General features: G+C 70.2%; 34 protein-coding genes and 1 pseudogene. 21 read left to right on the plus strand and 14 right to left on the minus strand.

Features of this window, described 5'->3' with window-relative positions; all coding sequences use genetic code 11:
• Positions 1 to 139: 139 nt before the first annotated feature.
• Both FL311_RS06530 and FL311_RS06535 read left to right on the plus strand, forming a co-directional pair.
• Positions 140 to 532 (plus strand): annotated as a pseudogene (locus tag FL311_RS06530) (Na+/H+ antiporter NhaA); the annotation flags it as partial.
• A 152-nt stretch (positions 533 to 684) separates the two neighbouring features.
• Entirely contained in the window at positions 685 to 2,376 is a 1,692-nt protein-coding gene (locus tag FL311_RS06535; protein WP_141324077.1) for an AarF/ABC1/UbiB kinase family protein, read from the plus strand.
• Here the strand turns inward: FL311_RS06535 and FL311_RS06540 are convergent.
• The 5 genes from FL311_RS06540 to FL311_RS06560 form a co-directional block, all read right to left on the minus strand.
• Entirely contained in the window at positions 2,257 to 7,449 is a 5,193-nt protein-coding gene (locus FL311_RS06540; RefSeq protein ID WP_194869085.1) for an AAA domain-containing protein, read from the minus strand. The two genes, FL311_RS06535 and FL311_RS06540, sit on opposite strands and share 120 nt — an antisense overlap.
• Before the next feature lie 416 nt (positions 7,450 to 7,865).
• Entirely contained in the window at positions 7,866 to 8,408 is a 543-nt protein-coding gene (locus FL311_RS06545; RefSeq protein WP_141324079.1) for a GNAT family N-acetyltransferase, read from the minus strand.
• Positions 8,409 to 8,426: 18 nt separating this feature from the next.
• The gene (locus FL311_RS06550; protein WP_141324080.1) at positions 8,427 to 9,803 is read right to left on the minus strand and encodes an amidohydrolase family protein; all 1,377 of its coding nucleotides are present in this window, start codon (positions 9,801 to 9,803) and stop codon (positions 8,427 to 8,429) included.
• A gap of 354 nt (positions 9,804 to 10,157) precedes the next feature.
• A complete protein-coding gene (locus FL311_RS06555; RefSeq protein ID WP_194869086.1) occupies positions 10,158 to 11,522 on the minus strand; it encodes a PQQ-dependent sugar dehydrogenase in 1,365 nt (454 codons plus the stop codon).
• Positions 11,523 to 11,677: 155 nt separating this feature from the next.
• Complete coding sequence (locus FL311_RS06560; protein ID WP_194869087.1) at positions 11,678 to 13,639, minus strand: glycoside hydrolase family 5 protein; 1,962 nt, start codon at positions 13,637 to 13,639, stop codon at positions 11,678 to 11,680.
• Between the two features lie 214 nt (positions 13,640 to 13,853).
• Here FL311_RS06560 and FL311_RS06565 point away from each other — a divergent pair, with 214 nt between their 5' ends.
• From FL311_RS06565 to FL311_RS06575, 3 genes are all read left to right on the plus strand, one after another.
• Entirely contained in the window at positions 13,854 to 14,402 is a 549-nt protein-coding gene (locus tag FL311_RS06565) for a glutathione peroxidase (protein ID WP_141324083.1), read from the plus strand.
• A gap of 380 nt (positions 14,403 to 14,782) precedes the next feature.
• Complete coding sequence (locus FL311_RS06570) at positions 14,783 to 16,348, plus strand: LVIVD repeat-containing protein (protein WP_228556708.1); 1,566 nt, start codon at positions 14,783 to 14,785, stop codon at positions 16,346 to 16,348.
• 188 nt (positions 16,349 to 16,536) lie between these two features.
• Positions 16,537 to 18,282 (plus strand): LVIVD repeat-containing protein, encoded by a 1,746-nt coding sequence (locus tag FL311_RS06575; protein ID WP_141324085.1) that lies wholly within the window; start codon positions 16,537 to 16,539, stop codon positions 18,280 to 18,282.
• A 60-nt stretch (positions 18,283 to 18,342) separates the two neighbouring features.
• Here FL311_RS06575 and FL311_RS06580 read toward each other — a convergent pair whose 3' ends face one another.
• From FL311_RS06580 to FL311_RS06595, 4 genes are all read right to left on the minus strand, one after another.
• A complete protein-coding gene (locus tag FL311_RS06580) occupies positions 18,343 to 18,867 on the minus strand; it encodes a DUF2267 domain-containing protein (RefSeq protein ID WP_228556709.1) in 525 nt (174 codons plus the stop codon).
• A 600-nt stretch (positions 18,868 to 19,467) separates the two neighbouring features.
• Positions 19,468 to 22,596, minus strand: coding sequence for an efflux RND transporter permease subunit (locus FL311_RS06585; protein WP_141324086.1), 3,129 nt, complete (start codon positions 22,594 to 22,596; stop codon positions 19,468 to 19,470).
• Entirely contained in the window at positions 22,593 to 23,792 is a 1,200-nt protein-coding gene (locus FL311_RS06590; protein ID WP_141324087.1) for an efflux RND transporter periplasmic adaptor subunit, read from the minus strand. The genes FL311_RS06585 and FL311_RS06590 overlap by 4 nt, the downstream gene beginning before the upstream one ends.
• 5 nt (positions 23,793 to 23,797) lie before the next feature.
• Positions 23,798 to 25,231: a TolC family protein gene (locus FL311_RS06595; protein WP_141324088.1), complete on the minus strand. Its 1,434-nt coding sequence runs from the start codon at positions 25,229 to 25,231 to the stop codon at positions 23,798 to 23,800.
• 195 nt (positions 25,232 to 25,426) lie between these two features.
• On the opposite strand from FL311_RS06595, the gene FL311_RS06600 reads away from it, so the two are divergent.
• The 11 genes from FL311_RS06600 to FL311_RS06650 all read left to right on the plus strand — a co-directional run bounded on the left by FL311_RS06600 (position 25,427) and on the right by FL311_RS06650 (position 37,393).
• Positions 25,427 to 27,397 (plus strand): putative metal-binding motif-containing protein, encoded by a 1,971-nt coding sequence (locus tag FL311_RS06600; RefSeq protein ID WP_141324089.1) that lies wholly within the window; start codon positions 25,427 to 25,429, stop codon positions 27,395 to 27,397.
• Positions 27,398 to 27,419: 22 nt separating this feature from the next.
• Entirely contained in the window at positions 27,420 to 28,118 is a 699-nt protein-coding gene (locus tag FL311_RS06605) for an ABC transporter ATP-binding protein (protein ID WP_141324090.1), read from the plus strand.
• Positions 28,115 to 28,921 carry an ABC transporter permease gene (locus tag FL311_RS06610; RefSeq protein WP_228556710.1) on the plus strand — a complete coding sequence of 269 codons (807 nt, stop codon included), beginning with the start codon at positions 28,115 to 28,117 and terminating at the stop codon, positions 28,919 to 28,921. Before FL311_RS06605 ends, FL311_RS06610 begins: the two co-directional genes overlap by 4 nt.
• On the plus strand, positions 28,918 to 29,664 hold the full coding sequence (locus FL311_RS06615) for an ABC transporter permease (protein WP_141324091.1): 747 nt from the start codon (positions 28,918 to 28,920) through the stop codon (positions 29,662 to 29,664). Before FL311_RS06610 ends, FL311_RS06615 begins: the two co-directional genes overlap by 4 nt.
• Positions 29,664 to 30,410, plus strand: a complete 747-nt coding sequence (locus tag FL311_RS06620; protein WP_141324108.1) for an ATP-binding cassette domain-containing protein — start codon at positions 29,664 to 29,666, stop codon at positions 30,408 to 30,410. The genes FL311_RS06615 and FL311_RS06620 overlap by 1 nt, the downstream gene beginning before the upstream one ends.
• A complete protein-coding gene (locus FL311_RS06625) occupies positions 30,403 to 31,413 on the plus strand; it encodes an MlaD family protein (RefSeq protein WP_046713709.1) in 1,011 nt (336 codons plus the stop codon). The genes FL311_RS06620 and FL311_RS06625 overlap by 8 nt, the downstream gene beginning before the upstream one ends.
• A 51-nt stretch (positions 31,414 to 31,464) precedes the next feature.
• Positions 31,465 to 31,665, plus strand: a complete 201-nt coding sequence (locus FL311_RS44930) for a hypothetical protein (RefSeq protein ID WP_228556712.1) — start codon at positions 31,465 to 31,467, stop codon at positions 31,663 to 31,665.
• Between the two features lie 230 nt (positions 31,666 to 31,895).
• Entirely contained in the window at positions 31,896 to 33,974 is a 2,079-nt protein-coding gene (locus tag FL311_RS06635; RefSeq protein WP_141324092.1) for a phospholipase D-like domain-containing protein, read from the plus strand.
• Between the two features lie 54 nt (positions 33,975 to 34,028).
• Complete coding sequence (locus FL311_RS06640) at positions 34,029 to 34,652, plus strand: phosphatidylserine/phosphatidylglycerophosphate/cardiolipin synthase family protein (RefSeq protein WP_141324093.1); 624 nt, start codon at positions 34,029 to 34,031, stop codon at positions 34,650 to 34,652.
• A gap of 82 nt (positions 34,653 to 34,734) precedes the next feature.
• The gene (locus FL311_RS06645; protein ID WP_141324094.1) at positions 34,735 to 35,583 is read left to right on the plus strand and encodes a metallophosphoesterase; all 849 of its coding nucleotides are present in this window, start codon (positions 34,735 to 34,737) and stop codon (positions 35,581 to 35,583) included.
• Positions 35,584 to 35,671: 88 nt separating this feature from the next.
• Positions 35,672 to 37,393 (plus strand): DEAD/DEAH box helicase, encoded by a 1,722-nt coding sequence (locus FL311_RS06650; protein ID WP_141324095.1) that lies wholly within the window; start codon positions 35,672 to 35,674, stop codon positions 37,391 to 37,393.
• Between the two features lie 24 nt (positions 37,394 to 37,417).
• On the opposite strand, the gene FL311_RS06655 is transcribed toward FL311_RS06650, so the two are convergent.
• The gene (locus FL311_RS06655; RefSeq protein WP_141324096.1) at positions 37,418 to 38,629 is read right to left on the minus strand and encodes a PepSY domain-containing protein; all 1,212 of its coding nucleotides are present in this window, start codon (positions 38,627 to 38,629) and stop codon (positions 37,418 to 37,420) included.
• Positions 38,630 to 38,694: 65 nt separating this feature from the next.
• Positions 38,695 to 39,183, minus strand: coding sequence for an 8-oxo-dGTP diphosphatase (locus FL311_RS06660; protein ID WP_141324097.1), 489 nt, complete (start codon positions 39,181 to 39,183; stop codon positions 38,695 to 38,697).
• A 238-nt stretch (positions 39,184 to 39,421) separates the two neighbouring features.
• Between FL311_RS06660 and gltB the strand changes: the two genes are divergently transcribed.
• Positions 39,422 to 43,978: a glutamate synthase large subunit gene (gltB, locus tag FL311_RS06665; protein ID WP_141324098.1), complete on the plus strand. Its 4,557-nt coding sequence runs from the start codon at positions 39,422 to 39,424 to the stop codon at positions 43,976 to 43,978.
• Between the two features lie 3 nt (positions 43,979 to 43,981).
• Positions 43,982 to 45,439, plus strand: coding sequence for a glutamate synthase subunit beta (locus FL311_RS06670; RefSeq protein WP_141324099.1), 1,458 nt, complete (start codon positions 43,982 to 43,984; stop codon positions 45,437 to 45,439).
• Positions 45,440 to 45,469: 30 nt separating this feature from the next.
• Here FL311_RS06670 and FL311_RS06675 read toward each other — a convergent pair whose 3' ends face one another.
• Together FL311_RS06675 and FL311_RS06680 are read right to left on the minus strand one after the other, a co-directional pair.
• Entirely contained in the window at positions 45,470 to 46,081 is a 612-nt protein-coding gene (locus tag FL311_RS06675; protein ID WP_141324100.1) for a hypothetical protein, read from the minus strand.
• 36 nt (positions 46,082 to 46,117) lie between these two features.
• Positions 46,118 to 47,221, minus strand: a complete 1,104-nt coding sequence (locus FL311_RS06680; RefSeq protein WP_141324101.1) for a carboxypeptidase-like regulatory domain-containing protein — start codon at positions 47,219 to 47,221, stop codon at positions 46,118 to 46,120.
• Positions 47,222 to 47,429: 208 nt separating this feature from the next.
• Between FL311_RS06680 and FL311_RS06685 the strand changes: the two genes are divergently transcribed.
• Positions 47,430 to 50,243 (plus strand): ELWxxDGT repeat protein, encoded by a 2,814-nt coding sequence (locus FL311_RS06685; protein WP_141324102.1) that lies wholly within the window; start codon positions 47,430 to 47,432, stop codon positions 50,241 to 50,243.
• Between the two features lie 108 nt (positions 50,244 to 50,351).
• Entirely contained in the window at positions 50,352 to 50,768 is a 417-nt protein-coding gene (gene rnk, locus FL311_RS06690; protein ID WP_141324103.1) for a nucleoside diphosphate kinase regulator, read from the plus strand.
• Positions 50,769 to 50,823: 55 nt separating this feature from the next.
• Here the strand turns inward: rnk and FL311_RS06695 are convergent, their stop codons facing one another.
• Positions 50,824 to 51,588 carry a ParA family protein gene (locus FL311_RS06695; protein WP_194869089.1) on the minus strand — a complete coding sequence of 255 codons (765 nt, stop codon included), beginning with the start codon at positions 51,586 to 51,588 and terminating at the stop codon, positions 50,824 to 50,826.
• Positions 51,589 to 51,859: 271 nt separating this feature from the next.
• Here FL311_RS06695 and FL311_RS06700 point away from each other — a divergent pair, with 271 nt between their 5' ends.
• Positions 51,860 to 52,693: an MBL fold metallo-hydrolase gene (locus FL311_RS06700; protein ID WP_141324104.1), complete on the plus strand. Its 834-nt coding sequence runs from the start codon at positions 51,860 to 51,862 to the stop codon at positions 52,691 to 52,693.
• The last annotated feature ends 73 nt before the right edge of the window (positions 52,694 to 52,766 follow it).

The following is a 52,766-nucleotide window of genomic DNA, read 5'->3' on the forward strand; positions in this document are numbered from 1 at the left end:
CTCATGCCCCCACCCCTGGATCAACGAACCGCTGACCCTACCCGCCCGGTTTCCCTATCATCCACCACCGACATTTCCGCTCGCGCCGTCGCGAAAACGGATGCGGCCTTCCATGGGCGAGTGCATCTTCCGCGCCGCCATGGAGTCGCCTCCTCCCTCGACCGCCCCCAGGACACGCAGCCCAACGCCCGTACCCGCGCTCTTCCGGGTGGCGATTGCTCCGCTCCGGGCCTTCTTCCAGCTCCAGACCAGCAGCGGCATCCTGCTGGCCCTGTGCGCCGTGCTCGCCATGGCCTGGGCCAACTCGCCGTGGGCCGCGTCCTATGAGGGCCTCTTCGACGCCCGGCTGTCCTTCGGGGCGGCGAGCACCCACCACGCGACCTTCACCGTCCGCCAGCTCATCAACGACGGGCTGATGACGCTGTTCTTCTTCCTCGTCGGCATGGAGGTCAAGCGCGAGCTGAGCGCCGGGGAGCTCAGCTCGCCGGCCCGCGCCGTGCTCCCGCTCATCGCGGCCCTGGGCGGCATGGTGGCCTTCGGGGACCAGCCCGCGGTGCTGAACGAAGCGAAGCTGGGCATCGTGGTGGGCTCGCTGCTGTCGGCGCTGGTGGGGTATGTCCTGCTGCGCTTCGTGGCGAAGCCGGCGGTCGCGGTCTAACGTCGTCGCGAGGAGAATGCGTTTCCGTGAACCTCCAGGACCTGAACCGTGTGCGGCAGATTACGGTCATCGCGGCCCGTCATGGCTTCGGCGAGGTGCTGGAGCGCGCGGGGCTGTGGCGCATCCTCGGGCGGCAGGAGAAGGTCGAGGTCTCGCCGGAGGCCCAGCGTGCCTCCACCGCCCGGCGCTTCCGGATGCTGCTCAACGACCTGGGCCCCACCTTCGTGAAGCTGGGCCAGGTGCTCTCCACGCGAGCGGACCTGCTGCCCGCGGAGTTCGTGGACGAGCTGGCGCTGCTGCAGGACAACGTGGAGCCGATTCCACTCGAGCAGGTGCACGCGCAGATTCGCGAGTCGCTGGGCAAGGATGCGCGAGAGCTGTTCAAGCACATCGACGAGGCGCCGCTGGCGGCGGCGTCGATCGCCCAGGTGCACCGGGCGGTGACGCTGGAGGGCGACGAGGTGGTGGTGAAGGTGCAGCGGCCGGGCATCGCCGCGAGCATCGACTCAGATCTGGTGGTGCTGCGCAACCTGGCGCGCCTCTTGGAAGCCGTGGTGGAGGAGACGGGCATCTACACGCCCACGGGCATCGTCGACGAGTTCGACCGGGCCATCCACGAGGAGCTCGACTTCATCAACGAGGCCGCCAACGTCCGCGCGTTCCTGGAGAACCACCGGGAGCGCGCGTACATGAAGATTCCGCGCGTCTACGCGGCGCTGTCGAGCCGGACGGTGCTGACGCTGGAGTTCATCCGGGGGGTGAAGATCAGCCAGGCGGAGCTGTCGGACGAGGACCGGAAGACCATCGCCAACCACATCCTGGAGGCGAGCTTCCGGCAGCTCTTCGACGACGGGCTCTTCCACGGCGACCCGCATCCGGGGAACGTGTTGCTGCTGGAGGGCAACAGGCTGGCGCTGCTGGACTTCGGCGTGGTGGGACGGCTGACGCGGCCGATGCAGGAGACGCTGGTGATGCTGTGCCTGGCGGTGGCGCTGAAGGACAGCGACTCGGTGGCGCGCATCCTCTACCGGGTGGGCGTGCCGGACGCGCGGGCGAACCTGGTGGGCTTCCGCAACGACATCGAGAGCATCCTGGGGCAGCACCTGCCCACGACGCTGGGTCAGGTGGACACGCGCTCGCTGCTGAGGGACTTGCTGGATCTGGCGGTGAAGTACCGCATCCGGATCCCGAAGGAGTACGCGCTGCTCAGCCGCGCGTCGGTGTCCACGGAGGGCATGCTGCGCAGCCTGTACCCGGAGATGAACATCGTCGAGGTGGTGCTGCCGTACGCGAAGGAGCTGCTCGCGGGGCGGTATGACCCGATGCAGTTGCAGGGCGGGCTGATGCGCACGCTCCTGCGCATCCAGTCGATGGCGGCGGACCTGCCCACGCAGCTGTCGCAGATCCTGTTGGACATGGAGTCGGGCAAGTTCACGGTGACGGTGCGCGCGGACCAGTTCGAGAAGCTGAACGAGAACCTGCGCAGCGCGTCGGTCATCATGTTCATGGGGTTGTGCGCCTGCGGCCTCATCGTGGGGGCGTTCATCTCCTTCGCGCCCAAGCCGTGGATGTACGGGAACATCCCGGTGCTCGGGGCCCTAGGCATCGCCCTGGCCGCGGCGCTCTTTGGCGCGGCCATCACCTGGTATCTGTTCGGTGGTCGTGGGCTCGGCAAGGTCCGGCTGAGCAAGTACTTGAAGGGGCCGAAGCGGAAGTAGCACTGGCGCGGGCTCATCCATCTTGCGGCCCCGAAGTTGATCGCGGAACTGCCGCCATGGCCAGCGCTTGGAGCACCCCGCCCCGGTGCATTCCAGTCGTGGTGCGCCTCCCACTCCTCGGGCGACGTGGAGGAACGCACCACACGAGCATCGCGCCCGCAGCTCCAGCGCGAGCACCAGGACTTCGAACCTCACGCTCTCCGTCTTCAAGCACTTCTGGGCCGCGCACTTGAGGAAGGGCCCCCGCTCTCCGATCCAGAGCCGTCGCTCTCCCCGACACGACTGGCACAGGAAGTCTTGAGGCGTCAGCAGGCGCCGTAAAGCGGCGGGGAGCGGATCCTTCTCGGCGAGGGGCTTGTCCTGTTCTCGCGGCACCGCCCCCAAGCTCCCCACCCTGGGCTGCCGGGGAGTGACAACTTGCGCCGCGGGGAGTGGTACCTCGAGCGGCAGGAGCGTCGGAATCTGGTCGGGCACCTCTTCTTCTGGAGGGGCCTCGCTCCTCTTCTTGAGCGGCGCACCACCGCGAGGCGGGCGTCCGACACGGGAGGCGCGCGCCTCTTTCGGAGCCCGGAAGCGCTCGGGTGAGGCCTCCCACTCCCGTGCAATGGCCTCGGCGCGGCGCACGAGCTCCGCGCGCAGGGCGTCCTCGACCGGAGCGACCTCCTCCGGTGGAGCTCCCTCTGGAGGAATCTCCAGTTCCTTCAGCCTCGCGAAGACCGGTCGCATCGCGGCCTCGGGGTCCCGGAAGAACGCGCTGCCTCGAATCCTCACGAACCGCCACCCGAGCCGCTCGAGCAGCGCCTGACGTGCCATGTCATCCGGGAGCTTCTCGAGGGGATGGTAGCGATCTCCATCACACTCCACCGCCAGCCGGCGCCCTCCCCCTTCGACCACCAGGTCGATGCGGTAGTGACCCACGCGCCACTGCGGCGTCACCCGATAGCCCGCGCGGACCAGGAGCGCGAGCACCTCCTTCTCGAAGGGAGACTCCGTCTTGGGCTCGGCACGCAGGAGCGCCCGCTCGACCCCCTGCGGCTGCGCGCAATGCTCCAACAGCCTGCGCCTCAAATCCCCGGGTTGCAGGTCGATGGAGGGATTGAGCGAGTGCACGACCCAGAGCTGGTCCCGGGCCCGGCTCACCGCGACGTTGAAGCGCTGCTTGAAGTCCTGCGTCTCCCGTCGACTCAGGGGGCCGTCCCCATCGGGGCTGTCCACCATGGACAGGAACATCACGTCCCGCTCGTCCCCCTGGAACTGGGCGGCGCTTCCACACAACACGCGCCGTCGCTCGTACTCGGCCGGAGACAGGTGCGCCTGAAGCAATGAATCCACCTTCAACGCCTGTTCCTCTCCGACGAGCGAGATGACGCCGAAGGTGCGCCCCGCATAGGCGGGGTGCTCCACGGCGGCGGCGATGAGGGAGGCCACCGCGATGGCCTCCCGCTCGTTGACCTTCGCCTGGGCATGCCCCTCGACCCGATGGATGTTCAAGGGAGCAAGTCCCTTGGCGCTCGCCGCCTCCCGAAGCGGCTTGATGCGCCCCTCGTAGGACAGCTGATTGCTGAACTCGATGATGTCCGGGACGCAGCGGAAGTGCTCCAGCAGGCACACCATGCCGCTGAAGGATTGCCGGGCCAGGTCGTAGACCGACATCTTCCCGTCATAGAGCACGGCGTTGGGGATTCCGGCGAGGTGCTCGGCGATGAGCTGCTCGACCATGCCCACGTTCTGCCCCACCGCCGAGGGGCTCACCTGCTCGTGGTCTCCCACGACCACCGCGCGGTCCGCCAGGTACAGGGAGATGAGCCCCATCGCATCGCACTGGCTCGCCTCGTCGATGATGACGACATCGAACCGGGTCGCCGCCGTGAAGTTCTCCACCACCTGCGTGAGCGGCATGATCCACACCGGCACGGCTCGCTGACACTCGCTCATCAGCCGCGCCGCCTGCGCACGCAAGCGAGGCGCCCGGACTCCCGTCCCCTTCCCGATGCGCCGCTGGATGTCCAACCAGCCCACCAGCGCCTGCTGTTGCCCCAACGTCGTCCGATGGGCCTGGGAGGCCCAGGCACGACGCTCGATGAGCTTCGCGGTGCACTTGCGCAGCTCCTCCGAGAGCACCTCGATGCGCGACTGGAGGCTGGCCAGCTGCACGCCGCCGCGGCGCTCGAGCTCGTCGTGAAGCTGCCGCCAGCACCACGCGGCCTGGGGGGCTCCCGGGGGCCGCTCCCGCGCGTGGACGCCCCGACGCTCGCGAATGGCGGAGGCCCAACCCGGGGCGGCCGCCTTCAGCCTCGTGAGCAGCTCCTGTCGTCGCGTGAGTGCCCGCCGCTTCTCCAGGATCTCCGTGAGCCCCACGAACGCGCGAGCGTAGAGTTCGCCATCCCGCGCTTCCAGCGCCTTCGCGAGGCTCCGGACGATGACGGAACCCGCGGAGATTCCACCCCACGCCTCGAGCCGGGCCCGAGCCTGTCGCAGCTTCTCGCGGACCCGTTCCAGTTCGATTTCACGTGCCCGTGCACGCAGGGCAGGCGCGATGCCCCGTACCAATGCGTCGCGCCGCCGCTGGAACATCCCATGGGGCGCTGGATTGATGGGCTCCGCGTCCAACCGCTCCTTCCAGCGCATCCCGCTCGTGCTCAGCGCCTTGTCCAACGGACGCCAGACCGACTCCGCCCAGTCCAGGCACCGGCCGAGTTCATCGCGAAACTCGAGCAGCCGCTCCTCCAGCGCTTCTCCCAGCTCGGACGAAAGCGGCGCGCCCAACGCGGCCATCTGACCATCCCAGCGCCGCGCCAGCACCTGCCGCTGCTTGCGGAGCGAGAGGCACGCGGAGAGCGCCGCGAAGTGGGCCAGCTCCCGAGGCGCTCCCGCCTCGACCCGGCAGCCCCGAATCACTCGCTTCCACGAGGAGCGCGTGAGCAGCGTGAACGCCCCCAGCGTCCCTCCCGCCTCGAGGTGCCGCTGGAGCTCCGCGAGCACGGAGAGCTGCTCGTCCATGGACAGATCCTGTGCTGGAACAGGGGCATGCTGGAACAAGGACTCCCGGGTCGCCAGTTCCATGGCACGCACGTCGGAGATGGCGTCGATGAGGGACCGCCAGGGAGCCGCCTCCCGGTCCCCCGCCAGACCCGCTGACACCGCCGCGAGCTTCCAGGGCAGACCGTCCTCGAATGGGTCGAAGGCGCGAAGGCAGCGTCTGGCCAGCTCCGTCAGGTCCACGGAGTCCTCCGCCCGGGCAGGCCCCTGCCAGAGATTGGGAAGAGCGCCCTCCGCCTCCACCCGGAGCGACTTCCGCTTCTCCAGCAATCCCCCAAGCTCCCCAGGGGACATGACCTCGTCGAGCCTCGGGAGTGGACACGCCAGCTCCGTCTCGTGTTGAGGCGTCAGAACGGCGTTGCCGCGATACAGCTCCCGGACCTCGTCCTCCGATAGGGGAAGCGCGGCACCGAGCATCACCGGCCCCGGCAGCCAGAGGTGCTGCGTCGGCTCGGCCGCGACCCGTCGGGCCGCCTCCGAGGGAGACCAGCTCTGCCCCGCCACCACCACGTCTCGATACTCGTCGGAGAGTGCCTGGAGCAGCTCCTGTCGGGCCTGCTGAAGCTCATCCTTCAGCCGCTCGCGATGCTCCGCGATGGAGGAGGCCTCCCTGTCCAGCCGCGTGCCATTGCTCACGGACAATCGCTCCGCCATCGCGGAGACAGCGCCTTCGAGCTGGGCTCGGCTGTCGAGGTCGTTGTCGAGGACGCTCACACACAGCGGCTGGAGCTCCGGCACCACCTGGCCTCGAAGCACCCGCAGCGCCTTGGTGGTATGGCTTGTCACCAGGACACTCTTGCCCTCGGCGAGCAGATGACCAATCAGGTTCGCGATGGTGTGGGTCTTCCCTGTCCCCGGAGGCCCCTGGACGAGGACACAGCCGTTCCGAGCAAGCCGGCTGGCAATCTCCTCCTGCTCCGCGTTGGCTTGTTTGCTCAGCAGGACATCCACGACCTCGCCAGCGTGGCCTCGGGTTCCCTTGGAGCCCGCCTCCTCGCGCGGGCTCGGCACGTCACAGCCCACCACCCGGGCCAGCGCGGACGGCAGGTCCGGGCGCTTCTCAAGGGATTCCAGGATGCCCTCGAGGGCTCTGGCGAAACCGAGGCTACGGCTGCGGAGCAACAGCACGGGCTCTCGCCCCATGCGCGGCGGGTCGGCGTCTTCGCTCGGCCGGCCATGCTCGAGTAGCTCCCCGCGCGCGGACAGTTGGATGAGCAGACGTCGCAAGAAGCTCGAGGTCTGCTCGCCGCCCAGGGGCTTCACCCCGCCGGCCTGGAGCTCCTCGCGACACCTCGCCAGAATCCTCCCGTCGAGTTCCTCCAGGTGGCTGAACAGCTCCGAGTAGAGGTCGACGCCACGCCCGCTGTCGGAGACCGTGAACTCGGGTACCCGGGAGTTGAACCGCAACTGGACGCGCTGGAGCAGCACGGGATGGAACAATCCGCCCGTCGTCTGGCGCCAGCTCAGGATGCCATCGGCGACCAGCAACTCGAGCCGCTCTCCCTCTCGTTCGAGTCGACCATGAAGCTCATAGAGCTGCTCGAAGATCCTCAGCGCCGCGCGCGCCTGCCGCTCCTCACTCGCCCAGGCCGCGTGACGGGGCATCCAGCTCGCAAGGGCCTCGACGCGCTCGGGACGCTCGTCGAACGACACCCTTCGCGTGGCGCCCTGGTCATCCACTTCGTCGCGAGACGCCGCCGTCCCGGGCTCCACGAGTGGGTCATCCCAGGGCGTGGTCAGCCACTCCGCGAGAGGAGGAGGCGGAGCTGGGGGAGGCACCAGCAGCGGGCGGCGCACCCGGAGGATGAGGTCCGCGTCGGAGCCCTCCGTCCCTTCAGCCCCCTCACTCGCGGCGCTCGCATCGCGCACGAACAGGATGGAGGGATGCGCGGGCAGCGTCGCGAGGCTCAGGCTCCACGGTTGATCCCGAAGCTGGCGCGGAGCGGGGTTTCGATGACGGTTCAGCGCCTGGAGATACCGAAAGACTCTCGTGGTCCGCTCATGCGCGACACGAAGAGATTCTGGATCCAGCATGTGCCCCCCTCGGTGAACCCATGGCCAACGCCGCATGGGCAGGCATGGACACCTCATTCATCCTGTCCCGCCGCGACCGACATGACAACGCCGGCCCCCCCCGCGACACGATACCGAGTCTCTCTCGCCACCATGGGTGGACATCGACTGCCATTCACGGTCAGGCGCCAATACACAGCCATCACTCGGAGCGCTTCCCGCGCTTCCTTGATTTACTGAAAGTAGTCGGTGGCGGGAGGGGCCGGAATACCACTCCAGAGGTATGGATGACCCGAGGCCGTTCGGCAGGGACCGGCAGCAAACGCCGTCGTCGGCCCCTCGCTTGACGCGCCGCGAGATCCTCAGCCACCTGCACGAGGGCGACCGCCTGCATCGCTCGCTGGAGCGAGTCGTGCGAGAGGTCCTGCGGACGCGGCTCAAAGCGCGAGGGCGAGCACCAGGTCGCGCTGCGGGTCTGTCCCGAGCACGAAGCGCATCTCCCCCACTTCGATGAAACCCCAGCGCGCGTAGAAGGCCCGTGCGCGGGAGTTGCGTTCCCACACGCCGAGCCACAACACGTCGTGTCCCCGCCTCCTCGCATCATCCAGGCAGCGGCGCATGAGCGCGGCGCCCACCTTCGCACCAAGGAAGGCGCGGTCGACATAGAGGCGCGACAGGTTCACCGGGCGCTCGGCCCGCACACTCGGCTCTCGGGCGCCGTCGCAAAGGAGCGCGAAGCCCGCGGGGACTCCGTCGACCTCCGCGAGCAGGTACAGGTTGCGAGGCTCCCGCAGCTCCTCCTCCTGGATCGCACGGCTGTAGTGCGAGGCCAGGAACGCCTCCACGTTCTCCGGCGTGTTCTCGGCGGCGAAGGTGTCCCTGAAGGTCCTCTCCCCGAGCTCCGTCAGCGTCGCGGCATCCGCCAGCGTCGCGGGACGGATGCTCACTCGCGGCGAGCGTGGTGCATCGGACGTCGTCATGGTCGCCCTCTATACAGCTCACGGGCCGAGCAGGTCCTTGTAGATCTTCCCGTCCTTCATGATGACCAGGAAGTTCTTCTCGGGGTTGGCGATCAACTCGAAGTTGGCCACCGGGTCGCCGTCCACCAGCAACAGGTCCGCGAGCGCCCCCTCCTCGACGACGCCGAGTCGACCCTTGTAGGGGCTGCGCTTGCCCGACAGCGCCAGCAGCTCCGCGTTGGTGCCCGTGGCCATCCGCAGGGCCTCCGCAGGCGTGTACCACCGCGTCATCTTCACCAGCTGCGCGCCCTGCCTCGCCGCCACCTTCGGGTCGAACAGCGAGTCCGTCCCCCACGCCGTCTTCAGCTTGTACTTCTTCGCCAACGCATAGGCCTTGTCCGTGCCTTGTGTCATCTCCAACTGCTTCTCCCGATTGTCCGAGCCCTCGGGAAAGGGCGTCGCGTCCTCGTCGTCGAGGAACGGCTGCAGGCTCAGCCAGACCCCCTTCTCCGCCATGAGCTTCGCGGTGGCGTCATCCATCAACTGCCCGTGGTCGATGACCTTCACCCCCGCCCGGATGGCCGTCTGGATGGCGCGCGGCGTGTACGCATGCACGGCCACGTACGTCCCCCAGTTCTCCGCGGCCTCCACGGCGGACCGGAGCTCGGCTTCCGTGTATTGCGACACATCCAGCGGATCGTGGTCCGAGGACACACCGCCCCCCGCCGCCAGCTTGATCTGCGAGGCCCCCAGCATCAGCTGCTCACGGACCCGGAGCAGGACCTCGTCCTGCCCGTCCGCGATGGCCGCCCCGCCCACGCGCTCCGCGAACGTCAGCGAGGACATCGCCGTCCGCGGGAGCGCCTCCGCCCGGCGGTAGTCCCCATGGCCGCTGGTCTGCGAGATCATCGCACCCGAGGGCCAGATGCGCGGGCCCTCGATGAGCCCGTCATCGATGCCCCGCTTGATGCTGAAGACCGGCCCGGCCATGTCGCGCACGCTGGTGAAGCCTCGCATCAGCGTCGCCTTCGCCTCACGCGCGGCCACCAACGTGAGGTAGCCCTCCGGCCCCGCCAGCGCCACGGTCAGCGGCACCGAGGCCATCATCATGTGGTAGTGCGCGTCGATGAGCCCCGGCATGAGCGTGCGCCCCTTGCCCTCGATGACTCGCACCTCGCCCGTGCGCGCGATGGGGCTGCTCGAGATGCGCGCGATCTTGTTGCCCTGGACCAGGACGTTGACGGGCCCGGATAGCCCCTTCGACTTGCCGTCGAACACGCGCACGCCCTGGAAGAGGACCGCTCGGGGAGGCTCGCTCGCGGGAGGCTGCGCCGACGCGAGGCTCGACAGGAGCAACAGCACCGCGCTCGACCCGGCGCGGATGCAGCGGACGACATGACCCAACCTCGAACGCATGGCGAGTCCTCGATGTGACAGGTGGAGGTGCACCGCGAAGCGCCGAACACGGAGAGGACTCCTCCTCGCCCATCGACGCCTCACGGGAATCGCGCGCGGCACACTGGCTTCGGGGTCCCGCCCTGACAAGCGAGTGCTCCGCGAGGCGACGCCCCCTGAACGCGCTCCTGTGGGCCGATGAACGGCTGGGCGCGCCTCTGCGGGCTCGTGAGCATCGAGGGCACCACCAGCGTCACGTCCATGACGCACGGCCCTGCGAGACGCTCGACACGTTCACCCTCCATCAAACGACCGCGCGCCCCGAGGTGGGATTCCCCCCGGGACGCGCGGTTGCCACCATGGACGGTAAAGCCCTCAGCGCGGCGTGAGCTTGAGCACCTTGCCGTTGGTCGCGTCGGTGAGCAGGTAGAGCGCGCCCTCGGGGCCCTGCACCACCTCGCGGATGCGCTCGTTGCGGCCCTTGAGCAGGTGCTCCTCGCCGATGATGCGGTCATTGCGAACCATCAGCCGCACCAGCGCCTGGGCCGCCAGCCCGCCCACGAAGATGTTGTTGCGCCACTCCGGGAACAGCGTCCCTGAGTAGATGGTCATGCCCGAGGGAGCAATCACCGGGTCCCAGTAGTACACGGGCTGCTCCATGCCTTCGCCCACGGGGCTGTCGTGGATGGGCACGCCCGAGTACTCCTCGCCGTACCCGATGGTGGGCCAGCCGTAGTCCTTGCCCGCCTCGGGCCGGTTCAGCTCGTCACCGCCCTGCGGTCCCATCTCCACGATCCACAGGCGGTTCTGCCCATCGAGCGCCGCCGACAGGATGTTGCGGTGGCCCACCGACCAGATCTCCGGCTTCGCCTCCGGCGTGTTCACGTAGGGGTTGTCCTGCGGCACGGAGCCATCCGGGTTGATGCGGACCACCTTGCCGAAGTGGCTCTTCACGTCCCGCGCCTGCTTGCGACCCTCGATGATGGAGCGCTCTCCGAGCGTGACGAACAGCTTGCCGTCGGGCGTGAACACCAGCCGTCCGCCCGAATGCAGCGTCGACTCGAGCGTGGGCATCATGCGGAAGATGACCTGGACGTCCTCCACCGCCGGCTGCGCGCCGTCCACCAGCTTCGCGCGCGCCACCGCCAGCCCGTTGCCGCCCTGCCGTGGCTCGGAATAGGTCCAGTAGATGAGCCGGCTCTCCGCGTAGTCGGGGCCGACCTCCACGTCGAGCAGACCGCCCTGATTCCGGCCATCCACCGCGGGCAGGCCCGTGACGGCGGCCGACTTCTCGCCCTGCTGGGTGACGATGTAGAGCCGCCCGGTGGGCTTCTCCGTCACCAGCATGCGCTGATCGGGCAGGAAGGCGATGGCCCAGGGATTCCTGATGCCGGACGCCACCTCGGTGATCTGGAACTGCGTCTGCGACTGGACCGCCGGAGCGCGCGTCTGGCCAGGGAAGGCCGGAGGGAACTCGGGCACGTTGGGCGGCCCCTGCGGAACGGGAGGACCGCTGGGCAGGGGCCCCGCGTCCGGCTCCTGCGTGCCCCCGTCTTCCGGCGGATTGCCCGCGTCGGGCTCCTGAGTGCCCGCGTCTTCCGGCGGATTGCCCGCGTCGGGCCGTGGAGTGCCCGAGTCCTGCTGTGGCGTGCCCGAGTCAGGTGTCGGCGTGGGATCTGGATCGTCACTGCAGCCAACGAGGAGGGCGGCGACGATGAGGGGCATCGACAGGAAACGCATGCGTCTCTCTCCTGAGGGGGGATGGTGCGAGGGGGAAGTTGCCGCCGTGCGCATGGGCGCGCAAGTCTCGTTGCGGGCAGGCCGCGAATCGGTTCGCGGCCATGCCCGGCCGGACATTCAACGGTGGAAAGTCACCGTGTCACGGCTCTCATCGCTCAGGGCTTGCCCAGGTGACGCTCGAGCACCTCGGCCTGCGAGAGTGGCAGGAACGACGGCTCGATTTGATACAGCGTGTTGATGTTCACGCTCGGGTTGGAGGCCTTCTCCCACGTGCCGGTGGTCCACATCGTCACGCCCATGCCCACCGAGTCCAGGAACGACAGCAGCTCCTCGCCGTCCGCGTTCCACGCCGCGCCCTCCGTCGGACGCCGCACCGTGTTCGGCCAGCCCAGCTCGCCGATGAAGCCCCGGGTCCCCTGCGCCTGGACCCAGTCGGTGAAGTTCTTCATCCGCGCGATGCCCATCTGCCCCACCGTCGCGTAGCCGGCGCTCTTCGCGCTGGCGAGCAGCGAAGCGTGGCTCCCCTCGTACTTGCCGCTGCGGTCGAAGTAGAAGTGCGCGTGGTACATGACGTTGTCCAGCGGGTCGTCCACCCACTTCGTCGGGTGGTTCTTCGGCCACTGCTCGGCGGAGGCATACTCGTAGCCCTCCACCATGATGAGCTTCGACTCCCCCAGCTCGCGCAGCGCCGTCACCGCCGCCTGTGAGTAGTCCTCCCAGACCTGCTGCGGCGTGCGCTGTCCGCTCTGCGCGCCCTGCGCCACGTGGTCGACGAAGAACACCAGCGGCGCGCTGCCGTCGCTCCCGTCCACGATGAACTCGACGGAGAAGCTCTTGTTGTTGCTCCACGCCGCCTCGGGCGGCTTGAAGTACGCGCGCGTGTCCACGCCCTTCGTCACCGCGAACGGCTCGCCCAGCTGGTACTTGTAGGCGCCATCCACCATCACCAGCCGGACCCGGACGCTGCCCGGCGTGGTGGTGGGCACGAAGACCTTCGCCTGGAACGTCGCCCCCTGGGCCAGCTCCGCGCGCTTCGTCGACGCGGACACCCCCGCGCCGAGCACCAATCCGCTCCCCGACGTGGCCTGCGTGGTGATGCGCAGCGAGCCCTGCCCGTTGCGCGCCACCCGCGCCACCGCCGTGTTCACCGAGGACCTGGGGGCCCAGCCCTCCACACCGGACTCGAACGAGGCGAACGTCACCGGGTTCGCGTACGTCCCCTCGTCATACGGCAGGCTGTAGGGCTCGTTCATCAGGTCGTACGCGTAGATGGACGCATAGGCCGACGGGTTGCTCCGGATGGCCGTGGCGATCCTCCGCCAGGCATCCGCGTACTGCGCCTTCGTCGGCGCGCCCGGGGCCCCGAAGGGACGCTGCACCCCGCCTGACGTGTAGCGCGCGTAGTTGTGCATGTCGATGATGACGCCCAGCCCCGCCTGGTTCGCGTACTCCAGCGTGTCCAACAGGTAGTTCTGGTACGTGGTGTTCAGCGCGCCGTCGAGCACCGGCTGGATGCGCTCCCACAGGAACGGGATGCGCACCACGTCGAGCCCGCGCGCCTTCAGGCGCTGCAGGCCCGCGAGCGTCGGCTTGGGGTAGTTCGTTCCCATGACACCCGGGAGCACACCGCCGGCATTGCCCAGGTCCATGATGTTGACGCCCCTCACATAGCTGCGCGCGGGCGCGGCGTCCGCGTGGAACGTGAAGTTGGAGGCGACGCGCGCGATGTTCATGTAGACGGCGGTGCCCGCGGCGTTGGTGGCGCGCGTCGTCCAGACGTACTCGCCCGTCGTCAGTGACGAGGGAATGGTGAAGGCGACCTTGTACTGACGCCGCTCCCCGGCGGTGAAGGACTGCCCCGTCACCTGGTGGGTGAACACGGCCGAGGGGGAGATGGTGCCGTCCGCCGAATAGGGACGGACCTGGAACGTGAAGGTGACGTTGGAGACGGCCTCCGGGGATTGGGGGACGAGGGTGAAGCCCACCGTCTGTCCCACCGCCGCCGTCTTGGGCGAGGTGTAGGCGCCCGCGTTCACGAAGGTGAGCGCGCTCGAGGACAGCGGCGACAGCAGCAACAGCAACACGGAGGACCACAGGACGGACTTGATTGGAGACATGCGACTCCCTTGCGAGGTGAATCCCCCCACTCGACGGCGCGCGCCCCGCGGCTGGTGACCCGGAAGGCCCCGTCCACTGGTGGACCGGCCGTCTGAATCCCAGGTCCGACTCCAGGGATGTTGCTTGCCGGAACTGGTGATTTCGTCCTGTATACCTCGTGGGCCTTCCCACCCGGGAACCCCTCCCCCACTTTTCTCCGGAAGCGAGCCGAACATGAGCAACCTCTTCGACATCCCCGTGAAGTCCATCGATGGCGCCCCCAGCACGCTGGGACAGTTCAAGGGCAAGGTTCTGTTGGTGGTGAACGTGGCCTCCAAGTGCGGCCTGACGCCGCAGTACGCGGGCCTGGAGAAGCTCTACGAGGAGAAGCGCGCGAAGGGGCTCGAGGTGCTGGGCTTCCCCGCGAACAACTTCATGGGCCAGGAGCCGGGCTCCGAGGAGGAGATCAAGCAGTTCTGCGACCTCAACTACGCGGTGAAGTTCCCGCTGTTCTCCAAGATCTCCGTCGTCGGCGAGGACAAGCACCCGCTCTACCAGGAGCTGACCCGCGCGTTCCCGGACGCCACCGGCGAGGGCCCGATGCGCGCGCGCCTCAAGGGCTACGGCATCGAGGCGAACCCCATCCCGGAGGTCCAGTGGAACTTCGAGAAGTTCGTCATCGGCCGAGATGGCCGCGTCGCCGCGCGCTTCGCCCCGGACGTCACCGCGGAGGACCCGCGCCTGGTGCAGGCCATCGACGCGGAGCTGGCCAAGGGCGCCTGACGCGCAGGAGCGTCCCGCGGACGCATCATCCTCGATGCGCCGTAGGCGCCGCGCGCGACAGGTCCGCCAGGACCCGAGTCAGGGTTGCCGCTGTCCGCTGTCCGAAAACAGCGGCAACCCACGATGGAACCAGGAGCCCACACTCGCCTATCCGGGAAGGCCGCCCGCAATGTCGCGGGGGGCTCCCGAGGCGCTCCATGAAGTCATCGCGACATCCGTTGGGACCCTGGCGCTGCATCCCCCTCTTGCTCCTGCTGCTGTCCGCCTGTGACGACTCCCCTTCGGGAGACGATGCGGGATCGATCCCGGACTCGGGTACTGACGCGGGCACAACGGACAGCGGCCCGCCTCCCGAGGACGCGGGGACGCCCGACGCGGGGATGCCCGATGCAGGCCGTCCTCCCTGGGACGGGACGTACACCGCGCTCGAGGACCGGGGTGATTGGATCGACACCGGTCGCCATGACACATGCCAGTTCGTCACGCCCGAGGACCTGGACCCGCAGCGGTGTGAGCACATCGCGGCCTTCGACCTGTCGAGCTGCTCCACCGAGCAGCTCTCCGGCGTGGAGAACCAGGGCATCTTCCAGCTCAACCTCCGCCAGGAAGCGTCCTACACCTCGACCAGGCCTCCGTCGGACTTCGTCAGCAACTCCTTCTCCGGCCTGCGGCTCAGCGCGGACGGCACCCAGGACGCGTACGGCCCCGCGCCGCTCATCGCCCGCGTCACGGAAGGCGGCACGTTCTTCCTCGCGGCGAGGAGGACCTCCCGAAGCCCCTGGGGAGACAGCGTCACCACCACCGCGCTCGCCGGCTGCCACGTCCTCTCTCCTGGCGTCATCACCGGCTGCTACGTGTCCTGCAACAGCCATCCGATGTACGGCTTCAACAAGTCGGTCGGCACCTTCAGGACCGAGCGGATGGCCTGGGCTCCCGGCGAGAACGAGGCCTCCGGCGGGCTGGCGCTCGTGGCGGAGGCCTCCACGACCGTCGGCATGCCCGTGGACGTCTACGTCGCCAAGGAACACGCCTACGTCGTGTCGGTGAGCACTGGGCCCATGCTCGGTGGCCTCTCCGTGTTCGACGTGAAGGACCGGACGACCCCCACGCTCGTCAAGACGGTCACCCTCGCCGGAGATGGCGCGTGGAACGGGGTCTGGGCGAAGGGTGACGCGCTCTACGTCGCCAGCGACAGCTCGGGGCTCATCGTCTTCGACATCACGGACCCGGCCAATCCCGTCTTCGTCCGCCACGGCGAGGGCCCTGACGCCGTGCACACCGTGCTCGTCGAGGGGGAGCGGCTCTTCGCCAACTCACCCGGCACGGGCACCTTCGTCTACGACATCGCCTCGCCCCTCGCTCCGGCGCTGCTCCAGCTCATCACGTGGTCGCCCGAGGGCTACACCGGCGGTCCACATGACGTCTTCGTGCACGGCGACCGGCTCTACATCAGCAACGATACGACCGGCTTCCACATCATGGACATCTCCGACCTGGACGACGTCCGGCACCTCGGTGACTACCTGCAGCCGGGCTTCTTCGGCATCTTCTCCCACCACAACGCGGTGGGCACCTTCGCGGGGCGCACCCTCGCCTTCGTGGGCGGCGAGTTCACGGCCAGCCACGTACGGGTGCTCGACGTGACGGACCCGACGAACATCCCGCTCATCGGCACGTTCCGCATGCGCCCCCTCACGTCCATGCACAACCTGCTGCTCCGCGGGAACCTGCTCTACGTCGCTTGGTACCAGGAGGGCCTGCGCGTGCTGGACGTCTCCCATCCCACGCAGCCCCGGCAGCTCGCCCACTTCAACACCTACCGGGAGACCGACCCGCGGCGAGGCAACGGCATCTTCGAGGGTGCCTTCGGTGTGCGCATCCCCGGGGACGGCTTCGTGTACCTCGTCGACTCGTCCCGCGGCCTCATCATCGTCAACGAGCTGTAGCGCCGGCCCCGGGCCGTGTCATTGCAAGGACACGGCCCGGCGGGTCCAGCGCGCGGCGTTCACGGCACGTGGCCGCGATTCCGTCGTCATCCGGCAAGTATCGGGAGCGCGCATTGGCGCCAGGAGCGCGCCTCGCCATTCCAGGAGGCACCATCCGCTCCTGCCGGGTGGTCTTCCCGAGGCCTTTCATGACGACATCCCCGTCCCCATGGCGCTTCCTCTGTGTCCTCCTCCCACTCCTCATCGCCTGCGGAGACTCTGACTCCGGCAAGGACGCGGGCACGCTTCCCGACTCGGGGACACAGGACGGCGGACCGCCTCCCGAGGACGCGGGCACACCCGACGCTGGTCCACCTCCCGAGGATGCGGGCACGCCCGACAGCGGACCGCCGCCGTGGGACGGCACGTACACCGTGCTGCAGGACCGGGGCGATTGGATCGACAAGGGCCGCTACGACACGTGCCAGTTCCTCGAAGCCGAGAACCTGGACCCGCAGCTCTGCCAGAGCCTGTCGACCTTCGACGTGTCGAGCTGCTCCACCGAACAGCTCTCCGGAATCGAAGGCAAGGGCATCTATCAGCTCACCACCCGCTCGGAGCTGCGCGTCCGCCCGGGCCGCCCCAACTCCACCGCTGTCGGCAACGGGAGCAGCGCCTTCCAGCTCAGCCTGGATGGGTCCGCGGACTCGATGAGCAACGCGCCCCTGCTGGCCCGCGTGACGGAGGGCGGCACGTTCTTCGTCGCGGGCCGCCGCACCCTCCGGACCCCCTCGGGCGACCATGTCACCACCACCGCGTTCGCCGGCTGCCATGTCCCCGCGCCGGGCATCATCACCGGCTGCTACGTGTCGTGCACCGACAGCCCCATCAGCGGCTACACCAAGACGCTCGGCACCTTCGAGGCCTACCGGATGACCTGGGCCCCCGGCGAGGGCGAGTCCTCCGGTGGGCTCGCGCGCGTGGGCGAGGCCTCCACGCCCCTCGGGCTGCCCGTGGACGTCTACGTCACCAAGAAGCACGCCTACGTCGTCTCGCTGGAGCGAGCCCCTCGGCTGGGTGGACTCTCCGTGTTCGACGTGAGGGACCGGACGAACCCCACGCTCGTCAAGACGATCAACATCCCCGGGGATGGCGCGTGGAACGGCGTCTGGGCGAAGGATGACGCGCTCTACATCGCCAGTGATTCGTCGGGGCTCGTCGTCTTCGACATCACGGACCCGGCCAATCCCGTCTTCGTCCGCCGCGCCGAGGGCCCGGCCCACGTCCACACCGTGCTCGTCGACGGCGACCGCCTCTACGCCAACAGCGCGGGCGTGGCCACCTACGTCTATGACGTCACCACGCCGCTCGCGCCCGCCCTGCTCCAGCTCGTCACGCCGACGCCCGGAGGCTTCAGCGGCGGTCCGCATGATGTCTTCGTGTACGAGAACCGGCTCTACGTGAGCAACGCGGACTCGGGCTACTCCATCATGGACATCACGGACCTGGACAACGTCGTGCACCTCGGCAACTACACGCCGCCCGGGAGCTTCGTGTATGCGCACCACAGCGCGGTGGGCACGTTCGCGGGCAGGACCATCGCCTTCGAGGGCGGCGAGGGCCCTGGCACCCACGTGCGCGTGCTCGACGTGACGGACCCGACGAACATCCCGCTCATCGGCACGTTCCGGATGCGGCCGCCCACGTCCATCCACAACATGCTGCTGCGTGGCAACCGGCTCTATGTCGCCTGGTACCAGGAGGGCCTGCGCGTGCTGGATGTCTCCCATCCCACCCAGCCTCGTCAGGTCGCCCACTTCAATACGTTCCGAGAGGATGACCCGGGCCGAAGGGCCGGCAGCCTCGAGGGCGCCTTCGGCGTGCGCATCCCCGGCGACGGCTACGTGTACGTCGTGGACGGGACGCGCGGGCTCATCATCGTCAACGAGCTGTAGCCCCGAATGGAGGGGGCCCGGCGCCGGGAAAGGCGCTCCGGGGCCGGGCCCGCGGCGGAGCTACACCGGCCGGCGGAAGCTGTCGGCCAGGTCCGCGGGGAGCTGCGAGGCCACCGCGGCCACCTCGTCCTCGGGGATGCGGTCCCTCACGGCGGTGAACACCACCGTCATCACGCGGAACGCCTGGTCCACCTTGATGCCCAGGTGGTCCGCCACGTCGGAGATGAACTCCTCGCGCTTCATGCGCTTCGCGTGCGAGGGGCCGCGCAGGATGGTGCACTCGCCGATGAGCTCGCCGATGTCGTCGCCGAGCGCGCGCATCAGCTTCACGTCCTCACCGTCCGACAGCCTGCGCGCCAGCGTGCACAGCACGGCGTGAGCGGCGGCGCGGCCGTCCAGCTTGTTGACGCGGACCTCCTGGCTGTTGCCGATTTCGTCCAGGAACGCCTGGAGGTCCAGCGACTCGTCGCGCTCCTTCACCGGGATGATGTTAGGAGGAAGCTCCGTCTCCTGCGCCATGGGGTCGTCTCCTTGCTCGCCGTGGACACACGCGCGCTTCACGGGCGTGCCAGTCACGGTGTTCACGGCGCCGGCGGCCTTCAGCGAGGGGCCACGGGCCTCCTCCTCGACCCGCCGGGCATCGCGACGGCGCGACGTCCGGCCTCTCGTCTGCCCGGGAAGGCTCAGTGTGCCGACGGCGACTCGGGCCGAAGGGGCATGCCCCCACAACTGGGGGAACCCTGGAGCCGTTCGCACACACAGAAGCTGTCGTACGACCACTCATGGCAGCAGGGCGTGATCCCAGGCTCGGGGCAGCCCATCTGTCGGACGTCCTCACAGCTGGGCAGCCCGGGGCTGCACTCCAGGACGTTGGCCATCGCTCGCTCGTCGGCCACGTCGGTGGCTCCGCCTCCACAACCCAGGCTCAGACTGACAGCGAGCGCCATCAACCACGGCATCAAGCACTTCATGGTGGATCTCCATTCGTGGGGGTGTCCGAGCAAAGGATGACCGGGCTCCACACATCCTCCAGGAGTCGATGACCCAGCACAAATCAGACACCCTGGGTCAGGTGCACCCCTCGCGTCTCCGACGGAGGAGATGCTCGCGAGCCCTCCGCCTGAAAAGCCGCGGGCCGGCACCGGTGAGCTCCGGAGCCGGCCCGCGTCGTCAGCTCAGCCAAGCTCAGCCGTGCGCCGCGGGGCGAGGCTCATCGCCGCTCGGACGACCGTGGGCGGCGGGGCTGCCCTCCTCGTCGTCCGGACGCTTGCCGCGCCAGTGGGCGAGCCGCGTCTTCATGCGGTCGGCGACCACGTAGAAGGCGGGCACCACCACCAGGCTCAGCACCGTGGAGACCGACAGCCCCCCCAGCACCGCGATGGACATGGGCGCGCGCGTCTCGCTTCCCGCGCCCAGCGCCAGCGCCGCCGGCACCGCCGCCATCATCGTCGCCGTGGACGTCATCAGGATGGGACGCAGGCGCACCGGCCCCGCGCGCTGCATCGCCTCCACCGCGCCCAGCCCCAGCTCCCGCTGCTGGAGCGCGTAGTCCACCAGGATGATGGAGTTCTTCTTCACGATGCCCATCAACAGCAACAGACCAATCATGCTGAAGATGTTCAGCGTGCTGCCCGTGCCCAACAACGCGAAGGCCGCGCCCGCCACCGACAGCGGGAGGATGGTCAGCACGGTGACCGGATGCAGGAACGAGTTGAACTGCGCCCCCAGCACCATGTACGCGACGCCAATCCCCAGGAAGAGCGCGAAGAACAGGCTGCCCATCGAGTCGCGGAACGCCACGCTCGCGCCGCCCGGCACCACGCGCACTCCGCCCGGCAGGTCCTTCGCCAGCTGCTCCACCGTGGCCAGCGCCTCCTCCTGATTGGAGCCCGGCGCCACGTTGGCGAAGATGCTGATGGCGCGCTCGCGGTCCCGGCGGGTGATGGCCTGCAGCGCCGGGCGCTCCTCCTGCGACACCAGCGCCGACAGCGGCACCAGGGCGCCGCTGGCCGTGCGCACCTTGAGCAGCGCCAGGTCCTCCGGACGCGAGCGCTGCCCCGCGAGCAGGCGCAGGCGCACGTCGATGCGCCGCCCGCCCGTGCTGTACTTGCCCACGCGCACGCCGCCCACCAGCGCGTTGATGGTCGTCGCCACCGTCTGCATCGGCACGCCCAGGTCCGCCGCGCGAGCCCGGTCCGGGGTGATGCGCAGCTCCGGCATTCCGAGCTGGTAGTCGGTGTCCACGTCCACCACCTTGCCGCTGGCCTGGATCTTCTCGCGCATCTCCTGGCTGGCCTTGACCAGCTCGTCCCAGTCCGAGCCGCGCACGCTGAACTCCACCGGGAAGCCACGCTGCGCGGAGAAGCCCTGCTGCGACAGGTCCTGCACCACCGCGCGCAGGCCCGGGTAGCCGTTGAGCTCCTTGCGGAGGATCTGCTGGAACTCCGACTGCGACATGCGCTCGTCGGGCGGCCTGAGCGTGAGCATCATGAAGCCCGAGCTCACGTTGCCGCTGCCTCCGCCCACCAGCGCGAAGATGCTCAGCACCTCCGGCCTGGAGGCGGCGAACGCCTCCGCCTTCTGGAAGAGCTGGTTGGTCTCCTCGATGCTGCTGCCCACCGCCGTCTGCATGCGGACCATCAGCCGGCTCTGGTCCTGCGACGGCACGAACTCACCGGGCAGCGCGCGGAAGGCGAACACGCTCACCACCAGGATGACCAGCGCCCCGGCCAGCACCCGCCACGGCCGCACCAGCGCCCACCCGAGCGCCCGGCCATAGGTGTGCTCCAGCTTCGTGAAGGCCTTGTCCACCCACACGCCGACCTTGCTGCGCCCCTCGCGGGACGTCTTCAGGAGCTGCGCGCAGCGGGCCGGCGCCAGCGTGATCGCCTCCACGTACGACAGCATCACCGCCACGCACAGCGTGACGCCGAACTGGAGGAAGAACTTGCCGATGACGCCCTTCATGAACACGACGGGCAGGAAGATGGCGATGACGGCCGCGGTGGCCGCGAGCGCCGCGAAGGTGATCTCCGCGGTGCCCTCGCGCGCCGCGCTCACCCGGTCCTTCCCCTCCTCTGAGTGCCGGAAGATGTTCTCCAGCACCATGATGGCGTCGTCCACCACGATGCCCACCGCCAGCGCCAGGCCCAAGAGCGTGAAGGTGTTGAGCGTGAAGCCCAGGAAGTAGATGACGGCCACCGTCCCCAGCAGCGACATGGGGATGGCCAGCACCACGTTCATCGTGCTCGACAGCGAGCCCAGGAAGAGCCAGCAGACGAAGGCCGTGAGGATGCAGGCCAGCACCAGCTCGAACTCGATCTCGTGGACGCTCTCCTCGATGTACTGCGTGGTGTCGAAGCGGATGGCCACGTCCATCCCCTCGGGAGCCTCCTTCTGGATGCGGGCCAGCGCCTCACGCACGCCCTGGGCCACGGACACCGCGTTGGCGCCGCGCTGCTTGCGGATGCCCAGGCCCTGCGCGGGCGTGCCGTTGACGCGCGCCATGCGCCGCACGTCCTCGAAGCCGTCCTCCACCAGCGCCACGTCGCGCAGGTACACCGGCTGGCCACCCTGCTCGCGCACGACGATGTCGCGCAGCGTCTCCAGGTCCAGCGCCTCGCCGAGCACGCGCACGTTGACCTCGCGCCCCTCCGCCTCGATGCGCCCCGCGGGCAGCTCCACGTGCTCACGCTGGAGCGCGGAGGTGAGGTCCGTCACCGTCAGCCCGAGCGCGTCCAGCCTGGCGGAGTCCACCCAGATGCGGACGTTGCGGTCCAGCGAGCCACCGACGGAGACCTCGCCCACGCCCGGCACCGTCTGCAGCTTCTCCTTCACGCGGTAGCGGGCGAAGTCGCTCACCACCTGCTGGGAGAAGGGCCCGGACACCCCCACCTGGATGATGGGCTGGTCCTCTGGGTTCGTCTTGGTGACGATGGGCGGGTCGATGTCCTCGGGAAGCTGGCGCTGCGCCTGGCTGATCTTCGTCTGGACCTCCTGCAGCGCCATGTCCACGTTGCGCGACAGGTCCAGCTCCACCGTGATGTTGGCGCCGCCCTGGCGCGCGCTGGAGGTGATGCTGGTGACGCCCTCCACCTGCGTCACCGCCTCCTCGATGGGCTCGATGACGTCCGTCTCAACGGCCTCGGGGTTGGCGCCCTCCCACGTCACGCTGATGTTGATGGTGGGGAAGTCGACGTCCGGGAACTGGCTGATGCCGATGCGCTGCGCCGCCACCAGTCCGAAGACGATGGTGGCCGCCATGATCATCCACGCCAGGACGGGCTTCTTGATGCACGCTTCCGTCAGGTTCATCGCCGCGCTCCCTGGCCGCCGTCCTCCGCGCGCGGCTCCGCCGTCAGGGTGGGCTTCTTCTCCTGCACCACCCTCACCGTCACGCCATCACGCAGGGCCTCGCCGCCGCGGATGACCAGCGTCTCACCCGCCTTGAGCCCCTCGCGGACCTCCACCCGTCCGTCCGCCGTGCGCATGCCCAGCTCCAGCACCCGCTCGCGCGCCTTCTCGCCGTCCACCACGAAGGCCAGGAAGCCCCGCTCGCTGGCGCGCACCGCCGTCTGCGGCACCACCGGGCTGCCGCCGCGCGTCTCCACCGGCACCACCACCGACGCGAACGCACCGGGCCTGAGCTTCGCCGCATCCTCGGCGGACACCTCGGCCGTCACCGGCACCAGGCGGTTGGCCTCGTCCGCGGCCTGCGCCACGTGGGTGATTCTCGCGGTGAACGAGCCACTCTCCGAGCGCACCGTGAAGCGCGCCGGGAGCCCCGGCTTGATGCGCGCCACGTCCGCCTCCGGCACCGTGAAGCGCAGCAGCAGCGGGTCCCGGCGCAGGAGCGTCGCCAGCACCAGGCCGGGCTGCACGTACTGCCCCGTCTGCACCGTGCGCGTCTGGAGCACGCCGTCCATGGGCGCTCGGACATAGGCGTCGCGCTGGTTGAGCTGCGCCTGGTCCAGCAGGGCCCGCGCGGAGGCCACGTCCGCCTCCGCGGTGCGCGCGCGTGCCTGGAAGGTCTCCAGCTGCTCCGCGGGCAACAGGCCGGGGCTGGCCTCGTTGACGGCGGTGCGACGCTCGGCGCCGGCCTGGGCCTCCACCAACGAGGCGCGGGCCTTGGCGAGCGAGGCCTCGGCCGCGCGCACGGCGATGGCATAGCGGGCGGGCTCGATCTCGGCGAGCACGTCCCCCTTCTTCACCGCCTGCCCCTCCATGAAGAGCACGCGCTCCACGGCGCCCGCCACGCGGGCGGTGATCTGCACCCGCTCGAAGGCCTCCACGGAGCCCACCGCGTTCACCACGTACTCGACGTCGCGGGCCTCCACGGGGGCGACCTCGACGGGGAACTGGATGGGGCCCCGACCACCGCCAGCGCCGGGGCGACCGCCCGCCTTTCCGCCCGCCGCGGGGGCCTCGCCCCTCGACGCCTCCGCGTCCTTCTTGCATGCCCCCATGGCGAGCATCGCCACGGCCAAGGTCAGCGTTCCTGCGCGTCGCATCACCTTCACGGTTCCTTCCCCAAAGGATCGAGTCCGACTGCCGCCCTCAAGCCCAGCAGGGCGACGCCCAGCGAGTACCGGCTCCGGGCCAGGGCCACCTCCGCCTCGAACAGCCGCAGCGAGGCGTCCGCCAGCGTCAACGCCGTGGACAACCCCTGGCGGTAGAGGATGCCCTGCTCCTCGGCGTTCTGCTTCGCCGCGCGCGTCGCCAGCTCGCTCTGCGTGAGCGCCGCCCGCGCGTTCTCCAGGGCCACCCGCGCCCGCTGGATGTCCACGTCCACGCGGCGCGTGCCCTGCTCCAGCTCCAGCCTGGCGGCGCGCGCCAGGGCCACCCGCTCGTGGCGCTCCGCGTACCGCTCGCCGCCGTCGAACAGGTTCCACGTGAGGTCCGCGGCCAGGAAGCCATCGCCCGTGCGGCCCGCGAGGCCCTGCTCGTTGGTGAGCCGGTACGTCGCGGACACGCCGAGCGCGGGCAACAGCCGCGCGAGCGGCTCCCACGCGTTGGCCTCCAGCGACTCCACGCGCAGCTGGCCGGCGAGGATGTCCGGGCGCCGCTCCACCGCGCCGGGGATGATGCCGTCGTGCGTGTCCAGCGGGCGGGCCGCGTCGTCGAGCAGCTGCTGGGGCGCCGCGAGCGCGCCCTCCACCGGGTCCACCAGCAGGAAGCCGAGCTCCAGGCGGCTCGTCTGCGCCAGGTTCCGGGCGCTGATGAGCTCCACCTCCGCGGTGGCCACCTCCACCTCGGCGCGGGTGACGTCGTTGGTGCTGGCGAGCCCTCCCTTGGCGCGGGCCTGCGCGTCCGCGAGCGACTGGCGGGCGAAGGCGATGCGCTGCTCGGCGGCCTGGAAGACCTGCTGCTCCTGCAGCGTGATGAGGAAGGCGTTGGCGGCCTCGAACGAGACCTGACGCCGGGCCTCCACCGACTCCATGCCCGCGGCCTCGCTCTCGCGCTTCGCGGCGCGGTACAGCGGGAAGCCGCGTGCGTCGAAGAGCGTCATCCGCGCGACGATGTTCGCGCCGAAGGCGTTGTAGCGCTGGATGATGACCTGCTGTCCGCCGACCTCGCGCGTCGTCTGGTTGGGGCGGCGCGTGTACGTGCCCGTGGCCGTCAGCTCCGGGAAGAAGAACGCGCGGGCCCGCGACACCCGGGCCTGGGCGGCATTGGCGCGCTGCTGGGCGGCGAGCGCGGACTCGTTGCGCTCGGCCGCCATCGCCACCGCCTGCTCGAACGTCAGCGCAGCGCCCGCGGGGGTGGCGTCCGCGGGTGCGGAATCCGCAGCGGCCGGTGCGGTTTTCGCAGCCCCGGGTGCGGAATCCGCAGCCTCGCGCGAGGGAGTGGGAGCCACGGGAGCGTCGCTCTGGAGCGCCTGGGACTGGGAGGGGGCGAGCACCATCCAGGCACACAGGGGCGCGACGAGGGCGGTTCGGACAGTGGACATGAGCGGGAAGTCGAGGCTCGGGCCGACGGAGTGCGGGGTGTGCGTGCTGGGGCCCGACGAGCGAAACGGCGAACCCGGCGGAGTGGGCTGCTGGACGATGCCAGCACGGCGGTCTAAGGGGGAGTTCCGGATGTCCTGGGGTTTACGACGGGGCGTCACGACAGTGGGCGCCTCGGCGCGCCGGAGAATGCATTGATGATGCGTTTATTCCTGGTGGGTGTAGGGCTGCTGACACTTTCGATGACGGGCTGCAAGAGCAAGACCTCGACCAACGAAGGGGGGCTCCGGGTCTTCATCACGTATGCGACCTTCCGGCCACAGTGCCTGACGCTCGCCGTGGAAGATCGCCGGGAGCCGACGCGCCGGGAGTCGGGCGTGGTGACGGTGAACGCGGAGGCCCGGAGCGACACGCGCGTCGGCGTCATCCTGAAGCAGGCGGGCTGGAGTCCGGACCTCCGGGTGATCGCCGAGGCACACGAGGGCTCGTGCGAGGGTCCCGTCATCGCCCGGCAGTCCGCGGAGGTGCAGTTTCCCGAGGAGAACCTGACGGACCTGAAGCTGGATCTGCGCGCCGAGGACCTGGACGACGACGGCTTCTTCGCCATGAAGGGCGACTACCCGGGCACCGACTGCGACGACACGCGCCCGGACGTGCACCCCGGCGCCACCGAGGTGTGCGACGGCGTGGACAACAACTGCGTCGAGGGCGAGAGCGATGCGCCAGGGAATGTCCAGTACTGGGTGGACGTGGATGGGGATGGCTACGGGGATGCGAGCGCCGCGCCCCAGACCGGCTGCGCGGCGCCAGTGGGCTTCGCGACGCGCGCGGGCGACTGCGACGACGAGGACATCCTCGTGCATCCGGGCCAGTCGGAGTTCCGCTGCGACGGCAAGGACGACAACTGCGATGGCACCCCGGACAACGACGCGTTCGACGTGGGCACGAGCTGCGTCACGGCCCAGCGCTGCGCGGGGACACGGCAGTGTCAGTCCGCGGAGGTGGCGGACTGTGTCAGCGCGCTGGTGCCCGTGGAGTACTTCGCGGATGACGACGGCGACGGCCAGGGTGGCCCCACGCTGGGGTTGAGCTGCACTCCACCCGAGCCGGGCGCGGTGACGGAGCCCGGTGACTGCGACGAGGGCTCGGAGCAGGTGTCCGAGAGCGGCACCGAGGTCTGCGACCGCCTGGACAACGACTGCGCCGGTGGGGTGGACGATGGGCTGCCGAGCTGCGGCGCGGTGTCCTGGAACGAGCGGACGGTGCTCAACGACACGAGCGCGCGGTTCGACGCGGTGGCCACCTATCAAGCGGAGCGGGGATGGCTGGCCGGAAGCAGCGGTCGCGTCGTCCATGTGGCCGGCAACACCTTCACGGCCGCGACGAACTGCGCGGGCGACTGGCGGTCCGCATGGGCCGCGCCGAACGGACGTGTGTTCCTGGGCTCGAGCGACGGACGGTTCGCCACGTCGATGCCCGGCGAGCTCAACACCGCCTGCGAGACCCGCTCCAGTGGCCAGCCGGGCTCCATCAACGGGCTGGTGGGCTTCCCGGACCCGGAGAGCAACGTCTTCACCGTCTATGGCGTCTCCAGCGCGGGGCACGTCGTGTCCTGGAGCTACGACCATGGCGCCTCGGGGAGCCAGCCGGACCCGACGATCGTCACCCGATTCGCGGCGAACCTGCGGGACATCCACGGGCTGAGCGCCGAGGCGTTGGTGGTGGTCGGCGCGGAGACGGTGAACGGCGAACAGCATCCGGTGGCCTGGAGCTCGCCCCAGACGGGGACGACCTGGACCCGCGAGGCGCTGGGCCTCCCCGAGACCACCACGGGCTACCTCAACGCGGTCCAGGTGCTCACCCCCCACCTGCTCTACGTGGCGGGTGATCACGGCCTGCTCCTGGAGAAGTCGCGTGGCACGTGGAGCCAGAAGCCGGTGCTGACGGTGAGCGGGGGCACGGTGCCGAACCTGCGGGACATCCTCGCGTTCGGCCGCACGGGCATCTACGCGGCGTCGTCGGAGGTGAAGGATCTCCACTTCTTCAACGGCGTCGCATGGAGCACGGTCGCCACCCCGTCGGAGACGGTGAACGCGCTGGGCGGCTTCGGCCCGGGCGAGGTCTGGGCCACCGGCCACGACGGCCTGCTCACGCGCTGGAAGCCCTGAGCGGAAGGAGCCGGGTTCCACCATGGACCTGCGTGCGGAAGGCCTGACGGTGAGGCATGGCGCGCGCACCGTGCTCGCGGAGGTGGCGTGCGTGCTGACTCCGGGCACGCAGGCGGTGGTGCTGGGCCGCTCGGGCTCGGGCAAGACGACGCTGCTGAAGGCCTTCGCGGGGCTGTCGCCCGCGTTCAGCGGACGCGTCCTGTGGGATGGCCAGGACGTGGCGGGCCTGTCCGCCGCCGAGCGCCGCGCGCGGCAGGCCTCGTTCGGCATGGTGTTCCAGACGGACGCGCTGTTCGACTCGCTGACGGTGCGGCAGAACGTCCTCTTCCCGCTCACGCGTCGGCGCGTGCCCCAGGACGAGGCGCGGGCGCGCGCGGACGAGGTGCTCGCCGCCGTGGGCCTCACGGAGGCGGCGGACACGCTGCCGGAGCGGCTGTCCGGAGGCATGAAGAAGCGCGCGGGGCTGGCGCGGGCGCTGGCGGCGCGTCCGTCAGTGCTGCTCGCGGATGACCCCTTCGCGGGGTTGGACCCGGGCACGGCGCGGCAGGTGGCGCGGGTGCTGCTGGAGGTCTCGCGCGGCGGCACGCTGCTGGTCGCCGCGCCCGAGGCGCCGGTGGACCTCCCCCTGCCCCGCTGGCTCTACCTGCGAGGCGGGCGGTTGATATACGACGGGGCACCCGCGCCGGAGCTGGAGCGCGAACAGGACGAGGTGCTCCCGTGAGCCCATCGCCGCGCGTCGAGAGCCCCGGACTGAGGACCGTGCGTGGCGCGGGCGCGGTGGGGCTGGAGGCGGTGCGCGGCGCGGGAGCGCTGGCCCTCGTCGCGGCGCGCACGGTGCTGGGACTGCCGCGGCTGGAGCGGCGCGAGCTGGCGCGGGCGCTGGTGCAGTTCGGCTACGACTCGCTGCCCCTGGCCCTGGCCACCGCGGCGCTGGCGGGCGTCATCGTCGTGCTGCAGTCGGGGCTCTACATCCAGCGCTTCGGGGCGCGGGCGTTCCTCGGGTGGGCCGCGGGCTACGGGGTGCTGTGGGAGTTCGGTCCGCTGCTCTTGGGGCTCATCATGTCCGCGCGCATCGGCGCGAGGAACGCGGCGGAGCTGGCCACCATGCAGGTGGGGGGACAGATCGAGGGCCTGCGCGGCATCGGGCTGGACCCCTTCGCCATCCTCGTCGCGCCGCGCGTGGTGGCGATGGAGCTGAGCATGCTCGCGATGAGCACCTTCACGTTCCTGGTGGCCATCCTGTTCGAGGCCCTGGCCGCGCTGCTCACCCTGGACCTGCCGCTGCGGACGTTCTTCGGGACCTTCGCGCACATGCTGAGCTCGCTGGACATCCTGGGCGGCGTGCTGAAGACGGGGGCCTTCGGCCTGGCCATCTCGCTGGTGTCCACGGCGGTGGGACTGTCCGCGCGGGGAGGCGCCCAGGCGGTGGGACGCGCGGCGGCGAGCGCGGTGGTGCGCGGGTGCGCGGCCATCTTCCTGCTCGACTTCGTGCTCACGCTCGTGCTCGCCGGGTGGATGACATGAACCGGGTGCTGCGCTTCTTCGGCGCGCCGGTGGTGCTGTTCGCGCGCACGACGCGGGCGGGGCTGCGCGAGGGCGTGTCCTGGCGCGAGTCGCTGGTGCAGCTCCACGAGCTGGGAGGGCGCAGCGTGTGGCTGGTGATGACCGGCATGGCGTTCTTCGGGGCGGTGCTGGTGACCATCGCCAACAGCCAGGCGCGGCGCTTCGTGGGCAACGTGGCCGTGCTGGGGCCCGCGTACTTCGAGCTGCTGATTCGCGAGCTGGGGCCGGTGGTGTCCGCGCTCTTGACGGCGTCCCGCGCCGGGGCGAGCCACGCGGCGGAGCTGTCCACCATGAGCGTCAACGAGCAGGTGGAGGCGCTGGAGATGTCCGCGGGAGACCCCTACTCCGACCTGGTGGCGCCTCGCGTGGTGGCGGGCGTGCTGGGCGTGCCGCTGCTCAGCCTGTTGGGGACGGTGGCCGCGACCCTGTCCGCCGCGGCGGTGGCGGGGCTCGTGTTCGGCGTGGATGGCCGGGCCTTCATGGACCCGCGCTATGTGGATGGCTGGGACCTGCTCGCCGCGGGGCTGAAGGCCGTGGCGTGCGGGCTGTACATCCCGCTGGCGGCGGCCGTCGCGGGCCTGGGCGCGCGAGGAGGCGCGGAGGCCGTGGGCGAGGCGACCACCGACGGCGTCGTCGCCGCGAGCCTGGGGTGTCTGTTGATCGACCTGGCCGTGTCCCTCGCCTTCCACCTCGTGCGCCTGTGATCGCGGACGACGCCCCTCCGGACACGCTGCGCTTCACGGACGTGCGCGTCGCGTTCGAGGGTGGGCGGCGCGTGCTGGACGGCGTGACGGCGGAGGTGTCCACGCGGGAGCTGACCTTCATCGCGGGCGCGAGCGGCTCGGGCAAGAGCGTGCTGTGTCGGATGGCGGTGGGCCTGCTGCGGCCGGACTCGGGCAGCGTGGAGCTGTGGGGCGAGCGCGTGGACACGCGGCCGGAGCGGGAGCTGGTGAAGCTGCGGCGTCGGGCGCCATACCTGGTCCAGGGCCCCGCCCTGCTCGACTGGCGCACGCTTCGAGAGAACGTGTGGCTGGCGGACCCGGAGGCCCCCGCCGAGGCCGTGGAGTCCGCGTTGGAGCAGGTGGGGCTCTTGGAGTGGGCGGACCGGATGCCGCCCGAGCTGGGGCCCGGCGCGAAGAAGCGGACCGCCATCGCGCGGGCGCTGGTGCTCTCACCGCGCTACCTGCTGCTCGATGAGCCCACCACGGGGCTGGACCGGCGCGCGGCGACGCAGGTGGAAGAGGTCATGGCCTCGCTGAAGGCGCGAGGGCTGGGCGGTCTGGTGGTGACGCATGACTATCGCCAGCTGCGGGGGCTGGCGGACCGGGTGTTGGTGGTGGCCCAGGGGAAGTGCGCGTACCTGGGGCCGCCCGAGGGTTTCCTGGAGTCCTCCGCGCCGGAGCTTCGCGTGCTGACGGCGCCGTTCATGGAGGGTGCGACGGATGGATGAGCGACGGTTGGAATTGAAGGTGGGCGCCCTGGTGCTGGCGGCGGTGATGGGCGTGCTGGTGTTGCTGTGGTTGATGGGCGAGCTGTCGCTCGGCTCCAGCACGGTGCTGCCGGTGGACTTCGGCCACACGGGCAACGTGGTGGAGGGGGCGCCGGTGAAGCTGGGCGGCGTGCAGGTGGGGCGCGTGCAGGCCATCCGGCTGATGCCGGAGCGTCGGGATGCCCAGGGCCGTCCCCTGCCCGTCCGGATGGAGCTGGCGGTGTCGCCGGAGTCGCTCGGCGCGCTGCGCTCGGATGCGCGGGTGACGGTGGCGACGGTGGGCCTGCTGGGCGAGCCCTACCTGGAGCTGAACCCGGGCACGCAGTCGAGCGCGCTGCCCGCGGGCCAGGCCGTGCGCGGCACGGATGCGCCCCGGCTGGACCTGCTGGCGGAGAAGCTCTCGCGCTTCATCGAGATGTTCTCCGAGATGCTGGAGAAGGACCCGGAGGCGGTGACGGGGCTGGTGGCGAACATCTCGCGGCTGACGCGGACGCTGGACGAGGTGCTGACGGAGAACCGGGGTGACGTGAAGGTGCTGGCCTCCGAGCTGGCGGCGGCGTCGAAGGACCTGCGCCAGCTCTCACAGCTCGCGCGCGAGGCGCTCCAGCCGGGAGGCAAGGCGGCGAGGCTGCTCGACGACGCGGCGGCGACGGCGGCGGTGCTCAGGGGCGAGCTGCCCGGGCTGACAAAGTCCGCGGGCACGACGCTGGATGGGCTCGCGGCCCTCACCGGCTCCCTGGGGCCCGAGGACGGGCAGCGCGTGAAGCTGGCGCTGGAGAAGCTCACGGCCGCGGCGGGACAGCTCGACAGCATCGCGGCCCGCGCGGACCGGGTGCTGGCCAGGATTGAAGCTGGGGAAGGCACGGCGGGTGCGGTCCTGCAGGATCCCACGCTGTATGACGAGCTCAGAACGCTCGTCACGGATCTGCGCAAGCACCCGTGGAAGATCCTCTGGAAGGACTGACGTGACGCCTTGCCGTGACACGGCGAGAGGGCCCCGGTAGGAACCCAGACCATGTCTCGAAGCTATGAGGACCTGGAGGCGGAAGCCGCGAGCGTTTCGGTGGAGGGCTGGGACTTCTCCTGGCTCGACGGACGCGCGACCGAGCAGCGGCCCTCCTGGGGTTACCCCGACGATGCACGCGCGGAGGCCGAGGCCGCGGGCCTCGACGTCATCGACCTGCGCCTGGAGCATCTTCGCACCGTCATGCCCTGAGTCTTGGCACGCGACAAACCAGACTCCTTGACCGAGGCAATCACTCTCGTCCGGCGCACGACTTCGCGAGGTGGCAGTCTTCCCCTGTCCGACGTGGCCTCCGGAGTTCCTGCTCCCTCGTTCCAGTGACGCCAACCGGGCCGGTTCCCGGCATGATGGGGCCGTGGGCGCCCGGGAGCCGAACGTCGGTGAAGGCGCGTCCCACGTCCGTCCCGGGAATCGCGCGCGCCATGTTCCGACGTCTGGTGGTCGTCTTCGATGCAGGCTCCGAGTCCGAGCACGTCCTCCACGCGGTGCGGCGGCTGACGTCCGATCCCGAGGCCGTCTACCTGTACGGGCTGGCTCCCGAGCGCAGCGAGTTGGAGGCACCTCCGCCCACCAGCCTCACCGTGCTGGACCGGCTCCGGCGCACGCTCCAGGACTGGAGCCCCGCCATCCAGGTCACCGGCGCACTGGAGACCCATCTCGACATCAGCGACCTGGTCCAGGTCTCGCGCCGACATGGCGCCGGGCTCGTCGTGCTCGGCCCCCTGCTGGACACGTCTCCCAGGGCCCGGGTGGGCGCGATGCTGCGGCTCGTCCTCCGGGAGCACCTGCCCGTGCTCTCCCTGGGGCGCGCGCCGGACACGGCCAGCACCGAGCCCTCACGCATGGCCCTGGCCATCGCGCCCGATGGCCGGGGACTCGGAGCCGTGGCCAGCTTCCTGTCCCACTGCGCCCAGCCCTCGGAGCTCATCGCGCTCACCACGGGCCTGGCGCCGGAGCAGACCGGAGAGCTCCAGGCGCTCTCGAAGGCGCTGGGCATCACCCAGACGCTGCTCGTCGAGTCCCTCACCGCGAACGCCGCCGGCAGCCGTGCCGAGGCCTTCGACGACGTCGCCCTGCGCTCGGGCGCGGGACTGCTCGTCGTCCCCGCCGACTCCCTCGCGGACCTGGAGGCCCTGTACGTCGGGATGACGGGCGCCCGCGCGCTCCAGGAGGCACGCGTCCCCACCCTCCTCCTGCCGCGTACCCAGACGGGGCTGACGCTCTTCGAGGACCACCACGCCGTCTCCGATTCGCTGGTGGCTCCCGGCCTGGCCCCGCGCTTCGCCGTCGAGCGCGTCGGCCTCCTGTCGAGCGGCAGCCTCCTGGAGCCGGGCCTCGTGACGGTGTTCGCGAATGGCGCCGCGCTCGGCGAGGTCCGTCACCAGGGAGGCACCGCCATCCTCGACGCCGCGTGGCTCGGGCACCTGCGCGGGCTGCATCCCCTGGCGTTCTCCTTCTCGGACACCTCCGCCTCGCGGGAGCTGGTGCCCGGCTACGTGCTCGCCCCGGACAAGCCGCTGCTGCTGGTCGACAGCCTCGTCGAGGAGGACACGCTGCTCGCCGTCCGCGAGCTCGCCGAGGACCGGTGCCACCTGGTCTTCGTGCGGATGCGGGACAGCGACTCGCTCGACGAACAGCGCGCGCGGCTGCGTGAGCACCTGCCCGGCCTCGCGTGGCCCCTGCTGCTCGACGCCAGCGCGTGGCTCGACGATGCCCGGGCGGACGACGTGCCCCGACAGGTCGATGGACAGCGACTCCTGCGCGTCGCCACCCGACTCGCCGCCGCGCACGTCCCCATCGCCGCGGTCATCACCCGCGACACCTACAAGCCCGTCCACCCCTCCATCCGCACCCTCAGCCCCGAGGAGTGCGAGGCCCTGCCTCGGAACACACCCCTGGAGCCGCTCCCCCTCCCGTCCGAGCAGGACGCCTGGGCCCGGGAGCTGACGCTCGCCGGATGCAGCCCGCGCACCGAGGGCCATCACATCGACTTCGATCTCGACAACGCCCAGGCCCGCGAGTCGGTCCTGGCCGCCATCGACGCCGCGCGAACCACCGTCCATTGGCAGTGCTACATCGTCGAGGACGACCCCATCACCGCCCGCATCACCGAGGCACTGAAGCGTGCCGCCCACCGAGGCGTCCGCGTGCGCTTCCTCGCCGACGCGCTCTACAGCGGCCACGACTCCTTCGGCGCGCTCAACCCCGCCCTCGTCGGCCTCTCCGAGACACTCAACGTCGAGGTGCGCGCGATTGCCCCGCTCGTCGGAGGCCCCAACCTGTACGAACTCAAGCAGCGCAACCACCGCAAGCTCACGCTCGTCGACTCCGCGCTCGCGTTCGTCTCGGGCCGGAATCTCGGCGCGCCGTACTACACGGGCTTCGACGAGGTGCCGCTGCGCCGGGATACACACTACCGCGACATCCCCTGGCTCGACTGCGGCGCGAGACTGGAAGGTCCGCTGGTCACCGACCTGGAGCGCGCGTTCCTCGCGGAGTGAACCCGCGCGGGCGGCGAGCCGTTTCCCCTGACGCCCTCCGCGCGGGCGGGGACGATGGCGGCCCGAATCGCCCTGCACGAGGGACTCAAGGACACGCACACCCTGGACACGCAGCTCGCGCTCATCCGCCATGCGCGCTCACGGCTGGTCCTGGTGAACACCTTCCCCCTGCTGCTCGAGATCCAGAACGCGCTCATCGCCGCCCTGGAGCGCGGTGTCCGCGTGGAGGTCCTCTTCGGCAGCGTGCGGCCCCACCACGGCGACGCGCGGACCTACTTCCCCGGGGGCGCGATTCGAGAGGTGGCGGACCGCTACGTCCGCAGCCGCCTGGACGCGGTCATCGCCGCGGGCGGCATCGCCCACGAGCTGGCGCTGCCCTCGCGACCAGGTTGGGAGCCGGAGCTGGAGCGCCTCTTCCCCCACGTCCACGCCAAGCTCCTCGTGTGCGACACCCGGGCCGCCGCGGTGGGCAGCGCCAACCTGGACGTCACCGCCGCCTACTGGGAGAGCGAGGCCCTGCTCGTCGTCGAGGACACCCCGTTCACCGAGCGGATGCTGGCGGCGCTCGAGGCCCTCTTCGCCACCTCGCGCCGCATCGACCGGGAAGACCCGCGGTGGCGCGAAGAGGTCGAACAGCGCGCCTGGGTCGGCCGCAACTGGCCCTCGCTCGTCGGCTGAGCCCCAACACCCGGTCAGCCGTCGCGAGCCCACCGCGTCGCTGCGCCGTCCGGCGCGCGGATGCGCCATGCTGGAGTCCCCCATGGCCCCGCCTCCCGACACCTTCTGCTTCGCCGCCGTGGGCGACGTGCACGGCCGGATGGACCGGATGGTGTCCACCCTCCAGTCCTGGGCGAAGAGCGCGAACCGGGAGCTGGCCTTCGTCCTCCAGGTCGGCGACTTCGAGCCGCACCGCGACGAGGCGGACCTGGCGACGATGGCCGCCCCCGCTCGCTACAAACAGCTGGGCGACTTCGCGCACTACCACCAGAAGCGCCGGCGCTTCCCCTGGCCCGTGTACTTCATCGGCGGCAACCACGAGCCCCACGGCTACCTGGACACGGCCCCCGAGGGCTTCCTGCTCACCTCCAACTGCCGCTACCTGGGCCGCGTCGGCGTCGTGGAGACCCGCGGCCTGCGCATCGCCGGCCTCTCCGGCATCCACGACGCCCCCGGCTTCCAGAAGCCCCACCCCGCCCTGTCCCTGCTCGGCACCGTCTCCAACAAGGACTATGCGTGCTTCAACGAGCAGGACATCGAGCAGGCCCTGGGGCTGGAGCGGGCGGACATCCTGCTCGTCCACGACTGGCCCTCCGGCCTGGTCGCCGCCGAGGACCGCCAGGACTTCGAGCACCAGCGCCGCAGCCCCCATGCGGACGCGGTGGGCAACGAGTACGCCCGACTGGTGGCCGAGGCGCTCCAGCCCCGGCTCGTGCTCTGCGGCCACCTGCACAAACGCTATCGCGGCACCTTGAAGTGGGCCTCCGGCGAGGAGTCCCCGGTCTGCTGTCTGGCGAGCGTGGAGCAGGGCGCGGAGGCCTTCGCCGTCTTCCAGGTCTCCCGGGGCGCCATCCAGGAGGTCACCCACCTGGGCACACTGCCTGTCCGCTGAGACCGACACGCACGCCTGGGCGATAGATGTGGGACAGAACGGCGATTCTTCGAGGCACGAGGGCGGAGGCCGGTGGTACAAGCCCCGCGTGACTTCCGCACCGCCGTCCTCGCCCCCCGACGCCACCTTCGAATCCCTGGGCCTCAAGCCCCAGCTCGTGGAGGCGCTCACCGCCCTCGGATACGAGGAGCCCACGCCCATCCAGAACGCCTCCCTGCCGCCGCTGCTCGCCGGCAAGGACCTGCTGGGCATCGCCGCCACCGGCACCGGCAAGACGGCGGCCTTCGCCCTCCCGCTGCTGCACCACCTGGTCCCGGGAGAGGCCGGCCCCCACGCCACCTCCGCGCTGGTGCTCGTGCCCACACGTGAATTGGCCATGCAGGTCTCCGAGGCCATCCACCGCTACGGCCAGAAGCTCGGCGCCACCGTGCTGCCCCTCTACGGCGGGCAGGTCATCGGCCAGCAGCTGCGCGTGCTCAAGCGGGGCGTGGACGTCGTCGTCGCCACCCCGGGCCGCGCGCTGGACCACCTGCGCCGGGGCACGCTGCAGCTCGACAACGTGCGCACCGTGGTGCTCGACGAGGCCGACGAGATGCTCGACATGGGCTTCGCCGACGACCTCGAGGCCATCCTGTCCGGCACGCCCGAGGACCGCCAGACGGCCCTCTTCTCCGCCACCCTCCCGCCGCGCATCGCCAGCATCGCCGAGCGCCACCTGCGCCAGCCGGTGCGCGTGCGCATCGCCAAGGAGAAGGTGGAGCCGGGCGAGCTGCCGCGCATCCGCCAGACGGCGTACATCGTCCCGCGCGCGTTCAAGATCGCCGCGCTCGGGCGCCTGCTCGACGTGGAGTCCCCCACCGCCGCCATCATCTTCTGCCGCACGCGCACGGAGGTGGATGACCTCACCGTGTCGCTCAACGGCCGGGGCTGGCGCGCGCACGCGCTCCACGGCGGCATGACGCAGGAGCAGCGGGACAGGGTCATCAAGCAGCTCAAGTCCCACGGCACGGACCTGCTCGTGGCCACGGACGTGGCGGCGCGCGGCCTGGACATCCCGCGCCTGTCCCACGTGGTGAACTTCGACGTGCCCAACGCCCCGGAAGCGTACGTGCACCGCATCGGCCGCACGGGCCGCGCCGGCCGCGAGGGCGTGGCCATCACCCTGGTGGAGCCGCGCGAGGCCCGGCTCGTGCGCAACATCGAGAAGGTCACCGGCCAGCGCATCCAGCTGGCCACCGTCCCCACCGTGGCCGACCTGCGCGCCAAGCGGCAGGAGCTCCTGCGCGCCACCCTGCGCGAGACGCTGGTGGCGGGCGGACAGGACTCGTTCCGGGGGCTGGTGGAGGACCTGGCCAGCGAGTACGAGCCGCTCGACATCGCCGCCGCCGCGGTGAAGCTGCTCCAGGACGCGCAGGACGAGGGCCGCGCGAAGGAGGAGGAGGACATCCCCGCCGTCGCGCCGAAGGAGGACCGCAAGGAGCGCCCCGGGCGTCCCGGTGCTCCCGCGGGCCGCTCCGGTCCTGGCCGTCCCGAGCGCGGGGGACCGCGCCGCGGAGGCCCGGCGCCCTCGTGGGACGTCACCCGCCTGTGGATCGGCGCGGGTCGTCAGGCTGGCATGCGCCCCGCGGACCTGGTGGGCGCCATCGCGGGTGAGGCGGGGCTGGACTCGTCGCAGATCGGCGCCATCCAGATTGGCGACGGCTTCTCGCTGGTGGAGGTGCCGGAGCCGGACGCCAACCGCGTCATCGCCGCGCTGAAGGCGGCGACGATTCGCGGCCGCAAGGTCATCGTCCGCAAGGACCGGGGCTGAGCGGAGGACCCGGGACGTCCGCGCTCAGGCGGAGGTCTCGGGTGTTCCCGACGGTGAGGCAACGGTGTCGCGCGGCTGGCGCTTCGCGAAGAAGCGCCGCCACGACAGGGCGAAGCCGGTCCACACGAGGAAGACGCCGCCCAGCGAGGCGATGGCCGCGATGAGCTGGCCGGGCCACCCGAGCGCCTCTCCGGTGTGGAGGAAGCGCAGCCAGGTGCGCAGCTTGCGGCCGCTGTTGAAGTCCGCGTAGCCCTCGCTCCTGGCGACCTCACCGGAGAAGGGATTCACGGAGACCTGGGTGGTCGCGAAGTAGGGCCAGCCCTCCTGCTTCAGGTTGAAGGTGACGGCGTCCACGGCGGCGTCGGGCTTGCCACCCTTCCCCTCTCGTGGCGGCGAAGGCACCCGATACGTGATGCTCGTCCAGGCGGGCGTCCGTGCCTCGACGACGCCCAGCATCGAGCCCAGGTCCTTGCGAGGGGCGTCCTCCGTCGGAGGCGTCACCTTCACGCCGGCCCCTCCCGGGCCCTGCTGCCCTGGAGGCGTGTTGCCCGTCAGCGTGTAGACGAAGTCGGACGCCCACTTGTACGAGATGACCATGCCCGACGCCGTGAGGACGATGAGCACGGGCAGCGTCCAGAAGCCGATGACGTTGTGCCAGTTGAAGTCGCGCGGCTTGCCCTTCAGGCCCCGCCGGAACCACAGCACCGGACGCACCGTCTTCAGCGTCCACTTGCGCGGCCACCAGAGGTACAGCCCGGAGAGGGCCAGGAACAGGAAGCCCGCGTTACACGCGCCGGTGATGGCCTTGCCCACGGGGCGATTGTCCCCGGCCATCGCGACCCAGCGGTGCCACTCCGTCATCACCTGGAAGAAGGCGCGCCAGCCCTTCGCGTCGCTCTCACGCACTTCGCCCGTGTAGGGGTTCACGAAGACGACGCCCGCGCGCCCCAGCGCCACCTGCACCGCCGTCGTCTCCGACGGGAACACGGTGATGCCCGACACCTGGGCGTCTGGCTTCGCCTCGCGCGCCTTCGCGACCAGCGCCTCCAGCGGCAAGCGCGGCGCGTCCGGCCCGGGAGCGGACACGGTGCGTGAGCCGGCCTCCGCCCACTCGAGGGTCTGACGTTCGAAGGCAATGGCCACGCCCGTCACCGACATGATGGCGACGACCAGCCCCACCACGAGTCCAACGACGAGGTGAATCCAGAAGAGCGTCTTGCGAAACGGGAGGACCATGGGCCGCGTCACTTCGCACGCGTACGCCCATTCCTTGGTAGCGTCAACGCACGGAGCGGCCCACTTCACAGCCGCGTGTAATTCCAGCTCACCGCGCGACCTCCGGAGTACGGCATCACGCCGTGAAACACGCGGGGGTCCTCGTCGAAGACGAGCGGCAGGAAGTGCCTGTCACCGTCCCACATGGGCAGCTTGGGAAGCTCGGTGAGGGGAACCCAGGACAGCGTGCCCTCGGCGTTGCGCTCCAGCGGGGTGCCCTCGAAGGCGTCGATGCGGAAGACGAAGCCGAGCCAGTCCTCGCCCTGCTTGCCGAAGCCGGGCCAGGAGAGCGTGCCGCGCAGGACCATGCGGGTGCACTCGATGCCGGCCTCCTCGCGAATCTCGCGGCGCATGCAGGCGGCCACGTCCTCGTCGCGCTCCATCTTCCCACCCAGGCCGTTGTATTTGCCCAGGTGCGCGTCCTCCGGCCTCGCGTTGCGATGGATGAGCAGCACGCGGCGCTGATCCGGCGACATCACGTAGCCCAGGGTGCCGATGATGGGTGAATAGGGCATGGCGCGCTCCTCATGACGCCGCGCGAGAAGAGCTCGCCCGGGCGGGGCGCTTCATAGCGGATCCGCCGACGGGCCACGGCCCGAGCCTGCGTCCGAGGGGGGCCCCTTGTTGGCACCCTGCCCCACCGCCCCTCTGACGGCCCCCTGCTCCTGCCCGTCTTTACGAGAGTCGACGCGACGCGTTAGCGTAGAGCCACACAGCGATGACCTCCCGCGTCAGGCGGGAAAGGGGAAGTTGATGACCGCGATCCTCCCCGGCCGGTACGGCCTCTATGAGCCCGAGACCGAACACGACGCCTGCGGGGTGGGCTTCGTGGCCCACCTGCGAGGTGAGCGCTCTCGAGGAATCGTCGAGGACGCGCTGGAGCTGCTCAACCGGCTGAGTCACCGGGCGGCGGCGGGGAAGGATCCACGGACGGGCGACGGCGCCGGCATCCTGGTGCAGCTGCCGCACCGCTTCTTCGAGCACGAGGCGCCGGACCTGGGCTTCGAGCTGCCCCCGCGTCGGCAGTACGGGGTGGCGCAGGTGTTCCTGCCCAAGGAGGTGGACGCGAGGGCCGCGTGTGAGGCGGCGCTCGAGGAGGTGGTGGCCGAGGAGGGCCAGCGCGTGCTGGGCTGGCGCGACGTGCCGGTGGCGCCCGAGCACCTGGGGCCGGTGGCGCTGGAGGCCGCGCCGGTCATCCGGCAGCTCTTCATCGCGCGGCGGCGCGTGGTGCCCAGCGCCTTCGAGCGCAAGCTCTACCGCATCCGCAAGCTGACGGAGAACCGCGTGCAGGCGCGCGGCGTGGACCCCAGGGGCCGCTTCCACATCGCCAGCCTCTCGTCGGAGACGCTCATCTACAAGGGCCTGCTGCTGCCCGCGGACCTGCCGCGCTTCTACCTGGACCTGCAGCACACGGAGTTCGTCAGCGCGCTGGGGCTGGTGCACTCGCGCTTCTCCACGAACACGTTCCCCACGTGGGAGCTGGCGCAGCCGTTCCGCTTCATCGCGCACAACGGCGAAATCAACACACTGCGTGGCAACCGCAACTGGATGACGGCGCGGCGCGGGCTGCTCCAGACGGCGCGGCTGGGAGGGAGCCTGGAGCCGCTGTGGCCCATCATCGTCCCGGGCAAGAGCGACTCGGCGCAGTTCGACAACATGGTGGAGCTGCTCTACCTGGGCGGGCGCACCCTGCCCCACGCGATGATGATGATGATTCCGGAGGCGTGGGAGGGCGACGCGCTGATGTCGGACGAGAAGCGCGCGTTCTACGAGTACTCCTCCGCGCTGCTGGAGCCGTGGGACGGGCCCGCGGCCATCGCCTTCACGGACGGGCAGCTCATCGGCGCGACGCTGGACCGCAACGGCCTGCGGCCCGCGCGCTACCTCGTCACGGAGGATGACCGCATCATCCTGGCCTCGGAGACGGGGGTCATCGACGTGCCCCCCGCGCAGGTGCGCCGCAAGGGGCGCCTGACGCCGGGCCGCATGCTGCTGGTGGACACCACCGAGGGCCGCATCCTCGAGGACGAGGAGGTGAAGCGGGACATCAGCACGCGCTGGCCGTACCGCAAATGGCTGGAGCGCAACGTCTTCACCTTCGACGACCTGCCCACCGTGGCCGCGCCGGAGCGGCTGCGCGGTGACGAGCTGACGCGGCTGCAGGGGGCGTTCGGTTACACGGTGGAGGACATCCGCACGGTGCTGACGCCCATGGCGGAGACGGGCAAGGAGCCCGTGGGCTCCATGGGCACGGACACGCCGCTCGCGGTGCTCAGCGACCAGGCCCCGAGCCTCTTCTCGTACTTCCACCAGCTCTTCGCGCAGGTGACCAACCCGCCCATCGATCCGCTGCGCGAGAAGCTGGTGATGACGCTGGCCACGGCGCTGGGCCCGGAGAGCAACACCTTCGAGGAGACGCCGGAGCAGTGCCACCGGCTGTCGCTGCCCGGCCCCATCCTCACCAACGGGCAGCTCGCGAGGCTCGCGAGCATCCGGGGCGAGGGCCTGTTCGAGACGCGGCGCCTGTCGCTGCTCTACCCGCTGGAGGGTGGCGAGGGCGCGCTGGAGGACGCGGTGGAGAAGCTGTGCGCCGCGGCGGTGGACGCCGTGGACGCGGGCGCGAGCATCCTGCTCTTGAGCGACCGGGGTGTGGACGTCACGCACGCGGCGATTCCCGCGCTCTTGGCCATGTCGGCGGTGCACCAGCGCCTGGTGCGTGACGGCATCCGCATGTACACGGGCCTGTTGCTGGAGACGGCGGAGGCGCGTGAGGTGCATCACTTCGCCTGCCTCTTCAGCTACGGCGCGGCGGCGGTGAATCCATACCTCGCGCTGGACACGGTGCGAGCGCTGGCGGACGCGGGCGAGCTGGGCGTGGACGCGGAGAAGGCGCAGGACCTCTACGTCCACGCGGTGGAGGAAGGGCTGATGAAGGTGATGTCCAAGATGGGCATCTCCACGCTCCAGTCCTACCGGGGTTCGCAGCTCTTCGAGGCGGTGGGGCTCGAGCGCGGGCTCATCGAGCGGCACTTCACCGGCACGTCCTCGCGCGTGGAGGGCGTGGGCCTGCCCGAGCTGGGGCGCGAGGTGGCGGAGCGGCATGCCCGGGGCTTCGAGCAGCCCGAGGGCGAGCTGCCCCTGGGAGGCCAGTACCGGTGGCGACGCCAGGGTGAGCGGCACAAGTGGAACCCGGCCACCATCGCGAAGCTCCAGGCGGCGGTGCGCGGCAACGACGCGGCGCTGTTCGCCGAGTACTCGCGACTGGCGGACGACGAGACGCGCGAGCACTGCAACCTGCGTGGGCTGTTGGAGGTCTCGACGGAGCGCTGTCGACCGGTGGCCCTCGATGAGGTCGAGTCGGCGCTGTCGCTCGCGCGTCGGTTCGTCACGGGCGCCATGTCGTTCGGCTCCATCAGCGCGGAGGCCCACGAGACCTTGGCCATCGCGATGAACCGGCTGGGTGGGCGCTCGAACAGTGGCGAGGGTGGCGAGGAGTCGCGTCGCTACACGCCGGACGACGACGGCAACCTGCGCCGCAGCGCCATCAAGCAGGTGGCGAGCGCGCGCTTCGGCGTCACCACCGAGTACCTGGTGAACGCGGACGAGCTGCAGATCAAGGTCGCCCAGGGCGCGAAGCCCGGAGAGGGCGGTCAGCTCCCGGGGCACAAGGTGGACGAGCGCATCGCGCGGGTGCGTTGGTCCACGCCGGGCGTGACGCTCATCTCCCCTCCCCCGCACCACGACATCTACTCCATCGAGGACCTGGCGCAGCTCATCTACGACCTCCAGTCCACGAACCCGTCGGCGCGGGTGAGCGTGAAGCTGGTGAGCGAGGTGGGCGTGGGCACCATCGCCGCGGGCGTGGCCAAGGCGGGCGCGGGCTGCGTCGTCGTCTCGGGCTACGAGGGCGGCACGGGCGCGTCCCCCATCTCGAGCATCCACCACGCGGGGCTGCCGTGGGAGCTGGGGTTGGCGGAGACGCAGCAGGTGCTGGTGCACAACGGCTTGCGCTCGCGCATCCGCGTGCAGGTGGATGGAGGCCTGCGCACCGCGCGCGACGTGCTGGTGGCCGCGCTCCTGGGCGCCGAGGAGTTCGGCATGGCCACCGCGAGCCTCGTGGCCGTGGGCTGCGTGATGCTGCGCAAGTGCCACCTCAACACGTGCTCGGCGGGCATCGCCACGCAGGACGGCGCGCTGCGCGAGCGCTTCCAGGGCAAGCCCGAGGACGTGGTGAACTTCTTCCTGCTCATCGCGGAGGACCTGCGCCGGAAGATGGCGGAGCTCGGGGCGCGGAGCCTGGAGGAGCTGGTGGGCCGGGTGGACCTCTTGCGCCAGCGCGCGGCGGTGGACCACTGGAAGGCGCGGCGGGTGGACCTGTCCGCGCTGCTGGCGGCTCCGGCCGCTCCGGCGAGCGAGCCTCGGCACTGCGTCGAGGCCCGGTCCAAGGATGTGTCGGACCACCTGGACCACGAGCTGCTGCGGGACGCGAAGGCCGTGCTGGAGGGCGGCCCGGCGATGCTGCTGACGCGGCCGGTGAGCAACACGCACCGCGCGGTGGGGACGATGCTCTCCGGCGAGATTGCGCGGAGGCATGGCGCGCGAGGGCTGCCGGATGGGCGGCTGCACGTGCGGCTGAAGGGCTCGGCGGGACAGAGCTTCGGTGCGTTCCTGGTGTCCGGCGTCACGTTGGAGCTGGAGGGCGACGCGAACGACTACGTGGGCAAGGGGCTGTCGGGTGGGCGCATCATCGTCTACCCGCACGCGTCGAGCCGGTTCGTGGCCGAGGAGAACGTGCTGGTGGGCAACACCGCGCTCTACGGCGCGACGGCGGGCGAGGTGTACCTGCGCGGGCTCGCGGGTGAGCGCTTCGCGGTGCGCAACAGCGGCGCGCAGGCGGTGGTGGAGGGCGTGGGAGACCACGGCTGCGAGTACATGACGGGCGGCGTGGTGGTGGTGCTGGGGCCCACGGGCCGCAACTTCGCGGCGGGCATGAGCGGCGGCACGGCGTACGTGTTGGACCGGGAGATGGCCTTCCGGCAGCGGTGCAACCTGGAGATGGTGGAGCTGGAGTCGTTGGTGGACGAGTCGGAGATCTGGCTCGTGCACGGGATGATCGAGCGGCACCTGCGGCATACACACAGCTCGCTGGCGCGGCGGGTGCTCGACAACTGGGAGCTGATGGTGCCCCGGTTCGTGAAGGTGATGCCGACGGACTACAAGCGCGTGCTGCAGGCGCGGCGCGCGGCGAAGAAGCCCCCGGAGACCTCTGTGGGTGCGCAGCTCCAACACGTCGTGGGCGGGAGGGGCTGAGCGATGGGCAAGCCGACCGGATTCACTGAGTGGAGCCGCGTCCACGCGCCGAAGCGGGACAAGCAGGAGCGGCTCGGGGACTACCGCGAGTTCACGCTGCCGCTCGCGGCCGAGGAGGCGAAGCGACAGGCTGGACGCTGCATGGACTGTGGTGTCCCCTTCTGTCACCAGGGGTGTCCCCTGGGGAACCTCATCCCGGACTTCAACGAGGCCGTGTACCGGGGCCGCTGGCGCGAGGCGTATGAGCTGCTGAGCCGCACCAACGGGTTCCCGGAGATGACGGGGCGGCTGTGCCCCGCGCCATGCGAGGCGGCGTGTGTGCTCGCCATCGACCGGGACGCGGTGACGATCGAGCAGATGGAGAAGGAGATCTCCGAGCGGGCGTTCGCGGAGGGCTGGGTGAAGCCTCGGCCTCCGCAGCGGAGGACTGGGCGCACGGTGGGCGTGGTGGGCTCGGGGCCCGCGGGCCTGGCGGCGGCGGCGCAGCTCAACGCGGCCGGACACACCGTCACGGTGTACGAGCGAGATGCGCACGTCGGCGGGCTGCTGCGCTACGGCATCCCGGACTTCAAGCTGGAGAAGTCCGTGGTGGAGCGTCGGATTGCATTGATGGAGGCGGAGGGCGTGGTGTTCCGCACGGGCGTGGACGTGGGGGGCTCGGTGAGCTTCCGCGAGCTGCGCGGGCGGCATGACGCGCTGCTGCTGGCGATGGGGGCGCGAAGGGCGCGAGAGCTGGAGGTGGAGGGGCGCGAGCTGTCCGGGGTGGTACAGGCGATGGAGTACCTGGCGCACCAGAACCGGCTCGTGGGTGGGCACGGCGAGGCGCAGGCGCGGCTGGATGCGTCGGGGAGGAACGTGGTGATCCTGGGCGGTGGTGACACGGGCTCGGACTGTCTGGGCACGGCGCTGCGCCAGGGCGCGAAGAGCGTGCGGCAGGTGGAGCTGTTCCCCGCGCCACCTGTGATTCGCTCGGCGGAGAACCCGTGGCCCCGGTGGCCGGTGGTGTTCCGGACGTCGTCGAGTCAGGAGGAAGGCGGCGAGCGCGCGTTCGCGATGATGACGAAGCGGCTGGAGGGAACGGAGGGGAAGCTGGAGAGACTGCACGCGGTGAAGGTGGAGGTGCAGCGCTCCGTGGGTGGAGGGGCGAGGCTCGTGGAGGTGCCGGGCTCGGAGACGACGCTCGAGGTGGATCTGTTGATCCTCGCGATGGGGTTCACGGGGCCGGAGACCACGGGGCTCGAGGAGCTGGGCGTGGCGATTTCGCCGAGAGGCACGGTGCAGGTGGACTCACGCTTCGCCACGTCGGCGGAGGGTGTCTACGGCGCGGGTGACGCGAGCCGAGGAGCCAGCCTCATCGTCTGGGCGTTGTCAGACGGACGGGAGGCCGCGAAGTCCATCGACGCGTACCTGTCTGGCGGTGTCTCCGTGTTGCCGACGCGCGGCGCGGACAGTCCGTTCTGAGCAGGTTGGGCACATAGATAACCGAGGTCGTCACGGCTCGAAGGTCTGCAGGTCCAGCCCACCTGCGACGAGCTCGGCCACAGTGACGCGCTGGTCCAGCCTTTCGACCGGACAGCCCCACAGCGCGACGATGGCGCGGTCCAGCTTGCGAGCCAGTGCGTTCGCGGACCGCGCATGGGCGGCCAGTTCCTCGGCCACTCCTGCGGCCAGGGGCTGAAGCTCCTCTGGCATCCGCGAGCGGTCGAAGGTCAACTGATACGGGTCCCCGGCAATCGCTCCCGAGCCGACCTCAGGCAAACCCAACATCCGACTGCGCATCCACCAGGAGCGACCCAAGGCATCATCCCAATCGGGCTCGACGACGACGCCGAGCGCCCGAAGCAGCTCGGGCCCCGAGGTCAGTTCCTGAATCGCTCGCCGCTGCGGCAGCGCCCCGAGGCCAAATCGCTCGAACAACACGTCTCCCAGCGAGCGATACCACCCCGCGAGCTCCTCGTGCTGGCCCGCATGCATCCAGGCCAGCGCCGAGCCGATTGTGACGAGGTCCGCGGGCTCCAGTACCTCCGACTCGAAGAGGTACCGGTAGTCCCGGGGAACGAAGGGCGTCAGCGAGGCCGTGAGCGAATCAGGGATGAGAGACATATCCGGCCCCGCCCTGCGAAGGGCAACAGGTGTCTGCTACTCCAGCACCCGCTCCAACCTCATGTCGTCGACCCACAAGACCCAGTCCGGTCCCGGGCCGCTGCGTGAACGCTCGATACACACCATCGCCGTGGCGTCACCACTCTTCTCCACGACGAAGGTCCGGGTCATGACCTGCCAGGACGTATCGACGCCCTCACCCACTGAGGAGAAGTACAGATCAGCCCAGCCCAAATCTGGCATCTTCGACTCCAACCGAATGAAGTTGCCGTTCGAATAATCCTCTGGGAGCGAGGGGTCCGGCCGGCCGAACGCCTCTCGCATGTAGCGGAACGAGAGGCGGTAGCGAGCTCCCTGAACGAGGAGCTTCCCAGGGATGCGCTGCTTGATCCCATCGAAAATGTTCGAGAAGTTGCCCGTGCCGCGCACGGATCGTGTTCCCGAATAGGCCCGCTCATCACTCACGACCCATTGCTGGTCCGGGCCCAGCGTGAACCCCGTGGGCGTCGAGCCGACAGCGAACTCCTCGAAGTCGCCTCCCTGCACCAGGTTCACATTGGGCATCGGCAGACGCTTGATGTTGCTGCCCGCCAGTCGCCCGAAGTCATTCATCACGAAGAGCCGGTAGAAGAAGACGTCGCCGGGACGCACGTCCTCGTCCACGAACTCCGTCTCTCCCGGCACCATGCCCACGTACACCAGCGTGCCCGTGGCCTCATCGAGCGCGGCGCTCTTCGCCCGGTACAGCTTGTACTCACGGAAGTCCGCGCCCGAGTACGGGTTCCACGACAGCCGGACGGTGCCGGCATCGACGACCACGGGCTCCTGGAGGCGCGTGGGCCGCGGCAACCGCAGCTCCGCCGTGACGTCCACCTCCGCCATGAAGCGCTGCTCGTTGAGCGCCCCATCCTCCGCCTGATAACGCGCGGTGATCTCGTGTCGACCCGAGGGAGCGCTCAGCTTGAAGCGCCCATCCGCGTCCGTCTCCGTGCTCGCGCTCGGCGATTCGGTCAGGTACACGAGCGCGCCCTGCACGGGCTGCCCTTCCTGCGTCACCCGGCCCACGAGCCCATCACTCGTCCCACCGCAGGCCAATACCACCACGGCACACGCCACCATCCCGACTAGCTTCAATCGCATTGTGTCCTCGACTCCGGCCCTGGCTGGATTGTCTAGCACCAGTCCCCGCACCAAGACCACTGGACGCGAATGGGACTGACAGTCTTTGCGCGCCAACACTCCCCACCCCTGCTCTCTCGTCAAACAGACACTTCCCCTCCCCAGGGGGTGGCTTCACGCGCGCCTGGAACAAGCCACCTTTGTGCGCCCCATCGCATCGGTGCCCACCATGGACCCGCGGCTCCTCCGCTCCTCGCTGTACTTGCTGCTGCTGCTCACGGGCCTGTGCTGCGGGGACCAGGATGCACCATCCCAGTCGACCCAAGGCCTCGCCGGGGCGCCTGAAGTCCAGGACGCACCCTACCCCGTGGATGACCTGGCCGGAGGTCGCCTCAGCTCCAACCCGCACGCGCTGACCGACGTCGGCGGCCTCCTCTTCTTCGTCGCCACGGATCGCTCCCGAGGCACCGAACTCTTCAAGAGCGACGGCACCGACCAGGGCACCCTGCTCGTCAAGGACCTCCGCCCGGGCCGCCTCGGCTCACACCCTCGCGAGCTCACCGCCCTGGGCAACACCCTCTTCTTCGTCGCCGACGACGGCACCCACGGCGAGGAGTTGTGGCGCAGCGACGGCAAGGCCTCCACCACGCGCCTCGTCACGGACCTGGTGCCCGGCGCAGGGAGTTCCAGCCCCCAGGCCCTCACCGTGTTCGAGGACTCGCTCTACTTCCTCGCCACGCAGACCACGTCCCGCACCGAGCTCTGGCGCACCGATGGAACCACCTCTGGCACGCGCCTCATCAAGGATCTCGACAAGCACTCCGAGGACGCTATCCCCTCGCACCTCACCCCGTCGAACGGCCACCTCTTCTTCTTCATGGGCAACACCCTGTGGCGCAGCGATGGCTCGCCCCGAGGCACCCACGCCGTCCGAAGCCTCGACGCCCCACCTGGAATCATCCTCCGCCCCAGCTCGCTCACCGACGTGGCCGGACAGCTCTTCTTCTTCGTGCGCCACGAACGCGAGGACGACCTCCCTTCGCAGCCTCCGCGCCTCTCGCTCTGGACCAGCGACGGCACCACGAACGGTACGAAGCACGTCGCGGACCTCTCACTCCCCATCGTCAATGCCTCACCACGAGCCATCGCCGCGGGCACCCTCTTCTATTTCGTCGCCCATGCGCCCACGCACGGCGACGAGCTGTGGCGCAGCGACGGCACACCTCAGGGCACGTTCCTCGTGCGCGACATCGCCCCCGGTCCCGGAAGCGCCAACCCTCGCGAGCTCACCGCCCTGGAGGGACGTCTCTACTTCTCCGCGTGGTCTCCCGAGCACGGCGACGAGCTGTGGCGCAGCGACGGCACCACCGAAGGCACCGTCCTCCTCAAGGACATCACCCCAGGCCCCGAGGGCTCGGCGCTCGCGTTCCTCCGCGCGACCCACGGCCGGCTGTACTTCTCCGCCCGTGAGCCAGGGAAGGGCCACGAGCCGTGGACCAGCAATGGCTCAGGACGCGGCACCTCGCGCCTGGAGGACCTCGCCCCCGGCGCCTACTCCTCCTCCGCCCGCGACTTCACCGTCAGCGGCCGGCGCGTCTTCTTCACCGCGAACACCCGGGCCACCGGCGCGGAACTCTGGGCAAGAGACCTGGGCTATGACTTCCGAGTCCTCTCCCGACGCCTCTCCCGCGCCAGCGACGACGAGGACTCGCGCCTGAGCACCTCCGCTCCCGCGCGCCTCATCCAGGACATCCGCCCCGGCACGGGCGGCCCCGAACCCCACGCCTGGGTGACCCGCGCGGGCAACCTCTACTTCGACGCCAACGACGGCAGCGTGGGCCAGGAACCCTGGCGCACCGACGGCACCGCCGAGGGCACCACGCTCATCAAGGACCTCCGCCCCGGCCCGCTCTCCTCCGAGCCCTCCGGCTTCGTCGTCCTCGGCCCCTGGGTCCTCTTCTTCGCCGATGACGGCGTGCACGGCCGCGAGCTGTGGCGCACCGACGGCACCGCCGAGGGCACCACCCTCATCAAGGACCTCCGCCCCGGCCTCGGGAGCAGTCAGGGCGCGGGCACCCCCGTGGTGATGAACGGCGTCGCGTACTTCAACGCCCGCGACGCGCTCCATGGCGAGGAGCTCTGGCGCACCGATGGAACCCCGCAGGGCACCGTGCTCGTGAGGGACCTCGCCCCGGGTGTCGACAACAGCTCCCCGCGTCACCTCACGCCGTTGGGCTCGCGCCTCTTCTTCACCGCCGACCTCCCCGACCTGGGCTGGGAGCTGTGCGTCAGCGATGGCACCGAGACAGGCACCCGGCTCGTCAAGGACATCCGCCCCGGGCCCGCGGGCTCCTTCCCCTCATCGCTCACCGTGCGCGGCCAGCGCATCGTCTTCGCCGCGAACGATGGACGCCAGGGAGAGGAGCCCTGGGTCAGCGACGGCACCGCGCCCGGCACCTATATCCTCCGAGACCTCTGGCCCGGCCCCGAGGGCTCGTCCCCCGCCTCCTTCACCGCGACGGGAGATCGCGTCTACTTCGCCGCCACCGAGCCCACCGTCGGCCGCGAGCCCTGGTCCACCGACGCCACCCGCCCCGGCACCGCGCTCGTGTTCGACGTGCGCCCCGGTCCCTCCGGCTCCTACCCCCAGGACTTCACGCTCCTGGGCCCCAGCGTCCTCTTCAGCGCGGAGGACGGAGTCCACGGACGAGAGCCCTGGCGCGCCGACAAGGCGGTTCCGCGCGCCGCCCTCGTGAAGGACCTGAACCCGGGCCCCCAGGGCTCCGAGCCGCGCTGGATGACCTCGGTCGGCGCGCTCGCCCTCTTCCACGCCGACGACGGCCGCAACGGCCCCGAGCTCTGGGAGTCCAACGGCACCACGGCGGGCACCCTCCTGCGCCAGGAGCTGGCGCCGGGCCCGACAGGCTCGCTCCCCTACGTGTTCACGCCCACGAACACGCAGACCTTCTTCCTCGCGGACGACGGCGCCCAGGGCATCGAGTGGTGGGTCCTGCGGCTCCCCGCCTCGCGCGAGCGGGAGTGAATCCCCACCCCGCAGGGCCTCTCCGGGCTCGCCGGGAATAGATATTTCTCCCAACCGTTGCCCCAGTGTTCACCCTATCCTCATTTCTTTTTCCCCGGAGTCATCGCCATGAGCAGCGAGCAGTCCCTCATCGTGACTGAGACCGACCTGGACCGTCTGCGCCAGGTCATCGACCACCATGGAGGGGGCCGCACGGCCGAGCTCGTGGAGATGCTCGAGTCGGAGCTGGGCCGGGCCCACGTCGTCAGCTCCGAGACGGTGCCCCCCAGCGTGGTGACGATGAACAGCACCGTGCTCTTCGAGGACGAGCAGACCGGCGAGCAGCGCCAGGTGACGCTCGTCTACCCGAAGGACGCGCGCAGCGACGAGGGCCGCATCTCCGTGCTGGCGCCCATCGGCAGCGCGCTCATCGGCCTGTCCGTGGGCCAGTCCATCGTCTGGCCGCTGCCGAACGGCCGCACCAAGCGGCTGCGCATCGTCGCCGTGCCGTACCAGCCCGAGGCCGCGGGCCACTACCACCTCTGAGGGCCCTTGAGGCGCCCGTCCCGTCCGTCGAGAGGGACGGGCGTCGACGATTCCTTCAGCGCAGCCCCACCCGCTTCGCCAGCTCCTGCGCCAGCGAGCGCAGCTCCTCGACACCCGGCGCCGCGGGGCTCGTGTCGAACACCACCTCGTAGCCCAACCCCGCCTGATTGATGGACTCCGAGCGCGGAATGCGCGCCCGCAGCACCGGCACCGTCGAGTCCTTCAGCGCCTCCTCCATCGCCCCGTTCGTCGCCGGAGTGCGCCGGTCCCACAGGTTCACCACCGCCACCAGCTCGCCGCCCTGCGCCTCGCGCACGTCGCGCCACGCGGCCTCAATCTCTCCCAGTCCCTGAAGCGCGAACGCGCCCGTGGGCACCGGCGCCACCACCAGGTCCGCGAACGCCAGCACCGCCTCCGTGTACGCGCCGATGCTCGGCGGCGTGTCGACCAGGATGAGGTCCGGCGTCCAGCTCAGCGTCTTGAGCGCCCGTGGAATCGCCTGCAGCCGGTGACCCCACTGGAACAGCTCGCGCTCCAGGGCCGCCATGCGCGGCGCCGCTGGCGCGATGAAGAGCGTGGGACGCTTCGGTGACGCCACCACCACGTCGTCCAGCCGGTACTTCGGCCGCGGCCCCAGCGCCTCCGCGAGGCACGGCCCCTCACGGCTCTCCAACCCCAGCACCAGCGACGCGTGCGCCTGCGGGTCCAGGTCCAGCACGAGCACCCGCCGGCCCGCGTCCGCCAGCGCCGAGGCCACGTGCGCGCAGAGCGTGGTCTTCCCCACGCCGCCCTTGATGGTGCAGAACGCAATCAACGCCATGGGCCCGTCCTATACCGGATCTCCCACGCCGCCACCGGCCTCCCGGCGCACCCCTCCGACGCCCCGGCACCTCCCAGAACACCCATGAATTCCGGACGCTCCGGAATGGTACGGCCGCACCATCCAGGGGCGCTCCACAATGGTGCAACGCCCCGGAATGTCAGACCTCCCGCCAATAATTCCAGCCACTTGGCCATGGCATCCCACGTGCTGAAGCACGGGGCATCAGGGCGTCCTCCCGAGGAGGCCCGCCAGCTTGAGGAGGCACATCATGGATATCCGGTTCCACGGCGTTCGCGGCAGCATCGCGGTTTCTGGCTCACGCATCGGCGGCAACACGGCCTGCGTGGAGGTGACGAGCCAGGGCCACCGGCTGATCCTCGACGCGGGCACGGGCCTGCGCGCGCTGGGCGAGTCGATGATGCGCGAGCCGATGCCACACGACGTGACGATGTTCTTCTCGCACCTGCATTGGGATCACGTGCAGGGCTTCCCCTTCTTCACGCCGGCGTACCTGCCCACGTCGCGGCTGACGATGTACGGCCCCGGGGCCAATGGCGCGCAGGCGCTCCAGTCGGAGCTGGCGGCGCAGATGCAGCCGCCGCACTTCCCGGTGCCGCTGAGCACCATGCGCTCGAAGATGGACTTCCTGTCCGCGCTGCACGCGAGGACGGTGGAGGTGGGCCCGTTCAAGGTGACGCCCATCGACGTGCCGCACCCGCAGGGGTGCCTGGCGTACCGCGTGGAGGCGGACGGGCACTCGTTCGTCTACGCCACGGACGTGGAGCTGCGGCTGGAGGACCTGTCGCCGGAGGTGGCGCGGCTGTTCGAGGGCGCGGACGTGCTGTGTCTGGACGCGCAGTACACGCCCGACGAGTACGACGGGAGGAAGGGCATCCCGAAGAAGGGCTGGGGCCACTCGACGATGATGGACGCGGCGGGCGTGGCGAAGACGGTGGGCGCGCGGCGGCTGTGCCTGTTCCACCATGACCCGGCGCACTCGGACGAGGTGCTGGAGGACATGGCCGAGCAGGCGCGGGAGCTGTTCCCGGTGTGCGAGCCGGCGCGCGAGGGCCAACGACTGGTGCTGGGCCGCGCGGCCTGAGAGGTGGGCCGGACGATGCCACACGGATGCTATGGTGACGCTTCGGCCTTCATCCTCCCGCCCCTGCCCACCA

The sequence above is a fragment of the Myxococcus sp. AB025B genome (genome assembly GCF_006518215.1).
Taxonomy (GTDB): domain Bacteria; phylum Myxococcota; class Myxococcia; order Myxococcales; family Myxococcaceae; genus Myxococcus; species Myxococcus fulvus.

Bases quoted from the DNA above. Each gene is read 5' to 3' on its own strand.
- FL311_RS06550 (WP_141324080.1), bottom strand. From the start codon at position 9,803: ATGCGTTCGAGGTTGGGTCATGTCGTCCGCTGCATCCGCGCCGGGTCG.
- FL311_RS06695 (WP_194869089.1), bottom strand. From the start codon at position 51,588: ATGGCGTTGATTGCGTTCTGCACCATCAAGGGCGGCGTGGGGAAGACC.
- FL311_RS06605 (WP_141324090.1), top strand. From the start codon at position 27,420: ATGGACCTGCGTGCGGAAGGCCTGACGGTGAGGCATGGCGCGCGCACC.
- FL311_RS06545 (WP_141324079.1), bottom strand. From the start codon at position 8,408: ATGACGACGTCCGATGCACCACGCTCGCCGCGAGTGAGCATCCGTCCC.
- FL311_RS06615 (WP_141324091.1), top strand. From the start codon at position 28,918: ATGAACCGGGTGCTGCGCTTCTTCGGCGCGCCGGTGGTGCTGTTCGCG.
- FL311_RS06590 (WP_141324087.1), bottom strand. From the start codon at position 23,792: ATGCGACGCGCAGGAACGCTGACCTTGGCCGTGGCGATGCTCGCCATG.
- FL311_RS06635 (WP_141324092.1), top strand. From the start codon at position 31,896: ATGTTCCGACGTCTGGTGGTCGTCTTCGATGCAGGCTCCGAGTCCGAG.
- FL311_RS06625 (WP_046713709.1), top strand. From the start codon at position 30,403: ATGGATGAGCGACGGTTGGAATTGAAGGTGGGCGCCCTGGTGCTGGCG.
- FL311_RS06555 (WP_194869086.1), bottom strand. From the start codon at position 11,522: ATGCGTTTCCTGTCGATGCCCCTCATCGTCGCCGCCCTCCTCGTTGGC.
- FL311_RS06685 (WP_141324102.1), top strand. From the start codon at position 47,430: ATGGACCCGCGGCTCCTCCGCTCCTCGCTGTACTTGCTGCTGCTGCTC.
- FL311_RS06565 (WP_141324083.1), top strand. From the start codon at position 13,854: ATGAGCAACCTCTTCGACATCCCCGTGAAGTCCATCGATGGCGCCCCC.
- FL311_RS06595 (WP_141324088.1), bottom strand. From the start codon at position 25,231: ATGTCCACTGTCCGAACCGCCCTCGTCGCGCCCCTGTGTGCCTGGATG.
- FL311_RS06570 (WP_228556708.1), top strand. From the start codon at position 14,783: ATGCCCGATGCAGGCCGTCCTCCCTGGGACGGGACGTACACCGCGCTC.
- FL311_RS44930 (WP_228556712.1), top strand. From the start codon at position 31,465: ATGTCTCGAAGCTATGAGGACCTGGAGGCGGAAGCCGCGAGCGTTTCG.
- FL311_RS06560 (WP_194869087.1), bottom strand. From the start codon at position 13,639: ATGTCTCCAATCAAGTCCGTCCTGTGGTCCTCCGTGTTGCTGTTGCTG.
- FL311_RS06670 (WP_141324099.1), top strand. From the start codon at position 43,982: ATGGGCAAGCCGACCGGATTCACTGAGTGGAGCCGCGTCCACGCGCCG.
- FL311_RS06575 (WP_141324085.1), top strand. From the start codon at position 16,537: ATGACGACATCCCCGTCCCCATGGCGCTTCCTCTGTGTCCTCCTCCCA.
- FL311_RS06585 (WP_141324086.1), bottom strand. From the start codon at position 22,596: ATGAACCTGACGGAAGCGTGCATCAAGAAGCCCGTCCTGGCGTGGATG.
- FL311_RS06660 (WP_141324097.1), bottom strand. From the start codon at position 39,183: ATGCCCTATTCACCCATCATCGGCACCCTGGGCTACGTGATGTCGCCG.
- FL311_RS06600 (WP_141324089.1), top strand. From the start codon at position 25,427: ATGATGCGTTTATTCCTGGTGGGTGTAGGGCTGCTGACACTTTCGATG.
- FL311_RS06640 (WP_141324093.1), top strand. From the start codon at position 34,029: ATGGCGGCCCGAATCGCCCTGCACGAGGGACTCAAGGACACGCACACC.
- FL311_RS06655 (WP_141324096.1), bottom strand. From the start codon at position 38,629: ATGGTCCTCCCGTTTCGCAAGACGCTCTTCTGGATTCACCTCGTCGTT.
- gltB (WP_141324098.1), top strand. From the start codon at position 39,422: ATGACCGCGATCCTCCCCGGCCGGTACGGCCTCTATGAGCCCGAGACC.
- FL311_RS06675 (WP_141324100.1), bottom strand. From the start codon at position 46,081: ATGTCTCTCATCCCTGATTCGCTCACGGCCTCGCTGACGCCCTTCGTT.
- FL311_RS06700 (WP_141324104.1), top strand. From the start codon at position 51,860: ATGGATATCCGGTTCCACGGCGTTCGCGGCAGCATCGCGGTTTCTGGC.
- FL311_RS06680 (WP_141324101.1), bottom strand. From the start codon at position 47,221: ATGCGATTGAAGCTAGTCGGGATGGTGGCGTGTGCCGTGGTGGTATTG.
- rnk (WP_141324103.1), top strand. From the start codon at position 50,352: ATGAGCAGCGAGCAGTCCCTCATCGTGACTGAGACCGACCTGGACCGT.
- FL311_RS06645 (WP_141324094.1), top strand. From the start codon at position 34,735: ATGGCCCCGCCTCCCGACACCTTCTGCTTCGCCGCCGTGGGCGACGTG.
- FL311_RS06540 (WP_194869085.1), bottom strand. From the start codon at position 7,449: ATGCTGGATCCAGAATCTCTTCGTGTCGCGCATGAGCGGACCACGAGA.